Origin of the sequence: Bradyrhizobium prioriisuperbiae (genome assembly GCF_032397745.1) — a bacterium.
GTDB lineage: Bacteria > Pseudomonadota > Alphaproteobacteria > Rhizobiales > Xanthobacteraceae > Bradyrhizobium_A > Bradyrhizobium_A prioriisuperbiae.
Map to the genome: position 1 here is coordinate 8,771,597 of NZ_CP135921.1, position 54,949 is coordinate 8,826,545.

58 protein-coding genes and 1 riboswitch (1 of these 59 only partly in view) are annotated in these 54,949 nt (G+C 63.3%); of the genes, 16 read left to right on the plus strand and 42 right to left on the minus strand.

All coding sequences use genetic code 11. From position 1 onward, the window contains the following. Both RS897_RS40700 and RS897_RS40705 read right to left on the minus strand, forming a co-directional pair. On the minus strand, nucleotides 1-203 hold the 5' portion of the coding sequence (locus tag RS897_RS40700; RefSeq protein ID WP_315834291.1) for a YeeE/YedE family protein. The gene continues 859 nt to the left of window position 1, outside the view; the window shows 203 of its 1,062 coding nt (coding positions 1-203); the start codon lies at nucleotides 201-203; its stop codon lies beyond the left edge, outside the window. A 375-nt stretch (nucleotides 204-578) separates the two neighbouring features. Continuing rightward, entirely contained in the window at nucleotides 579-893 is a 315-nt protein-coding gene (locus RS897_RS40705; RefSeq protein ID WP_315834292.1) for a hypothetical protein, read from the minus strand. A gap of 539 nt (nucleotides 894-1,432) precedes the next feature. Here RS897_RS40705 and RS897_RS40710 point away from each other — a divergent pair. After that, nucleotides 1,433-3,238 (plus strand): carbamoyltransferase family protein, encoded by a 1,806-nt coding sequence (locus RS897_RS40710; RefSeq protein WP_315834293.1) that lies wholly within the window; start codon nucleotides 1,433-1,435, stop codon nucleotides 3,236-3,238. Between the two features lie 169 nt (nucleotides 3,239-3,407). Here the strand turns inward: RS897_RS40710 and RS897_RS40715 are convergent, their stop codons facing one another. From RS897_RS40715 to RS897_RS40740, 6 genes are read right to left on the minus strand one after another with little or no spacing between them, the layout of a single operon-like run. Then, nucleotides 3,408-4,187, minus strand: a complete 780-nt coding sequence (locus RS897_RS40715) for an enoyl-CoA hydratase-related protein (protein ID WP_315834294.1) — start codon at nucleotides 4,185-4,187, stop codon at nucleotides 3,408-3,410. A 27-nt stretch (nucleotides 4,188-4,214) separates the two neighbouring features. Then, nucleotides 4,215-5,360 carry an acyl-CoA dehydrogenase family protein gene (locus tag RS897_RS40720; RefSeq protein WP_315834295.1) on the minus strand — a complete coding sequence of 382 codons (1,146 nt, stop codon included), beginning with the start codon at nucleotides 5,358-5,360 and terminating at the stop codon, nucleotides 4,215-4,217. Between the two features lie 19 nt (nucleotides 5,361-5,379). Next, complete coding sequence (locus RS897_RS40725) at nucleotides 5,380-6,207, minus strand: SDR family NAD(P)-dependent oxidoreductase (RefSeq protein WP_315834296.1); 828 nt, start codon at nucleotides 6,205-6,207, stop codon at nucleotides 5,380-5,382. A gap of 13 nt (nucleotides 6,208-6,220) precedes the next feature. After that, nucleotides 6,221-6,628: a MaoC family dehydratase gene (locus RS897_RS40730; protein WP_315834297.1), complete on the minus strand. Its 408-nt coding sequence runs from the start codon at nucleotides 6,626-6,628 to the stop codon at nucleotides 6,221-6,223. After that, nucleotides 6,625-7,080, minus strand: a complete 456-nt coding sequence (locus RS897_RS40735; RefSeq protein ID WP_315834298.1) for a MaoC family dehydratase N-terminal domain-containing protein — start codon at nucleotides 7,078-7,080, stop codon at nucleotides 6,625-6,627. The genes RS897_RS40730 and RS897_RS40735 overlap by 4 nt, the downstream gene beginning before the upstream one ends. Before the next feature lie 10 nt (nucleotides 7,081-7,090). Beyond that, the gene (locus RS897_RS40740) at nucleotides 7,091-8,275 is read right to left on the minus strand and encodes a lipid-transfer protein (protein WP_315834299.1); all 1,185 of its coding nucleotides are present in this window, start codon (nucleotides 8,273-8,275) and stop codon (nucleotides 7,091-7,093) included. Between the two features lie 97 nt (nucleotides 8,276-8,372). On the opposite strand from RS897_RS40740, the gene RS897_RS40745 reads away from it, so the two are divergent. From RS897_RS40745 to RS897_RS40755, 3 genes are all read left to right on the plus strand, one after another. Continuing rightward, complete coding sequence (locus tag RS897_RS40745) at nucleotides 8,373-9,062, plus strand: TetR/AcrR family transcriptional regulator (protein WP_315834300.1); 690 nt, start codon at nucleotides 8,373-8,375, stop codon at nucleotides 9,060-9,062. Nucleotides 9,063-9,112: 50 nt separating this feature from the next. After that, on the plus strand, nucleotides 9,113-10,669 hold the full coding sequence (locus tag RS897_RS40750) for a long-chain-fatty-acid--CoA ligase (RefSeq protein WP_315834301.1): 1,557 nt from the start codon (nucleotides 9,113-9,115) through the stop codon (nucleotides 10,667-10,669). A 228-nt stretch (nucleotides 10,670-10,897) separates the two neighbouring features. After that, nucleotides 10,898-11,881: an ABC transporter substrate-binding protein gene (locus RS897_RS40755; RefSeq protein ID WP_315834302.1), complete on the plus strand. Its 984-nt coding sequence runs from the start codon at nucleotides 10,898-10,900 to the stop codon at nucleotides 11,879-11,881. A gap of 63 nt (nucleotides 11,882-11,944) precedes the next feature. Here RS897_RS40755 and RS897_RS40760 read toward each other — a convergent pair whose 3' ends face one another. The 12 genes from RS897_RS40760 to RS897_RS40815 form a co-directional block, all read right to left on the minus strand. Next, on the minus strand, nucleotides 11,945-12,496 hold the full coding sequence (locus tag RS897_RS40760) for a carboxymuconolactone decarboxylase family protein (protein WP_315834303.1): 552 nt from the start codon (nucleotides 12,494-12,496) through the stop codon (nucleotides 11,945-11,947). A 155-nt stretch (nucleotides 12,497-12,651) separates the two neighbouring features. Then, nucleotides 12,652-13,497: a CmcJ/NvfI family oxidoreductase gene (locus RS897_RS40765; RefSeq protein WP_315834304.1), complete on the minus strand. Its 846-nt coding sequence runs from the start codon at nucleotides 13,495-13,497 to the stop codon at nucleotides 12,652-12,654. A 213-nt stretch (nucleotides 13,498-13,710) separates the two neighbouring features. Further along, complete coding sequence (gene soxA / locus RS897_RS40770) at nucleotides 13,711-14,457, minus strand: sulfur oxidation c-type cytochrome SoxA (RefSeq protein ID WP_315838911.1); 747 nt, start codon at nucleotides 14,455-14,457, stop codon at nucleotides 13,711-13,713. Nucleotides 14,458-14,495: 38 nt separating this feature from the next. Further along, complete coding sequence (gene soxZ, locus RS897_RS40775) at nucleotides 14,496-14,813, minus strand: thiosulfate oxidation carrier complex protein SoxZ (protein ID WP_315834305.1); 318 nt, start codon at nucleotides 14,811-14,813, stop codon at nucleotides 14,496-14,498. After that, entirely contained in the window at nucleotides 14,813-15,304 is a 492-nt protein-coding gene (locus RS897_RS40780; protein ID WP_315834306.1) for a SoxY-related AACIE arm protein, read from the minus strand. The genes soxZ and RS897_RS40780 overlap by 1 nt, the downstream gene beginning before the upstream one ends. Before the next feature lie 15 nt (nucleotides 15,305-15,319). Continuing rightward, the gene (gene soxX, locus RS897_RS40785) at nucleotides 15,320-15,727 is read right to left on the minus strand and encodes a sulfur oxidation c-type cytochrome SoxX (protein ID WP_315834307.1); all 408 of its coding nucleotides are present in this window, start codon (nucleotides 15,725-15,727) and stop codon (nucleotides 15,320-15,322) included. Nucleotides 15,728-15,752: 25 nt separating this feature from the next. Then, on the minus strand, nucleotides 15,753-17,024 hold the full coding sequence (locus RS897_RS40790; RefSeq protein ID WP_315834308.1) for an FCSD flavin-binding domain-containing protein: 1,272 nt from the start codon (nucleotides 17,022-17,024) through the stop codon (nucleotides 15,753-15,755). A 9-nt stretch (nucleotides 17,025-17,033) separates the two neighbouring features. Then, nucleotides 17,034-17,321 carry a c-type cytochrome gene (locus RS897_RS40795; protein WP_315834309.1) on the minus strand — a complete coding sequence of 96 codons (288 nt, stop codon included), beginning with the start codon at nucleotides 17,319-17,321 and terminating at the stop codon, nucleotides 17,034-17,036. 67 nt (nucleotides 17,322-17,388) lie between these two features. Further along, nucleotides 17,389-19,581, minus strand: coding sequence for a xanthine dehydrogenase family protein molybdopterin-binding subunit (locus RS897_RS40800; protein WP_315834310.1), 2,193 nt, complete (start codon nucleotides 19,579-19,581; stop codon nucleotides 17,389-17,391). A 10-nt stretch (nucleotides 19,582-19,591) separates the two neighbouring features. Beyond that, nucleotides 19,592-20,041: a (2Fe-2S)-binding protein gene (locus RS897_RS40805; RefSeq protein ID WP_315834311.1), complete on the minus strand. Its 450-nt coding sequence runs from the start codon at nucleotides 20,039-20,041 to the stop codon at nucleotides 19,592-19,594. Between the two features lie 213 nt (nucleotides 20,042-20,254). Next, the gene (locus tag RS897_RS40810; RefSeq protein WP_315834312.1) at nucleotides 20,255-21,196 is read right to left on the minus strand and encodes a Bug family tripartite tricarboxylate transporter substrate binding protein; all 942 of its coding nucleotides are present in this window, start codon (nucleotides 21,194-21,196) and stop codon (nucleotides 20,255-20,257) included. 86 nt (nucleotides 21,197-21,282) lie between these two features. Next, a complete protein-coding gene (locus tag RS897_RS40815) occupies nucleotides 21,283-22,935 on the minus strand; it encodes an FAD-dependent oxidoreductase (protein ID WP_315834313.1) in 1,653 nt (550 codons plus the stop codon). 109 nt (nucleotides 22,936-23,044) lie between these two features. On the opposite strand from RS897_RS40815, the gene RS897_RS40820 reads away from it, so the two are divergent. Both RS897_RS40820 and RS897_RS40825 read left to right on the plus strand, forming a co-directional pair. After that, complete coding sequence (locus tag RS897_RS40820) at nucleotides 23,045-23,959, plus strand: LysR family transcriptional regulator (RefSeq protein WP_315834314.1); 915 nt, start codon at nucleotides 23,045-23,047, stop codon at nucleotides 23,957-23,959. A gap of 179 nt (nucleotides 23,960-24,138) precedes the next feature. After that, nucleotides 24,139-25,665: an amidohydrolase family protein gene (locus tag RS897_RS40825; RefSeq protein ID WP_315834315.1), complete on the plus strand. Its 1,527-nt coding sequence runs from the start codon at nucleotides 24,139-24,141 to the stop codon at nucleotides 25,663-25,665. A gap of 89 nt (nucleotides 25,666-25,754) precedes the next feature. Here the strand turns inward: RS897_RS40825 and RS897_RS40830 are convergent, their stop codons facing one another. From RS897_RS40830 to RS897_RS40855, 6 genes are all read right to left on the minus strand, one after another. Continuing rightward, the gene (locus RS897_RS40830) at nucleotides 25,755-26,495 is read right to left on the minus strand and encodes a sterol desaturase family protein (RefSeq protein WP_315834316.1); all 741 of its coding nucleotides are present in this window, start codon (nucleotides 26,493-26,495) and stop codon (nucleotides 25,755-25,757) included. 154 nt (nucleotides 26,496-26,649) lie between these two features. Then, nucleotides 26,650-27,444, minus strand: a complete 795-nt coding sequence (locus tag RS897_RS40835) for a helix-turn-helix transcriptional regulator (protein ID WP_315834317.1) — start codon at nucleotides 27,442-27,444, stop codon at nucleotides 26,650-26,652. A gap of 48 nt (nucleotides 27,445-27,492) precedes the next feature. Further along, nucleotides 27,493-27,825 (minus strand): non-heme iron oxygenase ferredoxin subunit, encoded by a 333-nt coding sequence (locus RS897_RS40840; protein WP_315834318.1) that lies wholly within the window; start codon nucleotides 27,823-27,825, stop codon nucleotides 27,493-27,495. Nucleotides 27,826-27,835: 10 nt separating this feature from the next. Then, nucleotides 27,836-28,366, minus strand: a complete 531-nt coding sequence (locus tag RS897_RS40845; RefSeq protein WP_315834319.1) for an aromatic-ring-hydroxylating dioxygenase subunit beta — start codon at nucleotides 28,364-28,366, stop codon at nucleotides 27,836-27,838. Beyond that, nucleotides 28,359-29,708 (minus strand): aromatic ring-hydroxylating oxygenase subunit alpha, encoded by a 1,350-nt coding sequence (locus RS897_RS40850; RefSeq protein WP_315834320.1) that lies wholly within the window; start codon nucleotides 29,706-29,708, stop codon nucleotides 28,359-28,361. The genes RS897_RS40845 and RS897_RS40850 overlap by 8 nt, the downstream gene beginning before the upstream one ends. Before the next feature lie 41 nt (nucleotides 29,709-29,749). After that, nucleotides 29,750-30,724, minus strand: a complete 975-nt coding sequence (locus RS897_RS40855) for a Bug family tripartite tricarboxylate transporter substrate binding protein (protein ID WP_315834321.1) — start codon at nucleotides 30,722-30,724, stop codon at nucleotides 29,750-29,752. Nucleotides 30,725-30,909: 185 nt separating this feature from the next. Here RS897_RS40855 and RS897_RS40860 point away from each other — a divergent pair, with 185 nt between their 5' ends. The 3 genes from RS897_RS40860 to RS897_RS40870 all read left to right on the plus strand — a co-directional run bounded on the left by RS897_RS40860 (nucleotide 30,910) and on the right by RS897_RS40870 (nucleotide 33,927). Further along, a complete protein-coding gene (locus RS897_RS40860) occupies nucleotides 30,910-31,467 on the plus strand; it encodes a MarR family winged helix-turn-helix transcriptional regulator (RefSeq protein ID WP_315834322.1) in 558 nt (185 codons plus the stop codon). 149 nt (nucleotides 31,468-31,616) lie between these two features. Next, entirely contained in the window at nucleotides 31,617-32,849 is a 1,233-nt protein-coding gene (locus tag RS897_RS40865) for a YbfB/YjiJ family MFS transporter (protein ID WP_315834323.1), read from the plus strand. Nucleotides 32,850-32,853: 4 nt separating this feature from the next. Beyond that, nucleotides 32,854-33,927, plus strand: a complete 1,074-nt coding sequence (locus tag RS897_RS40870; RefSeq protein WP_315834324.1) for an NAD(P)H-dependent flavin oxidoreductase — start codon at nucleotides 32,854-32,856, stop codon at nucleotides 33,925-33,927. 15 nt (nucleotides 33,928-33,942) lie between these two features. On the opposite strand, the gene RS897_RS40875 is transcribed toward RS897_RS40870, so the two are convergent. The 12 genes from RS897_RS40875 to RS897_RS40930 all read right to left on the minus strand — a co-directional run bounded on the left by RS897_RS40875 (nucleotide 33,943) and on the right by RS897_RS40930 (nucleotide 45,163). Beyond that, nucleotides 33,943-34,929: a M1 aminopeptidase family protein gene (locus tag RS897_RS40875; protein ID WP_315834325.1), complete on the minus strand. Its 987-nt coding sequence runs from the start codon at nucleotides 34,927-34,929 to the stop codon at nucleotides 33,943-33,945. Next, entirely contained in the window at nucleotides 34,926-35,708 is a 783-nt protein-coding gene (locus tag RS897_RS40880; RefSeq protein WP_315834326.1) for a creatininase family protein, read from the minus strand. The genes RS897_RS40875 and RS897_RS40880 overlap by 4 nt, the downstream gene beginning before the upstream one ends. Before the next feature lie 42 nt (nucleotides 35,709-35,750). Further along, complete coding sequence (locus tag RS897_RS40885) at nucleotides 35,751-36,536, minus strand: DNA-binding domain-containing protein (protein WP_315834327.1); 786 nt, start codon at nucleotides 36,534-36,536, stop codon at nucleotides 35,751-35,753. Further along, the gene (gene bufB / locus RS897_RS40890; RefSeq protein ID WP_315838912.1) at nucleotides 36,533-37,432 is read right to left on the minus strand and encodes an MNIO family bufferin maturase; all 900 of its coding nucleotides are present in this window, start codon (nucleotides 37,430-37,432) and stop codon (nucleotides 36,533-36,535) included. The genes RS897_RS40885 and bufB overlap by 4 nt, the downstream gene beginning before the upstream one ends. Before the next feature lie 154 nt (nucleotides 37,433-37,586). Further along, a complete protein-coding gene (bufA2, locus tag RS897_RS40895; RefSeq protein WP_315834328.1) occupies nucleotides 37,587-37,844 on the minus strand; it encodes a BufA2 family periplasmic bufferin-type metallophore in 258 nt (85 codons plus the stop codon). Nucleotides 37,845-37,977: 133 nt separating this feature from the next. Further along, nucleotides 37,978-38,238, minus strand: coding sequence for a BufA2 family periplasmic bufferin-type metallophore (gene bufA2 / locus RS897_RS40900; RefSeq protein ID WP_315834329.1), 261 nt, complete (start codon nucleotides 38,236-38,238; stop codon nucleotides 37,978-37,980). Between the two features lie 532 nt (nucleotides 38,239-38,770). Beyond that, the gene (locus RS897_RS40905; RefSeq protein ID WP_315834330.1) at nucleotides 38,771-40,564 is read right to left on the minus strand and encodes a thioredoxin domain-containing protein; all 1,794 of its coding nucleotides are present in this window, start codon (nucleotides 40,562-40,564) and stop codon (nucleotides 38,771-38,773) included. A gap of 145 nt (nucleotides 40,565-40,709) precedes the next feature. Then, the gene (locus tag RS897_RS40910; RefSeq protein ID WP_315834331.1) at nucleotides 40,710-41,174 is read right to left on the minus strand and encodes a DoxX family protein; all 465 of its coding nucleotides are present in this window, start codon (nucleotides 41,172-41,174) and stop codon (nucleotides 40,710-40,712) included. A 122-nt stretch (nucleotides 41,175-41,296) separates the two neighbouring features. Continuing rightward, nucleotides 41,297-42,031, minus strand: coding sequence for a cytochrome c biogenesis CcdA family protein (locus RS897_RS40915; RefSeq protein ID WP_315834332.1), 735 nt, complete (start codon nucleotides 42,029-42,031; stop codon nucleotides 41,297-41,299). A gap of 233 nt (nucleotides 42,032-42,264) precedes the next feature. Beyond that, nucleotides 42,265-43,605, minus strand: coding sequence for an NAD(P)H-dependent oxidoreductase (locus RS897_RS40920; protein ID WP_315834333.1), 1,341 nt, complete (start codon nucleotides 43,603-43,605; stop codon nucleotides 42,265-42,267). A 27-nt stretch (nucleotides 43,606-43,632) separates the two neighbouring features. Further along, a complete protein-coding gene (locus tag RS897_RS40925; RefSeq protein ID WP_315834334.1) occupies nucleotides 43,633-44,433 on the minus strand; it encodes a phytanoyl-CoA dioxygenase family protein in 801 nt (266 codons plus the stop codon). A 61-nt stretch (nucleotides 44,434-44,494) separates the two neighbouring features. Continuing rightward, a complete protein-coding gene (locus RS897_RS40930) occupies nucleotides 44,495-45,163 on the minus strand; it encodes a GntR family transcriptional regulator (RefSeq protein WP_315834335.1) in 669 nt (222 codons plus the stop codon). Nucleotides 45,164-45,383: 220 nt separating this feature from the next. Between RS897_RS40930 and RS897_RS40935 the strand changes: the two genes are divergently transcribed. The 5 genes from RS897_RS40935 to RS897_RS40955 all read left to right on the plus strand — a co-directional run bounded on the left by RS897_RS40935 (nucleotide 45,384) and on the right by RS897_RS40955 (nucleotide 50,740). After that, complete coding sequence (locus RS897_RS40935; RefSeq protein WP_315834336.1) at nucleotides 45,384-45,641, plus strand: hypothetical protein; 258 nt, start codon at nucleotides 45,384-45,386, stop codon at nucleotides 45,639-45,641. A 57-nt stretch (nucleotides 45,642-45,698) separates the two neighbouring features. After that, a complete protein-coding gene (locus RS897_RS40940; protein ID WP_315834337.1) occupies nucleotides 45,699-45,881 on the plus strand; it encodes a CbtB domain-containing protein in 183 nt (60 codons plus the stop codon). 9 nt (nucleotides 45,882-45,890) lie between these two features. After that, on the plus strand, nucleotides 45,891-46,634 hold the full coding sequence (locus RS897_RS40945) for a CbtA family protein (RefSeq protein ID WP_315834338.1): 744 nt from the start codon (nucleotides 45,891-45,893) through the stop codon (nucleotides 46,632-46,634). A gap of 61 nt (nucleotides 46,635-46,695) precedes the next feature. Beyond that, nucleotides 46,696-46,901, plus strand: a riboswitch (cobalamin riboswitch). 106 nt (nucleotides 46,902-47,007) lie between these two features. Continuing rightward, on the plus strand, nucleotides 47,008-49,287 hold the full coding sequence (locus tag RS897_RS40950; RefSeq protein WP_315834339.1) for a TonB-dependent receptor: 2,280 nt from the start codon (nucleotides 47,008-47,010) through the stop codon (nucleotides 49,285-49,287). 4 nt (nucleotides 49,288-49,291) lie between these two features. Then, complete coding sequence (locus RS897_RS40955; protein WP_315834340.1) at nucleotides 49,292-50,740, plus strand: PepSY domain-containing protein; 1,449 nt, start codon at nucleotides 49,292-49,294, stop codon at nucleotides 50,738-50,740. 100 nt (nucleotides 50,741-50,840) lie between these two features. On the opposite strand, the gene RS897_RS40960 is transcribed toward RS897_RS40955, so the two are convergent. The 4 genes from RS897_RS40960 to RS897_RS40975 form a co-directional block, all read right to left on the minus strand. Further along, nucleotides 50,841-51,029 carry a hypothetical protein gene (locus RS897_RS40960; RefSeq protein ID WP_315834341.1) on the minus strand — a complete coding sequence of 63 codons (189 nt, stop codon included), beginning with the start codon at nucleotides 51,027-51,029 and terminating at the stop codon, nucleotides 50,841-50,843. Then, the gene (locus RS897_RS40965) at nucleotides 51,026-51,250 is read right to left on the minus strand and encodes a hypothetical protein (RefSeq protein ID WP_315834342.1); all 225 of its coding nucleotides are present in this window, start codon (nucleotides 51,248-51,250) and stop codon (nucleotides 51,026-51,028) included. The genes RS897_RS40960 and RS897_RS40965 overlap by 4 nt, the downstream gene beginning before the upstream one ends. Before the next feature lie 54 nt (nucleotides 51,251-51,304). Further along, nucleotides 51,305-52,672: an MFS transporter gene (locus tag RS897_RS40970; protein ID WP_315834343.1), complete on the minus strand. Its 1,368-nt coding sequence runs from the start codon at nucleotides 52,670-52,672 to the stop codon at nucleotides 51,305-51,307. A 105-nt stretch (nucleotides 52,673-52,777) separates the two neighbouring features. Further along, the gene (locus tag RS897_RS40975; protein WP_315834344.1) at nucleotides 52,778-53,374 is read right to left on the minus strand and encodes a nuclear transport factor 2 family protein; all 597 of its coding nucleotides are present in this window, start codon (nucleotides 53,372-53,374) and stop codon (nucleotides 52,778-52,780) included. A 164-nt stretch (nucleotides 53,375-53,538) separates the two neighbouring features. Between RS897_RS40975 and RS897_RS40980 the strand changes: the two genes are divergently transcribed. Next, complete coding sequence (locus RS897_RS40980) at nucleotides 53,539-54,306, plus strand: IclR family transcriptional regulator (RefSeq protein ID WP_315834345.1); 768 nt, start codon at nucleotides 53,539-53,541, stop codon at nucleotides 54,304-54,306. 94 nt (nucleotides 54,307-54,400) lie between these two features. Further along, a complete protein-coding gene (locus RS897_RS40985; protein ID WP_315834346.1) occupies nucleotides 54,401-54,913 on the plus strand; it encodes a MarR family winged helix-turn-helix transcriptional regulator in 513 nt (170 codons plus the stop codon). The last annotated feature ends 36 nt before the right edge of the window (nucleotides 54,914-54,949 follow it).

Consider the following 54,949-nt stretch of genomic DNA (forward strand, 5'->3'; position numbering starts at 1 on the left):
ACGAGGCCGGTAGCGGCGAAAAGCTGGGTCGATAGAACGGCGAGCGCGATCGCCAGCGCAAAACCGCGGATCCGGCGGCCGTCATTGTTCTGCAGCCAATCCCGCACACTGCTGTTGAGGCAGAAGCCGCTCACCAGCCCAACCGCGCCAAACGCGAGGCCGATCAGCAGGCCGAGAGAGATGACGATGCTCGATGGGTCCACGCGTTCGCCCGCCAATTTTTGTTAAGCCATTGCAATGACTTATAAATATGCGGAGGTGTGAGAGCGGTCCATCGGCGGCGGGAAATAAGATTGATATCATCCCGATGCAGACAAATTCAGTAAATTTATTCTCCAGAATGGCAATTCAGGGGAACATTAATCTTCATTCGACGAAAATCATCAGTGTCGCGAGATAGCCATTTCACCGCGACCGGACGGAACATCCACGCAACGGTGCCCGCCGCGACAGGCGTGCCGGCAAATCGCGCCAGCAAACACACAGCGCAAAACGGAACGAGGTGCGACGGCGAACCGGCGCACCTCGCGACGTTGTGTATTCTCGTTCAGCTCAGGCGCGGTGATGCGCCGGCCAAATCAATACGGACAGACCAGCCGGCCCCAGCGGTTGTAGAAGCAGCCTGGGGTGACGATGCCGAAGCCAGGGCCCCAACCGCGACCACGGCCCCAGCCGCGACCGCCGCCACGACCCCAACCGCCGCCACGTCCGCCGCCACGGAAGCCACCACCACGTCCACCGCCACCGCGACCACCACGCGCTTGCGCCGATGTGGTTCCGGCCGCGGTGAGGATCGTCGAGGCGCCGACAATGCTGACGCAATAAATGCCAACCAGCGCCACTGCAGCAATGCAGCGTGCGAGGAAAGGCTTTTGGGTGTTTGAAGTTGCCATTTTCAGGATCTCCCGGTCATTTCAAATCGCCTGTTCGGATGCGCTGGTCGTTGTGTTTGCATAGGAACGGACGAACTCGGTCTTGGTTTCATGCGCGCGAGAAAAAATCAAAGCATTAATATAGCTTAGCACGAGTCCATAAAACGTGAGGATAGGGTCGGCACCGCAACCGGTCAAGTTGTCGATGGTTACGGTTGCAGCCCTTCTCCAGACGCTCTATCGGCGAATCCTGTGCGCGATGCACAATTGCCTTGGGTGTTGGTCGCGGGAGTTGCTGCAATGGTTCAAAAGGTTTTTTCCGGATGGCAGCATGATCGCTATTCTGAACGGTGCCTCGAACATGAACGCAATATGAATGAAGATGAATGAATGTGCTGCATTGCACCGAGGGGAATCGAAAGCATTCGGCAGGACAAGCAACGATACAGCAGGACACCATCCGATCGGTTGAACCGATCATTTCGCAGGAACGTCATACCCTATTCCCACGCCCTTCCTCGCAAGCAACAATCACAAACCCCCTTCCAGAAAATGGCCCGATGCCCAAACAACATACGTATGTCCTTGGCCTGAACACCTACGATCACGACGTCAGCGCCTGCCTGCTGCGCGACGGCGCCATCGCTTTCGCGATCTCCAAGGAACGCATCACCCGCGAGAAGCACGCCAGCGGCTTCTACCAGGAGGTGATCGACTACTGCCTGAAGGCGGAGGGCATCGGCTTCGACGACATCGATCTGATCGTGCGCAATTGCTACATCCTGCCGGTCGCCGAGATGGAAGAGCGGCTGGTGTATCAGGACATGCCGTCGTTCCTGCCCGAGCATGAGCGCGACGGCGCGCCGAAACATCCGCTGTACCTGTCGCGCTCCGACAAGGTGGTGCAGATCTCGCATCATCTGGCGCACGCCTACAGCGCCTTCGCCGTTTCGCCCTTCGAGGACGGCGTGGTGATGGTGGTCGACGGCGTCGGCAGCTATCAGTCCGACGTGCTCGAGCCCTATCCGGCCTCCGACACCGCAACGCCGCTGGCGCGCGAATCGGAGAGTTACTACACCTTCAACGGCACCAAGCTCGACTGCCTGAAGAAGGTCTGGATGGAGCCCGACCGCGGCTTCCTCAGCGATGAGTTCTACAACATGCCGGGACTGGGCGCGCTCTACAGCCGCGCCTCGACCTACGTGTTCGGCGATTGGAACAAGTGTGGCGAGCTGATGGGGCTCGCGCCCTATGGCCGCCGCGACCAGGTCAAGTCGCTGATGCAGATCGACGGCGAAACCTTGAAAATCCCGAACTGGTCGACCGATCTCAACCGGCCCTTTGTCATGGACAGCGACCAGAAATGGGAGAGCAACCCGGCGATGCGGCACTGGGAAGACCTCGCCTGGCGGGTGCAGGACGATACCGAAAACGTGCTGCTGGCGCGGGCGCGGTGGCTGCGTGAAAAAACCGGGGCGAAGAATCTGGTGATCGCCGGCGGCGTGGCGCTGAACTGCGTCGCCAATGGCCGGGTGGCGCGTGAATCAGGCTTCGAGAATATCTGGATCCAGCCCGCGGCCGGCGACGACGGAATCGCGATCGGCTGCGCCTATTACGGCCATCTCGTCGTGCAACAGCAGCGCCGCAACTTCGTGATGGAGCATTCCTACGTCGGCCGTCCCTACACCGATCAGGAGGTGGAAGACACCACCAAGAAGTGGATCATCGGCATCCAGACCACGGCGACCCGCAGCGCCAACGTCGCGGCCGAAACTGCGAAGCTTCTGGCCGACCAGAAGGTGATCGGCTGGTTCCAGGATCGCTCCGAATTCGGCCCGCGCGCACTGGGCAATCGCAGCATCATCGCCGACGTGCGCAGGCCCGAGATGAAGGATATCCTCAACAAGCGGGTCAAACACCGCCAGGCGTTCAGGCCGTTTGCACCGATCGTGCTGTACGAACGCGCCAAGGAGGTGTTCGAGGGCGAGGAGGATTCGCCCTTCATGCTGATCGCCAAACGCGTGCGCCCGGAGTGGCAGAGCCGGATTCCGGCGATCGTCCATGTCGACGGCACCGCGCGGGTGCAGACCGTGCGCGAGGCCACCAACCCGACGCTGTATCGGCTGCTGAAGGAATTCGAGGCGCTGACCGGCGTGCCGGTGCTGCTCAACACCTCATTCAACGTCAAGGGCGAGCCGATCATCGAAACGCCGCGCGACGCGATGGCCTGCTTCCTGCAGACCGGCATCGATCACCTGGTCATGCACGATACGATCGTGTCGAAGAACAAGCTGCACCCGATCGTGGCGCCGCTGGTGAAGACGTATATGGATGTAGCGACGATCGTGCTGTCGAACGTGAAGTGATCATGGGCGGGAGCTCCCCACACAACTTGCGTCATCACCGGGCTTGACCCGGTGATCCAGCTTTCTTCAGCCCGCAGCATGGCATAAGCGCTTAAGCTGGATGCGCGGGTCAAGCCCGCGCATGACGCAGCAAGGAGGATGCGCCCTCCATCTAACGACGTCGTGCGCCCTATCTACCTTGAAATTTCGCCGGGCGTTTTTCCACAAACGCCGCCGCACCTTCGCGCAAATCTTCGGTGACAAACGCACGGGTCTGGGCGGTCGCCTCGTTGTCCAGCGCCGAGCCCAGCGACGAACCCCAGGCGAACTCGATCTGGCTCTTGATCAAATCGAGGCTGATGGGCGGGCCGTCGGCGAGTTTTTGCGCGATGGCCAGCGCTTCGTCGAGCAGAGCCGCATCGTCGACGGTCTTCCAGATCAGGCCCCACGTCTCCGCCATCTCCGCGGTCAGCGGCTCACCGAGCAGCGCCAGCGCGCGGGCCCGCGCGATGCCGATGGAGCGCTGCAGGAACAACGAGGTGCCGGCATCGAGCGCGGCGCCGAGCCGAACGAAGCTGAGCACGAATTTGGCCGAACGCGCCGCAATCACGATATCGCCGGCCAGCGCGATGCCGACGCCGGCGCCCGCCGCCGGGCCGTTCACCGCGACCACGATCGGGACCGACGATCCCCGCAGCTTCTCGATCAACGGGCTGACCCCGTTGCGCAGCAGCGTCCCCACCTCCGCACCGGACTCGAAGGTGCTGCCGCCGATCAGTTGCGCACCGGAGCAGAAGCCCTTGCCTGCACCGGTGAGAACGATGGCACGGACGGTGGAATCCGCCAGCGCGGCATCGAGCGCAGCGCTGAGGTCCCTCAGCACCGTGCCGCCGAGCGCGTTGTACTGCTCAGGATTGTTGAGGGTGAGGATCACGATCGATCCGCGCCGCTCGGAAAGGGCCATCGGCATCTCGGAAACTCCTATTGCTGCGACTGACTACAGCGACCGTGCGATCAGCATTTTCATGATCTCGTTGGTACCGCCATAGATCTTCTGGATCCGGGCGTCGACGAACATCCGTCCGATCGGATATTCCTGCATGTAGCCGTAACCACCATGCAGTTGCAGGCAGTCGTCGACGGTCTCGACCTGCTTCTGGGTGGTCCACCATTTCGCCATCGAGGCCGTCACCGCGTCGAGATCGCCGGCAATCAGCCGCTCGATGCAGAAGTCGACAAACACCCGCGCGATCATCGCCTCGGTCTTGCGTTCCGCAAGTATGAAGGCCGTGTTCTGGAATTCGAGGATCGGCTTGCCAAACGCCTGACGCTCCCGGGTGTAGTCGACGGTCAGCTTCACCGCGCGCTCCATCGCCGCGACCGCGCCGATGGCGATGATCAGCCGCTCCTGCGGCAGCTGCTGCATCAGCTGGACGAAGCCCTGGCCTTCTTCCGCGCCGAGCAGGTTCTCCGGCGGCGCCACCGCGTCCTCGAAAAACAGCTCAGAGGTATCGGCCGCCGCAAGCCCGATCTTGTCGAGGTTGCGGCCGCGACGGAAGCCGTCATTCTCCTTGGTCTCCAGCACGATCAGCGACAGCCCCTTGGCGCCGGGGCCGCCGGTGCGCGCCACCACGATGATCAGGTCCGCGGTCTGGCCATTGGTGATGAAGGTCTTCTGGCCGTTGATGACATAGGTGTTGCCCTGCTTGCGCGCAGTGGTGCGCACGCCCTGCAGGTCGGAGCCGGTGCCCGGCTCGGTCATGGCGATGGCGCCGATCAGGTCACCGCGCGCCATGCCCGGCAGCCAGCGCAACTTCTGCTCCTCGGAGCCGTAGTTCAGAATGTAGTGCGCAACGATGCCGCTACTGACGGTGACACCGTTGTTGAGCTCGGGGACGACGCTTTCGAGATCCTCGAACACCGCGGCATCGGTGGCGAAGCTCGCACCGAGGCCGCCATACGCTTCCGGCACGCTCGGCAGCAGCGCGCCCATCTCGCCCAGCGCCCGCCAGGCGGAGCGATCGACCACCTTCTGCTTGCGCCATTGTTCGGCGTGAGGCGCCAGATCCCTGGCGAGGAATTTGCGGAACTGGTCGCGAAAGGCGTCCAGTTCTTCGGTCATCCAGGAGGAGCGGTACTGCATGAAACCCTCGCTTCAGATATCAGATAATCAGCCCGCCGCCGCAGACGACGACCTGACCACTGATGTAGTTCGATTCAGGGCTGCAGAACAGGTACACTGCATCCGCGGCCTCCTCCGGGGTGCCGCCGCGTCCGAGCGGGATCATCCGGGCCATGGCGTCGAGCATCTGCGGCTGCACGCCGACCTTGATGTCGCGGCCGGCGACGTCGATGGTTTTCTGCTGGGTTTCGATCGGCTGGGTCAGGCGGGTGTTGATCAGGCCGAAGGCGACGCAATTGACGTTGACCTTGTAGCGCCCCCACTCCTTGCACAGCGTGCGGGTCAGGCCGACCAGCGACGCCTTGGCCGAGGAATAACTGGCTTGCCCGGCGTTGCCATAGAGCCCGGCGATCGAGGAGATGTTGACCACCTTGCGGAACACCTCCTGACCGGCTTCGGCTTCCTTCTTGGCGAAGATCCGGATCGGCTCGGCGGCGGCGCGCAGAATGCGGAACGGCGCCACCAGATGCACGTCGAGCATGGCCTGGAACTGCTCGTCGGTCATTTTCTGGATGGTGGCGTCCCAAGTGTAGCCGGCATTGTTGACGACAATGTCGAGACCGCCGAATTTTTCCACAGCAGCACCGACAAACCGATCGGCGAAGCCGGATTCCGATACGCTGCCATTAACGGCGACCGCGTCGCCGCCCATCGCCTTGATCTCCGCGGCGACGGCATCGCCCGGCTCGGCGTCGAGATCGTTGATCACGACCCTGGCGCCTTCGCTCGCAAGCTTCAGCGCAATGGCACGGCCGATACCGCGGCCCGATCCGGAAACCAGCGCGACTTTTCCCTTGAGTTTGGTCATAAGGTATCCTCGTTCAGAGCACGATGATGGCTTCGCCGGCGAGCTTGATCTCGCCCTTTTCGTCCTTGGTCGTCAACGCGAGGCGCGCGCATCGTTCGCCCTTGTTCTCGAGCAACTCGGCAACATGGCCCTCGCAGGTCAATTGCGCACCGAGCTGGGTGATCGCGGCAAAGCGGGTGGAGAATGCGCGGATGCGGGATGGGGCAATGGCGTCGGTCAGCGCCTGACCGAGATACCCCATCACCAGCATGCCGTGCGTGAACACGTCCGGAAAGCCCGCCGCCTTGGCGAAATCGATATCGACATGGATCGGGTTGTGATCGCCGGACGCGCCGCAGTACAGCGCCAGCGTGTGCCGGGTGATCGGCGGAAATGTCTTGTGAACGATGCGGTCACCGACCGCCGGATTGTTGCCGCTCATGCCGCCACCTCATTTCGCACCGCGATGGTGCGCGCGGTATCGGCGACATGGGCGCCGTGCTGGTTGCTGACCGCGGTCTGCACCACGATCAATGTCATCGCGCCGCCTTTCTTGTCGGTGACGCTGACCACACGCGAGCGGAATGTCAGGGTATCGCCGACCACGATCGGCGCGTGATAGATAAAACTTTGCTCGCCGTGCAGCACCCGCGCCAGATCGATGTCCAGCATCTTGAGGAACTCGAACGGCTTGTCGTTGTCCATCATCTCGAGACAGAACAGATAGGTCGGCGGCACTGGAATGGCGGCGAAGCCTTCCGCCCGCGCCGCCCCCTCCTCGCGATAGACCGGGCTTGTCTCGCCCAGGGTGTTGAAGAAATAACGCAGGCGTCCCGGCTCGACGCGCGCAGTGACCGGTGTGAAGGTTCGCCCGACGGCGGATTGATCGACCATCGTTAACCCCTCAGGCGCGTTCGTACAAAGTGACGACGCAGGCGCCACCGAGACCGAGATTGTGCTGCAGCGCCAGCTTGGCACCCTCGACCTGGGTTGCCGCCGCGCTGCCGCGCAGTTGCCGCGTCAGCTCGTAACACTGCGCGAGCCCGGTGGCGCCGAGCGGATGGCCCTTCGACAGCAGACCGCCGGACGGGTTGGTGACGATCCGGCCGCCATAAGTGTTGTCGCCATCGTCAATGAATTTTGCCGCGCCGCCCTCGGGACACAGCCCCAGCGCCTCGTAGGTGATCAGCTCGTTGTGAGCAAAGCAGTCGTGCAGTTCGACCACGTCGAGATCCTCGGGGCCAACGCCGGCCGCCTCATAGACCTTGTTCGCGGCGGCGCGGCTCATGTCGAAGCCGACCACCTGCATCATATCGCCGGCGCCGAAGGTCGAGGGCGTATCGGTGGTCATGGCCTGGGCCGCGATCCGTACATCCTTGCGCAGGCCGTGCTTGCTGGCGAATTTCTCCGATACCAATAACGCGGCCGCGCCGCCGCAGGTTGGCGGACAGGCCATCAGCCGCGTCATGACGCCGGGCCAGATCACCTGGTCGTTCATCACATCGTCGGCGGTGACTTCCTTGCGGAACAGCGCCAACGGATTGTTCATGGCATGGCGGCTGGCCTTGGCGCGCACTTTCGCGAACGAGGTCAGCGGCGTGCCGTATTTGGTCATGTGGCTGAGGCCGGCGCCGCCGAAATAACGCAGCGCCAGCGGGATCCCGGCGGCATCGACCAGCTTGTCGGCTGCGGCATCGAAGTCGTCGAAAGCACTGGGACGGTCGGTGAATACCGCGCCGAGCGCACCGGGCTTCATCTGCTCGAAGCCGAGCGCCAGCACGCAATCCACGGCGCCGGACTGGATCGCCTGTCGCGCCATGAACAGCGCGGTCGAGCCGGTGGAGCAGTTGTTGTTGACGTTGACGATCGGGATGCCGCTCATCCCCACTTGATAAAGCGCACGCTGGCCGCAGGTGGAGTCGCCATAGACGTAGCCGACATAGGCCTGCTCGACCGCGCTGTAATCGAGACCGGCATCGGCGAGCGCCAGCTTCGCGGCCTCGGCGCCCATCACATGATACGGCGCGCTCTGCCCCGGCTTGGCGAACGGGATCATCCCGACGCCTGCGACATACACCTGAGACGACATCCGAGATCCTCCCATAAATTACCCATTGGACTTTTTCTTACCCTTGGGTAATATACGTGCCGATCCAGCGAGTCAATCCGACCCAGGCGAATTTGATATGGACACCCGCGCCCCTGCCGATCCCTCCCCCTGGCTGCCGTTCGAGAGCCGCCGCCGCGCCCGCGACGAAAAGCGCGAAGCGGTGCTGCGCACCGCGGTGCAGGTGTTTCTCGAACAGGGCTATCATCGCGCCACCCTCAACGACGTCGCCGAGCGGCTGAACATCACCAAGCCGGCGCTCTACAATTATTTCGGCGGCAAGGACGAAATCCTGTTCGAATGCTGGGCGGTGGGACAGGAGCGCGTCGATGAATGCATCGCGTCGATCAATGCCGGCGGCGGCAGCGGGCTCGACAAGCTGCGCAAACTGGTGCGGGGCTACGGGGAAATGATGGCGACCGATTTCGGCGCCAGCCTGGTGCGGTTCGACGTTCGCGATCTGACTGAGAAGAACAGCAAGACCGTCCGCGCCGCCAAAAAAGGCATCGACCGCACCTTCCGCAACTACATCGCCGAGGGCATCGCCGACGGTTCGATCAAGCCGTGCGACACCAAGCTGACGGCTTTTGCCATCGCCGGGTCCTTGAACTGGATCGGGCACTGGTATCGCCACGATGGCGCGCTGTCGCCGCAGGCCATCGCCGACGACTTCGCTATCCGGCTGACCGAAGGGTTGGCTTTGAAAACATCCAAAACAAAGACGCTGAGATCGAAATCATCCAAGTCAAACATCAAGTCAAAAAAATAAAGAAGGCGCAAAGCCCCCGCCATAAGCAAACAATCGGGAGGAACAACAGGATGAATGTCACCCACGGCTTGCGACGTGCCTTGCAGATCAACGCCCACGACCTCGCCACGGTATGTGGCGGCCGACGGCGCACCTGGCGCGAGATCGGCGAGCGCGTGCCGCGCCTCGCCGCCGGGCTGCGCTCGCTCGGTGCCACGGAGGGCGAGCGGGTCGCCATCCTGTCACTGAACTCGGACCGCTATCTCGAGCTTTATCTGGCGACCGCCTGGGCCGGCACGGTGATCGTGCCGCTCAACATCCGCTGGAGCCCGCTGGAGAACGAAGACGCGCTACGCGATTGCCGCGCGCGCATTCTCGTGGTCGACAAGGCATTTGCCGCAACGGGCGCCACACTGGCGAAAGCCATTCCCGACCTCAGACTGGTGTATGCCGACGACGGCGAGGCCCCAGCCGGGATGGAGAGTTATGAGACGCTGGTGACGCGCAACGAACCGATTGAAGATGCGATGCGCGTCGGCTCCGACCTCGCCGGCATCTTCTATACCGGCGGCACCACCGGGCGCTCCAAAGGCGTCATGCTCAGTCATGGCAACCTGATGGCCGATGCGCTGAACGCGCTGGGCGAAGGCCTGTTCCCGGGTTCCTCGATCTACCTGCATGCCGCGCCGATGTTCCACCTCGCCAACGGCGCCGCGATGTACTCGCTGATGCTGAGCGGCGGCTCCAATGTGATCATCCAGAGCTTCACCCCCGAGGGGGTGATGGCGGCGGTGCAGGCCGAGCGGGTCAATGTGGTGCTGCTGGTGCCCACCATGATCCAGATGCTGGTGGATCATCCAGCGCTGGCCTCCTATGACATGACCTCGCTGAAAGATATTACTTACGGCGCCTCGCCGATCAGCGAAGCCGTGCTGGATCGCGCTTCGGCCGCATTGCCGCAGACGCGCTTCACCCAGGCCTACGGCATGACCGAGCTGTCGCCGATCGCGACACTGTTGCACTGGACCGATCACATCGGCGATGGCCGCGCCAAGGGCCGTCATCGCGGCGCCGGGCGCGCCACGCTGGGGTGCGAGGTGCGCATTGTCGACCCCGACGATAAACCCGTCGCCAACGGCGAGGTCGGTGAGATCGTCGTGCGCGGCGACAATGTGATGATGGGCTACTGGGAGCGGCCGGAAGAAACCGCCCGCGCCGTGGTCGACGGCTGGATGCACACCGGCGACGGCGGCCGGATGGACGACGACGGCTTCATCTATGTGGTCGACCGGGTCAAGGACATGATCATTTCCGGCGGCGAGAATGTCTATTCCATCGAGGTGGAGAATGCGCTGGCACAGCACCCGGCGGTGGCGCAGTGCGCGGTGATCGGCATTCCCAATACCCAATGGGGCGAGCAGGTGCACGCGGTTGTGGTGACCAAGCCCGGTGTGCAAGTGACCGCCGAAGAGCTGATCGCGTTCAGCAAGACCCTCATTGCCGGCTACAAGTGCCCGCGCAGCGCCGACATCAGCGACAAGCCGCTACCCCTGTCCGGCGCCGGCAAGATCCTCAAGCGCGAACTGCGGGCGCCGTTCTGGGAGAACCAGCAGCGCAGCGTGAGCTGAAACGCAAGGCCGAACCTCGCAGCGACCGGACACCTTTGCTCCCGCCGCGGGGAGCGCGCGTCCGCGAGAACGCAATCAGGACCCGACACCGCGTGCGTCACCAACGCCCCCGGTGGCGCCTTGCGATGCATCCGGCTGCCGTTCATTTGGTCATCAGCCCTATTGAACCATAATCAAATCTATTTAACATAAATAAAAATACACCCCGTCGGCGAAGCGAGGACGATGATGTCTATGCGACGTGCGATCTCGGTTGCAGCGGCGCTGGTGCTCGCCGCAACCGGGACGATGGCCGCCTGCGCAGAGCAAGCAAAGCCGGACCATGTGAAGGTCGGCGTGTTTCCGGTCGCAGCCGCGCTGCCGTATTTCGTGGCGCTGAAACGCGGCTATTTCACCGAAGCCGGCATCGATGCCGAAACCGTCGCGCTCGGCTCGCCCGTGCTGATCGTGCAGGCGATGGTTGCGGGCGCGATCGACGCGACCTCCAATCTCGTGACCATCGAGGGAGCCAATATCAACGTCCGCCGTCCGGGAACGCTGAAATATATCTTCCTGATCGGGCAGAATGCCGACCACATCTTCGAGCAGTTCGTCGCGCGCGCCGACAGCAAGATCCACAGTCTCGCGGATCTCAAGGGAGCCAATCTCTTCACCTCGCCGGGGCCGGCGAATGTGAACCTCTCCAAGGCCATCCTGGCCAAGGCCGGGTTAAAAGAGGGCTTGGACTACCGCATGTCGGAGCTGCCGATGAATCTTCAGCTCGGTGCGCTGAAGGCCGGCAACTTCGACGGTGGCTATACGCTGGAGCCGGTCGCCAGCATGATGACCAAAAGCGGTGTGGTGCGCCGGATCGAAGCCGGGGTGATCTCGACCTATCTGATCGGCGACAAGACCGCCGATGCCTATGCCGCCGGCGCAGCGCTATCGGACGCCTTCATCGCGCAAAGGCCGGATGTCGCGGCTCGCTTCGCCCGGGCGATGTTCAAGGGCATGACCGACGTCGCCCGCGATCCATCCGTGCGGGATTATCTGGTGACGGACATGACCGTGGCTCCCGAGGTGGTCGCCGACGTGCCGATGCCCTATTTCATCGGGACCCGTGATCTCGATAGCAAGCAGATCGCTGATTTTCAGAAATTCATCGATTTCGGCGTCGACATCAAGGTCGTGGCGGGCCCGATCAACGTCAAGACGATGATCGCGCCGTTCTGACAACGGGGCGACGGCGCACGGCCTGATCGCTCAGCATCCACTGCGTGCGACAACCGGATGCTCTCACTCCGCGGCGTCGCGGGCCGGCACGCCCTGCTCGATGTCGAACTGCAGGATATCGTTGAAGCGGTTGAAGGCACCGCATAGCGCGATGCGCCAGGTCAGCTCAACAATCTGCGGCTCGCTGAAATGCAATCTGAGCCGCTCGAAGATCTCGTCCCGGGTTCGATTCCAGTTGTTGGTGACGGCGATCGCGTACTCCACCACCAGCTTGTCGAGGTCGTCGAGCTCGGGATGATCCTTGTAATCAAGCAGCCGTTCCGCGCCCTCTTCCGAGACGCCCTGGATGGCGAGCTTCGGCGCGTGATGCGAGACGCAGTAGGTGCATTTGTTCAACAGCGACACCGTGACCAGCGCCAGTTCGAGGTGGCGCCTGGACAGCACCGCCTCGTCGGCGAGATCGACCAGGAGCGACCAGACATGCCTGAAGATCGGCGGCCGCTGGGCCATGACACCGGCCTGGTTTTCGAACGACCCATAGGTGGTCATCTTGTCCCAGAGCGGACGCAGTTCGGCTGGCAAGTCGTTTTTGGTCTTGATCGATATACGCGACATTCTCTCGGCTCTCTCTTGATCCTGGATTGCTGCGGAGAGTGTCAGGTCGAGCGTACGGGATCAAGCCATGGCCCGGATCGGCGCGAAGCGCGATATCCGGGGAGTTGCCCTCCCCGCATATCGCTTGCGCTCATGCGGGCTACGGATGCGTTGTTTTACGCCTTGTGAAACACCAGCGTGCGCAGCTCGATGCTTTCGCGCGGCGGGACGTTGGCCGGCGTGGTCGGGTCGATGAACGCGGTGTGCGGCCCGAAGCGGGTGCGACCGTCGGTGGCCGAATCGTAGCACTTCAGCAGCAGAGCTTCATCGACACGCATCTCCGGCACATAGAACCAGCGGTGCTCGGGATTGTATTTGACCGAATAGGTTTCACCGCTGCGGTTGGGATAGATCAGGTCGGAGGCGACGAGATCACCGGGCGCCACCGTGGTGCCGTCGCACATCGCCAGCGGCGCGTCGCGCAACGGCCCGCGGATCGGCCGCCACAAATTGATCACCTGGACGCGGCCTTTCAGCAGTTCCTCGGCATCGTCGGGCACGTGCTCGAAGACGCGGTTGCGGCCGGACACGGCGGTCTGGTCGACATGCACCCGAGTGGCGGGCTGGCGCGGCCCGGCGCCGCGCAGGTCGGTGGCTCCCTCGACGCGCTTGCGCACGGTGTGATCGAAGATGACGACGCGATCGGCGCCCAGGGTCTTCTTCAGGAAGGCCTCGATCTCAAGGTAATACACACGCCTGATCTCGTCCTCGTCACCAAAATCCTTCACGGCGGTTTGCTGCTGAACCAGCGCAAAGCCCTGGCGGTCGAGCGAAACCGTGTCGGCGATGGCGCGCACGTCGAAGATCGGCAGGGTATGCGGCTCCGGGAGCGCGGTGGATTTCGGCTTGCCCGGCGGCGGATCGAAGGCATAGGTGCGCGGCTTGCCCGGCGTCGGCGCCAGATAATTCAGTTCCGCGGTGACGAACGGCAGGGATTTGATTGTTGTTTCTTGCAGTCCCATGGTGGTTCCCGATCTGCTTCATGTTGGGCGGATATGTCGCCAAATCTAAATCATGGTGACGCCGCCAAGACCGGCAAGGTGCTGGCAAATAAAAGCAAGGACATCGCAACAAGGTGCCCAATCGGGGAACGATTTGCCGTCTGAAGGCGGCGATGGAGAATGGTCCACGGCCTTGTTCCGGTACCCGGCCCAGGGTGTATGTGCCTCCCGAGCTCACGGCCGCACGGCTGGTGTCTCCATCGGCATGCCGCGGGCGCGCGACATCAAATAGAGCTCAAGCTCCACGAGTTCGGGGGCGCCGTAGTCATAGGCCTGGGCGCGCACGCCGGTGATGCAGCTGCGCAGCCGGCGCTGCAGCGACCCCAGCGACTGCCACTCCAGGCGGTACAGCGGATAACCGGTCGGATGCGCCTGGGTGATGGCGGAGCCGGCAAGATGCTTGTCCCAATTATCGTCATGGCAATTGGTACAGGCGAGATTGAGCTGGCCCTGGCGGCGCATGAACCGTTCGCGGCCGGCAGCGATGAATGGCACCAGACGCGGATCGCTGCCGCCGTCGATCGCAATGCCGCGTGACTGCGTCCCGATCAGTGCGGTCAGCGCCAGCAGTTCGCGGCTTTCAGAGGCGAACGGCGTCGCCTGCTGATGCCGGGTGCGGCAGAGATTGACGCGCTCCGCGAGATCGACCGGGCGCGCGAGCACAGGATCGAACGCGGGATAGCGCGCCGCGACACCGCGCATGCTGGCCTTGGCGTCGCCATGGCAGTCCGCGCATGCGCGCCCGGCATCGCCCGCTTTGGCCGTCCACAGCGCCTCGCCATCCAGCACCCACAGCATTCCGGGATTAGCGGTGTCGTCATTCTGGATTGCCTGGGTGGCCGGCGACATGAAGCTGAAGCCGGAGCGGCGCTCGGCCGGTGAAATCTCGGCGGTAAAACCATGCGTGGCTGCGAGCAGCATGACGCCCAGCATCACGGCCGCGATCGCGCCAACGGCCTTCATTCGACGGCGATGGTCGCGGATGCGGTTTCCAGAAAACCCTTGTCGCCGACCCATTGGAATTCGAAGGTGCCGCTGTCGGTGGCGGTGGTGAAGAACGAGATGAAGGGATTGGCGGAGATGGCGGGGAAGAAGTCAGCGCGAAACACCTCGACGCCGTTATAGCGGCAGACGAAGTTGGTGATGATATCGCGCGGGACGGCCTCGCCGCTCGGGGTGTGGCGAAAGCCGGTCTCCATGATGTGCGACATCAGAGCCTTGATCTCGACGACATCGCCGCGTTGCGCCTTGGCGGGAACATTGATCAGCGCCGGCATCAGCTGGCCTCCTCGACGCACGCTGCCAGTGTCACCACCACGTCGGCGGTGGTCGACCAGAACGAGCCGTCGGACAGCTTCGCGATCGCGGTGATCCGCTGGGTGTCGGCGAGCCGGATCCGGGTGGAGACCTGGGCACGGCCGGCACGAACACCGAGATAGAAATTGCCGACATTGGGCTGCGGGTTCTTCTCGTTGAAGACATGAATGCTGACGACATGGTCATCCGCGGTCATCGGGCTCGCCACCGACACCGTCAGCGGCACGGTGTTGCCATTCTCGACCAGCGGCGGCACGTCCAGCTTCACTTTGCCCGGCCGCACGGTGGCAGTCCCGACCACGTCGCGGATCGCAGCGTTCTGCATCTGCGGCGTCGCCACTGCCGGTCGCAGGCTGACCATGGCGCCCGCGCCGAGCACGGCGCCGCCCGAGAGAGCCAGGAATCGCCGGCGTGTCGCGGATGTCGTTGAAGGTGTCGTCGGATCCGTCATCGGCGTATCGAACTCCTATTCGCGCAGTGTCGCAAGATAGGCCACCACATCCTCAATCTGCTGTGCCGACAGAATCGGCTTGTCTGTCCAGGCGGTGCCGACGCGCGCCAATCCGTCCAGGCGGTAATAGGATGGCATGATCGTCGCGGGATTGAGGTGGGAGGCATCCACCAGCCGCAACCGTAGCTGCCCCTTCGACCAGCGGCTGCCGGTTCCCGCGAGATCCGGCGCAAGATCGCCCTGGAACGCCTTGTCCGCAAATGGCCCGGGGTGGCAGAGCACACACGTGTTCAGGCGATTGGCAACAATACTCCGGCCCTGTGCAGGATCACCGGGCTGGCCTGTGAACGACGTCGGGATCGCATCATCAACCACGAGATAACTTAGCAAGTCGGCCGCATGCGCGCCGCCGGACAGCAGCATCGCTATTAGAGCCATGTGGCACGGTCTAACCAAAAACTTCCGCCGTGATGGTGTCGAACCAGGATTGGGCATAGACCGCCTCGCGGGCGCGGAATTCGCGCGGCGCATCCACCGGGCTGGTGCCGCCGGCGCCCTCGACATCGGCAAGCAGGCCATTCTTCGGCTGATAGACGCCGGCGACCGAGAAGCCATAGTCCGGCGCGGCGAGGCTGTAGCAGGTGTTGATCAGTTTCGGTGCCGCCGGCGCGCCGCCCGCAAGCAGCGTCGCGACCGCGGCCGCGCAGGCCTTGGCCTGGGCATTGGCCGAGAAGGCGGATTTCGGCATGCCGCCGGCGATGCAGGCGTCGCCGATCACATGGACGTTCGGAGCCGTCTTGGATTCGAAGGTCACCGGATCTATGGCACACCAGCCGCTTGCGTCCGCCGCACCCGCAAGCGCGGCGATGCGGCCGGCTTTCTGCGGCGGAATCACGTTGGCCACCTGTGCCGTGTGTTTGCCGAATTCGGTGACGAAGGTTTTGGTCGAAGGGTCGACCGACGTCACCTTGCCGCCTTGCGACAGCGACACCCATTCGATCATGCCAGGATACAGTTCAGTCCAGGCGTTCTGAAACAGCCGCTGCTTGGAAAAAGCGTCCTTGGCATCCAGCACGATCAGCTTGGAGCGCGGCTTCTTGGCTTTCAGATAATACGCAATCAGGCAGGCCCGCTCATAGGGCCCGGGCGGACAGCGATAGGGATTGGCGGGCACCGACATCACCACCAGGCCGCCGTCGTCCATGGCTTCGAGCTGCCGGCGCAGCAACAGCGTCTGCTCGCCGGCCTTCCAGGCGTGCGGCATCACCTCCACCGCGGCTTCGTCATAGCCCGGCAACGCATCGAAGCGCAGGTCGATGCCCGGCGACAGCACCAGCCGGTCGTAGCGCAGCGAAGATCCATCGGCCAGCGTGACCGTTCGCCCCTGCACATCGACGCCGGTCGCCGCCTGCGCCGCAACTGTGATGCCGGCGGCAGCGATCTTGTCGTAGCCAAACCGCTGGGCTTCGATGGCGCGGAAACCACCAATGACGTCGTTGCTGAAGGGGCAGGCCGTGAAGGTCTTGTTCGGCTCGAGCAGCGTCACCTGCAGTTTCGGGGCGAGCCATTTGAGCGCCCGTGCACAGCTTGCCCCACCGAAGCCGCCGCCGATCACAACCACGTTGGCGCTGGCCTGCGCGAATGACGGCCGCGCCAGTGCCAGCGAGGCGGCAGCCCCGCCCACAAACGCACGCCGGGTGGTGCGATATCTCCTGCTCATCGCCGCCCCCTATTTCTGCCCAGCGAGCCACGCCGCGATCGGGCGCAGCTCGTCGTCGGAATAGCCCTTGGCGATCCGCCCCATCACGGTGGCGGGCCGCGAGCCGTCGCGGAACGCCGCGATCAAAGTGAGGATCTCGCCGGCATCGCGGCCGGTGATCCGCGGCACCGCGGCTGCCGACGCGCCATGGCAGCCCGAGCACGACGCCGCGCCCGTCGGTGGCAGCGACGCGGCGCAGGCCGGCGCAGCCGATGCGCCGACTGCCGCGATCAGAAGCACCATCGACAAAAATTTCATGCAGAACGTCCGATCCGATGCGGCAGCCATGATGGCTGCCGCATGTCAGTCACGTCGCCCCATCCCATTACGCGAACAGGATGTCATGGTTCTTCAACGGCACCGAGCGGATGCGTTTGCCGGTGGCGGCGAAGAATGCGTTGAGCACCGCAGGCGCCGCAACGCAGATGGTCGGCTCACCGACGCCGCCCCAGAAGCCGCCGCTCGGCATCAAGATCGCCTCCACCTTCGGCATCTCGGCGATCCGCATCGAGTTGTAGGTGTCGAAGTTCTCCTGCTCGACACGGCCGTCCTTGATGGTGATCTCGCCGTAGAGCAGCGCCGAAAGACCGTAGACGAAAGAGCCCGCGACCTGGCGTTCGATCTGCGCCGGGTTCACGGCGTAACCGGGATCGGTGGCCGCGACGATGCGGTGCACCTTGATCTTGTTGCCGTCAGTCACAGAGATTTCAGTGGCGGCGGCAACGTAACTACCGAAGCCCATATGCTGGCAGAGACCGCGGAACACGCCCTGCGGCGGCGGAGTATCCCAGCCGATCTTTTCCGCAACCGCGTTGAGCACGGCGAGGTGCTTGGGATGATTGGCCATCAGCTTGCGCCGGAACGCGAGCGGATCCTGTCCGGCCGATTTGGCGAGCTCATCCATGAAGCATTCGAGGTAAATGGCGTTGTGATTGACATTGACGCCACGCCAGAAGCCCGGCGGCACATGCGGATTGCGCATGGAGTGATCGATCAGGAGATTCGGCACGCTGTAGCCGAACGCCGCTTCGCCGGTCGGATTGAGGCCCTGGAACGTGACCGTATCCTTGCCGTTCTGCAGGTTGTTGGGAAACACACTGGCGATGATCGACTGACCGGAGATGCGCATATGCAGGCCGGTCAGGTTGTTGTCGGCATCGAACGCGCCGGTGAGCTTGCACTGGGTGATTGGGTGGTACTTGCCGTGCAGCATGTCTTCTTCGCGCGACCACAACAGCTTGACCGGCGTGCCCGGCATCTGCTTGGCGATCGCCACCGCCTGGCGGACATAGTCGGTCATGCCGCGCCGGCCGAAGCCACCGCCGAGCATCACCTTGTGCACCTCGCACTTCTCCGCCGGCAGGCCGGAGGCTTCCGTGGTCGCAGCGAAGGCCGCTTCGCCGTTCTGGGTGCCGGTCCAGACCTCGCACTTGTCAGGCGTGTAGAGCACCGTGGCGTTGAGCGGCTCCATCGCCGCATGGTTCTGGTAGGGATAGGAATACACCGCCTCGACCTTGCGGGCAGCACCCGCGATCGCGGCCTTGACGTCGCCGTTCTGATTGCCCACGAACGCCGGCTGCGCCGGGTCGAGGCCTTCCTCCAGCCATTTGGCGATCGAGGCGCTGGTCACCCTGGCGTTGTCGCCCTCGTCCCAGACGATCGGCAGGGCATCGAGCGCGGTCTTGGCGTGCCACCAGGTGTCGGCCACCACCGCCACCGCGGTGTCGCCAACCCGGACGACTTTCTTGATGCCCTTCATGCCGGCAATCTTGGCCTCGTCGTAGCTCTTCAGCTTGCCGCCGAACACCGGGCAATCCTTGATCGCAGCATTGAGCAAACCCGGCAGCTTGATATCGGCGCCATAGATCATCTTGCCGGTGGTCTTGTCCTCGGTGTCGAGCCGCTTCAGCGGCTTGCCGGCAATGGTCCAGTCCTTGGGATCCTTGAGCTTGACGTCGGCCGGCGGCGTCAGCTTGGCAGCGGCTTCCGCCACCTTGCCGTAGGTGGTGGTCCGATTCGACGGCGTGTGAGTGATGATGCTGTTGGCCGCGGTGCATTCGGTAACAGGGACTTTCCAGCTCTCGGCGGCGGCCTGGATCAGCATCATGCGTGCGGCGGCGCCGCCCTTGCGCACATAATCCTGCGAGGTGCGGATGCCGCGGCTGCCGCCGGTGGAGAAATCGCCCCACACCCGCTTGCGTGCCACGCTCTCGCCGGGGGTGGGATATTCGGTGGTGACTTTCGACCAGTCGCACTGCAACTCCTCGGCGACAAGCTGCGCCAGCCCGGTGAGGGTGCCCTGCCCCATCTCGGAGCGGGCGACGCGGATCACGACCGTATCGTCGGGCCGGATCACGACCCAGGCGTTGACCTCGGGCGAACCGTCCGCGGCGCGAACCACGGTCGGACCACCGAAGGGAATGTCGAGCCCAAGGGCGAGACCGCCACCGGCGACGGTGGCGCCGACCACGAAAGCCCGGCGGCTGAGCGAACGAGTTGCTGTCATCATCTTGTTCATGACGGCCCCCTTACGCGTTCGCCGCGGCGTGGATCGCTTCGCGCACCTGCGCGAAGGTGCCGCACCGGCAGATGTTGGTAATGGCCTCGTCGATGTCCTTGTCGGTGGGCTTCGGCTTCTCCTTCAGGAGCGCCGCCACCGCCATGATCATGCCGCTCTGGCAATAGCCGCATTGTGGAACATCGTTGGCCACCCAGGCCTGCTGCACCTTGTGCAGGGGACCGCCCGCGGCCAGCCCCTCAATGGTGATGATCTGTTTGCCGACCACGTCAGACACCTGCATGCTGCAGGATCGGGTGGCTTCGCCGTCGATATGGACGGTGCAGGCGCCGCATTGTGCAATGCCGCAGCCGTATTTGGTCCCGGTCAGGCCGACCAGCTCCCGGATGGCCCAGAGCAGCGGCATATCCGGCTCTGCGTCGATATCGTAGGTTTTCCCGTTGATCGTGAGGACTGGCATCGTTTCTTCCTCTTGCCCGGCGACATGTTCGCCCCTGGAAGTCCGATGGTGACCCGGGATCTGGAATTGTTCAAATCAAGATTTCTCGTGCGCCTCTGCCCCGTCTCGTCAGGCGACGATTGGTACCTTTGGTTCAAACTGAGCGGCGCAGGCGCGCCCACGTCCATAAATAAAGTAATGCAATCAAAAGCACCGGCTGACGACGGGATGATGTCATTCCGCCTTGATGCCGGCCTCGGCGATGACCTTGCCCCACTTGGCCGTCTCGGAGCGGATGAAGTCGGCAAACCCCTGGGGTGACGAGGGCGACGGCTCCGCGCCGAGCAACTGGATCTTCTCGATCACACCGGGATCCTTCAGCGCCTTGACGAAAGCGGCATTGAGCCGGGTGATGATCTCGGGCGCTGTGCCCGCGCGCGCAACCACCCCGAACCATCCGACCGCGGCGAAATCCTTCAGGCCGAGTTCGGCCAGTGAGGCCGTAGCGGGCAAGAAGCTGACGCGCTTGGCCGCCGACACACCGAGCGCCTTGAGCCTGCCTTCGCGGATCAGTTGCAGCGATGACGGGAAATCCAGCACTGCGAGCGGAATGTGCCCCGCAAGCACATCGACGGCGGTGGGCGCAGAGCCGCGATAGGGCACGAGCTTGACCCTGGCCTGCGCCTTCTGGGCGAACAGCGCAGCGGTGAGATGCATCGCGGTGCCGTTGCCGCCATGGCCGATCGACAATTCGTCGGGTTTGGATTTCGCAAACGCGATAATCCCGTCCACCGAGGACACCGGCGCTCGTTCCGACGCCACCAGCACGAACGGGATTTCGGCCAGCAGCGTGATCGGCGCCAGGTCCTTGAGCGGATCGAACGGCATCGCATTGTTCAGATGCGGGTTGACCGTGAGCACGCCGGCCGCGGCGACGCCGAGAGTGTAACCATCGGCCGGCGCCTGCACCACCGCCCCGATGCCGATATTGCCGCCAGCCCCAGATCGGTTTTCGATCACGATGGGCTGCTGCAACTCCGCCGACAAAATCGGCTGCAGCGCCCGGATCACCACGTCGGCACTGCCGCCCGGCGGAAAGGTGACGATCAGCTTGATCGGCTGATCGGGATAGGCCATCGCCGGCCGTGGCCCCATCGCCAGGACCAGCAACAGCAACGATAGCCATATCTCAGAGCGACATGCCGTGCGTCCGCGGAATCCGCGCATCTCGTTATCCTCCCCAAAACGGCCGGTTGTCCGGCTCATGCAGCGCGTAAGGCGCCTCGTATTCGGTCGATCAGTGCATCGGCATCCGCCGGGGCAGTGTTACCGCGCCAGGCGATATGCTGATCGGGCCGCGCCAGGATCAACACCTCGCCGCAGACACCTGCCTCGGCGGCGTCGATATCCAGCAGCGTCATCGGCAGATTGCGCTTCGCAGCCGCGCCGAGCAACGGCGTCGCATCGACAGCCGGATCGCGCCGGATCAGCGTGTACAGCGGCCCGAACGCGTCATAGAGCGAGCGGCGGTCCCGCAGCCACAGATGCGGGACCCGCGCGCCCGGAACGGTCGACGGCTCGAAACCTCCCATGGTGTAGGGCGGCGGTGTCTCGCCGTCATAGGCGATCAGCGGCGAGCGATCATAATAGTAGCCGAAATTCAGGCCGGCGCAGCAATATTGCTGGACGTTCAGATCGTAAGCCGCCTGGCCCAACGCCGCACGGGCGGCATCCGCCGCGGGGCCATCGGCCTCGATATCCCCGGGCACATCGCGACGCTGGCTCATGATCGCCAGCGCATGGTTCATCGCGAAATGCGACACCTGTTCGGTGATGGGCTGGCGTTCCGCCTCGTAGGCATCAAGGATACCGGCTGCGGCCCAGCCGTTGAGATGCGCTGCCAAGAGCCAGCTGAGATTGGCGGCATCCGCGATGCCGGCATTCATGCCGTAGCCCGCATACGGAATCCATAAGTGTGCGGCATCGCCGCAGATGAAGGCGCGGCGGTCACGAAAGCGGTCCGCGACCAGACGACGGCCAACCCAGTCTTCCTTGCTGATCACGCGGTACGGGAAATTCTCGTCAACTCCAAGGATGTTGCGGATCGCCCAGTCGCGATCGACGGAGTCGAATTCCAGTTCGTCGGGCTTGAGATGGTTGTGCACCAGCCATTTGTCGTGGCCATCGATCGCAACCGTGGTGCCGCAGCGGCGCGGATTGAGCGACAGCACCATCCAGGCCGGCGTATGCGCCGCCATCAGATGCTTGAGCTGCGGCGCTTCGATGAAAGTCGACTGCACCCGTTGCACCACCGGCGTGCCGGTCAGGCTGGCGCCGATCAGCCGGCGCACCATGGACTTTCCGCCATCACACCCGATCACATAGGATGCCGAGATATGAAAGGAACTATGGGCGTCAAGCTCGCGCGCCGTCGCCACCACCTCATCGTCCGTCTGCGTGAAATCCTCGATCTGTGTGCGTGACAGGACGCGGATTCGCGGATGCGACGCCGCATTGCGAAACAGGATCGGTTCGAGATAGATCTGGTTGATGCGGTGCGGCGGCTCCGGCGTCGGCCACCAGGTGTCCGGCCCGCCGGTGGCGACATAACGTAACGCGCGGCTGGGAATCGGGATGCGTGACAATTCGCGGCCGGTCGCCGTGGTCCGGTACGAGCAGTCGTTGGGAAAGTCGGCTGGCAGGCCCGCATTTCTGATCTCGCCGACCATGCCGAGCCGCCGGAACACTTCCATTGAGCGCGCCGACACATGATTGCATTTCACGCTCGGCGGCTCGCCAGGCCTGCGGACTTCGGCGACCACCACGTCGATGCCGCGCGAGGCGAGATCCATCGCCGCCGTGAGGCCGACCGGCCCCGCGCCCACCACCAGCACCGTTGTCTCGATCTCCAGCATCGTTGTCCCTCGGCGCGCCCAGCGCGATTCACGCCACCGGTTTGATTCTAGGCTTTGGGAGGTTCATAAATGTAGGTGGAAAATTTTGATTAATTCATGAGAGATTCATATGAATGCATCGCTGCGGCACCTGCAGGCTTTCATCCTGGTCTACCGACTCCGCAGCCTGACGCGGGCCGCGCAGGAGATGAGGGTGACGCAATCGGCGGTCAGCATCCTGATCCGCCAGATGGAAGAGATGTTCGGTCTGCGCCTGTTCGACCGCACCACCCGCGTGCTCAACCCAACTCCCGCCGCAGTCGCGGCCTTTCCGCTGGCGGAACGGATCGTCGGCGATGCATCGGGCCTTGCACAGCAGATGCGAGACCTGGCCGAGGCGAAAAGCGGACGCGTGGTGTTCGCGGTATCGGCAGGGGCTGCGTCCGCCCTGCTGCCCGACATCATCGGGGCCTTTCGCGAAAGACATCCCGCGATCGAGATCGTGATGTACGACGTTGCGGCCGATCAGCTGACGACGAGCGTTGCCGCGGCCGACGTCGAGTTCGGCATCGGCAGCGTCGAGGAAGGCGGCCCCGATCTCACTGTTGAGCCGCTGATGCGCGGCCGTCTCAGCGCCATCGGGCGCAAGGACGGCAGCTTCGAAAACCGGCGGCAGATCAGCTGGGACCGGCTGGCCGGCATGACCATCATCGCCATGCGGCGCGATACGCGGATCCGCGCGCAGATCGACCATGCGCTGACTCGGCAGCACAAGCGGCTGTCCCCGACCTATGAAGTCTCGCTGATCAACACCGCGCTCGCCATGAGCGCACACGGCATCGGCATCTCCATCCTGCCCGCACACATGCTGCCACCGTTGCAGTTCCCCTCGCTGGTGGCGGTTCCGCTGGTCGAGCCGACGATCGATCGACCGCTGTCGCTGATCCGGCGCTCGGGGCGAAGCCTGTCGCCCGCTGCCGAAAACTTCATCAAAACGGCTCGGCAGCAGATCCGATTGCGCGGCGCACACAAGTCATCGTCCTGACATCCCGGTTCATGCACGGGAACTTGATGGGAAGGTCCCGTGCCTGGTGATCAGCTGATCACATTTGATGGAACGGCGCTGCACACCCGCCGGACCCGGCTGACGAGTCCGCCTGAGCTGGTCTAGTCTCTGCCTGCCGACCCGACATCAAGTTCGGGCGCATTCAGGGAGACAAAGCCGTGAGCAGCAACCTGACAGAAGAAGAACTGGCCGCACTGATGCCGTCCGAATTCTGCGAATACCGGACGCCGATTCCGACCCAGATCGTATCCAGCGATGAATTCTATCCCGATCCCCAGAACGAACGGCAGCGCGAGGTCGAGAACCGGATGCTGGCGATGGCCGACGAGCTCGGCGGCAAACAAGGCCTCGACCGACGCCGCTTCTTCCAGAGCGCGGCCGGCATGGCCGCTGCCTATCTTGCCATGAACGAAGTCTACGGCCCGCTGTTCGACGTCAGCCGGGCTGAGGCCGCGACGCCGGCGATGGCCCAGGAGCGCGCCGACGCGCTCAAGGACCAGTTCATCATGGACATGCACACCCATTTCCTGCGCGACGACACCCGCATCATGAATTTCGTCGCGATGCGCAACGCGGTCGGCAAGGCCGGCTGGAACAAGCAGCTCGCGGATCGCGAGCAGACCATCGAGGACCTGAAGTTCAACAACTACAAGAAGGAGATGTTTCTCGACAGCGACACCAAGATCGCGCTGATCTCCTCCGCTCCCTCCGACATCGAGCAGGACTGGTTCCTGACCAACGAGCAGATCGCCGCCGCCCGCAAGTCGATCAATGACGAAGCGGGATCGCGCCGGGTGTTTGCGCATGCGATCTTCACACCGGGCCAGCCAGGCTGGCTCGACAAGCTGGACGCGGCGCTGGCGCTGAACCCGGAATCCTGCAAGGGCTACACCATCGGCGACAACACCCACAAGGAGATCAGCCGCTATCCCTGGCGGCTGGACGACGAGAAGGTGACCTACAAAGGCTATGAGAAGATGGTCGCCGCCGGCATCAAGAACGTCTGCGTGCACAAGGGCCTGTTCCCGCCGGGAGTCGAGAAGCAGTATCCGAACCTGCGCGGCTTCGCCGACGTCGCCGATGTCGGACAAGCGGCGAAGGACTGGCCGCAGCTCAACTTCGTCATCTACCACTCGGCCTACCGCCATGTCGGCGGCGATCCGAAGCAGGCGCTGGCGGAATTCGAGCGCACCGGGCGGATCTCCTGGACCAGCGACCTCGCGGATATCCCGGCGCAATACGGCGTCAACAACGTCTATGGCGACGTCGGGCAATTGTTCGCGACGACGCTCGTGGCCGAGCCCAATGTCTGCGCCGCACTGATGGGAACCCTGATCAAGGGCCTCGGCGTCGATCACGTCTGCTGGGGCACCGACGCACTGTGGACCGGCGGACCGCAGTGGCAGATCGAGGGCCTGCGCCGGCTGGAAATCCCCGAGGCGATGCAGAAGAAACACGGCTACGCGCCGCTCGGCGCCGCCGACGGGCCGGTGAAGACCGCAATCTTCAGCGGCAACAACGCACGGCTCTACAACATCAACCCCAAGAAGGCGATGCTGGATATCAAGGGCGACCGCTTTGCCGCCATGAAAGCCGACTACGAGAAGAACGGCGTGGAGCCATCCAACACGCGTTACGGTTACGTGGTGCCCAACGGGCCCGTCGATCACACCGTGTTCGCGTAGGCGATCCCGTCTAGGTTACATCAGATGCCCCGGCCACGCGGCCGGGGCATCACGATAGCCATACAGAACGTGCTTCCATGCTTCTTTGACTATGACCGGCGATCATACACGTCCTGAAATAGCAGCATGCGCGCCAGATGGCGCTCATTGTTGCGCGGGAAGCCGCATTGCGGCGCAAATTGATCGGCTTCACGATAGGTGCCGAACAGCCGATCCCAGATCGGCAGGTCACCATAATTCCCAGCATGGATGCCCAGCTCATGGTGCAGCGAGTGCATCTCCGGAGTCTGGATGACATATTTCAGCCAGCGCGGAGACTTGAAATTGGAGTGATAGAAGAACTCGCCGACCGCGGCGAACATGTTGAACCACATCGAGCCCTCGATCGAGCAGCCCAGCAGCGGAAAGAGGATGACGGCCGCAAGCGCGCCGTCGGCCAGGATCTCGATTGGGTGCTTATAGAATGATGTGATGGTCCCGATCCGGGCCGGAGAATGGTGAACCTGATGAAACAGCACCCACCATCCATTCATGTGACGGATCCGGTGCCACCAATAGCAAAAGAACGTGCCGATAAACCAACTGGCAAATCCCTCGAGCACCGGCGACTGCAACGCCCTCAGATCGAACAGCGACGCATTTCCGAACAGGTGGATCCAGAGTCTGCAAGTGGCCAGGGTGATGCCGACCTGAAACAGCGCAATCAGCAGCGCACGGCCGTACCATCCCGGCGCATTGGGCAATTCCCGGCCTGGCGCAAGCCGCTCCAGGGTCATGAAAGCAATGGCTGCCAATACGATCAGCAGCGATGTGAGGATGAGGGATGTCATGGCGGATCACCTCGTGTGAGGATCCGGAACCAGCACCGGCGCCGGATCGCTGAGTGCCGTCATCACAACAGCACCCGAGCTTCCGCCGGTCGATGACACGTACGTGCTAGAGGAGAATCCCGAATCGGGATGGGCCTTTCGGCAAGACCTTGACCTATTTCAGAGCCGCGATCAGCTGACTGCGCTTGCTGATGCCCAACCGATCGTAGATGCCACGAAAATGATTTCCCACGGTATGTTCGGAGATCCCAAGACGTGACGCGATGGTCTTGTCAGGTAGTCCGATCAGCGCCAAATCGACCAGCTGCCTCTGGCGATCGGTCAGCCTCGCAAGGTCGATCGGAGACTTCGCGACCTGTTCGGTCGCAAGAAACAACGCGTGAAGCACCGGAGCGATCAGATTGAGCGAAGCCCGCGTGTTGACAGGATCATCCGCTGTAACGCCGGAGAAGCTGATATAGGTGCCGGTATTGGCGAAGGGATCAATGACACCATGGGCAGCGATGACGCCAAGCGAGAAGTGCCTGATTTCCTCGAGTTCGCGATCGGTGGCGAAGGCCGGCGGGTGTTCGGGATCCAGGATGAAGGCCGCGCGATTTTGCACCCACCACGCGAAGCAGCCTCGCAACGTCAGGTCGAACGCATCTTCGAGGCTTGCAACGAAGTCAGGCTGATGGCCTGACGTCAGCAGGTTGCGCATGCGGATGCGGCCGCCAGACAGGCGGCCATAGCCCCCGAGGAAGCGCTGAAAAGGAAAAAAGCGGCGCAGCGGCCCTTCGACCCAACTCAGAATGTCAGCCTCAGTCATCGATCCCGAAGGAACTGCGTTCAGCGCCTCAATCCAGGCCTTCAGATTCCGATCCGACCGGTCTGCCAAGACTCTCTCCGCTTCGTCCGATCTCAAAACAGACGCTGCGTTCATCCTAGAGCAAGTCCAGGGATCCCGCATCAGCGAAGAGTCCGATCACCCCGACAGGAAGACCTGTGGAGATACGCCCTACTCCGGCAGCAACACCTCAATATGGTCCCCCACCACGCGGGTTCGGAACGTTTCCAGATCGGTTTCCGCAGGGCTCGACAGCACCTCTCCTGTCTTGATGTCGAAGCGCGCGCCGTGGAGCGGACATTCGATTTCACAGCCCTCCAGAAATCCGTCCGTCAGCAGCGCCTGCTCATGGGTGCAGATGTTCGATGTCGCATAATAGGTGCCGTCCACCAGGTAGACGGCAATCTCGTGCTGCCGCAGCGAACAGCCCACCGGCTCGCCGGCTTTGACGTCGGAGACCGCAACCGCGATCTCCCATTTCCCGGCCCCATCGCTATCGGACATTGTCACTCTCCTAAATGCTGTAGAAATCGACAACCGTCGGAATGCAGTCGTTCATGATGATAATCTTCTTGCGGGCGATGCGGTAGCGGCCATCCGACAGGATAAGTCGATGCCGGTAGGTTCCGAAGTGCAGATGCTGCCTGCGCGTACGCGGATCGAACACATGCGTCGTCCAGCACGATCTGGCATCGATGTTTCGATCGTCGATGTCGGTGAGAACGACATTCGAGATCATGTGCAGCGTCCGTGGCAACGGCAGCGCCGTGATCGACTTGCGCGACTGGATGCGGCCGATCCGCTCCTGCAATTGGGCTCGCGACGTGTGATAAATGTAAGACACCTGCGTGTCCGGATCGGTCACCAGCTCATACTCGTCGAGCCAGGACGGCACCCAGTATTCCGCATCGGCTTCATAGAGCTCGGCCCATGCGCCCCATTCCTTGTCGTCGAGATGCTGGGCTTCGTCGAACAGCAGTTTCTCGGCCTCCGCGTGATTGTGCCCGGTCTCAAACCGGCGGCCATCCGCCTTTTGGTCAGGCATCGGCCGCCTCCCCTGTCGCATGCTGCAGCAGCCGCCGCCATTCGCGGTAACCGGAATGGAAATTGGTTTCGCCGCCGAAGCCGGGCTTGCCGAAGGCGTAATCGACCGGGGAGATGCCGAGTTCGCTGACATGATCGCCGGGCAGGCCAATGCCGGGATCGAGACCGCGCAAATGCCCGAGCGTGTCGCCGGCCTGAGCCGCATAGCCGGTCTGGCAGAATTCGTACATCACGTTGTCGTCGGAGGTGGCGAGCCCGCTCGGATTGAAGAAGTCCTCATAGGCGCGGATGCGAAAGCGGCGCGCAGCCGGACTCTCGCCCACCGGCGCCAGGCAATGCGACGTCATCTCGGTCTTGTCCGCCGACAGCGGCCGCCAGGTGCGCAGTTGCGCCGAACTGATATCGATGATCTGCAGATTGGGGAAAATGGTCAGGTTGCGCTGGCGCAGCATCCATTTCAGCCTGGTGTCGCCGACCCGTGCCTTCACCTCGGCGAGGCCGTCAGGATCGGAGGCCAGCGCCCGCCCGTAACGCATCTGCCGCTTGATCGACCAGTTGACGGCGTGGCCGTTGCTGAAATTGAAGCTTCCCTGCCCCTCGACCTCGTCCGCACGCTCCGACGTGAACCCGGTGGCATCGCCGGATTTGGTCCGCTGCGCCAGGATGTCGACGTAGGAACTGTGCGTGGAATTGAAATGGTAATAGTCGAGCCCGTTCTCGAACTGCAGTTTCCAGTTGGCATCGAAAGTGTAAGTGATGTCGCCGGGAACGAATTCGAGCTGCCCCACCGGGCTCTGGTCGGCCACGAGGTCGATGAAGGCGCGGGCGTCGCCGAGGTAATCGGACAGCGACGGCACGTCGGCCGACAGGCTCGCGAAGATGAGACCACGGTAGCTCTCGAGCCGGGCGACCGGGAAGAGATTACGATCCGCGTTGTCGAAATCAGCCGGATACTGCCCGTCATCCTTGTCGGTGACCGAAATGTTGCGGCCGGCGCTGTCGTAGGCCCAGCCATGATAGCGGCAGACATGAAACTTCTGCCGCCCCCGCTTGAACGGACAGACCATCGTGGCGCGATGCCGGCAGGTGTTGAGGAAACAGCCGATGTTTCCCTCGCCGTCACGCATCAGCAGCACCGGCTGCCGGCCGATGAATGTGGTGATGTAGTCATGCGGCCGGGGAATCTGCGTTTCGAGGCCGACAAACGACCATGTCGCCTCGAAGATGTGCTTCATCTCCAGATCGAAGATGTCCGGATCCGTGAAGGCGCTTCTGGAAACATGGAAGGCCTTGTCGGACGGACGGTCGTCGATCAGACCATCCAGAGGCGTGTGCACGTTCATCTGACGCTCCTCACAGGGTGCTCGCAAATCCAGTCACCACATCAGTTCAGGTGGATGTTGGCGGCGGAGGCGATGGTCTTCCATTTGCCGATCTCGCCGGCCACGAATTGATCGAACGCCTGCGGCGTGGAGCCGACCGGCTGCATGCCGAACGTTTCCGCCTTGGCCGCGAACGCCGGCGACTTGACGAAGGCGATGAGATCATCCGACAGCGCCTTGACCAGCGGATCGGGCGTCCTGGCCGCGACCACCAGCCCGAACATCGAATTCGCTTCGTAACCGGGATAGGTCTCGGCGATGCAGGCGTATTGCGGCGCGTTGGGAATGCGGGTGGCGTTGGTGACGCCGAGCACCTTGATGGTCTTTTCCCGCACATGCTGTTGCACCGAGTGCCAGACGTCGAACATCAGCGGCACGCGGTTGGCCAAAACATCGGTGAGCGCATTGGCGCTGCCGTTATACGGCACGTGCAGCATCTTGATGTCGGCCGTCTTCTGCAGCAGTTCCGCGGCCATGTGGGTTGCGGTGGCCGGCCCCGGCGTCGCGTAGGCCAGCGGCTCCTTTTGCGCGCGCGCAACCTTGACCAGGCCGGGAATGTCGTCGGCCGGGAATGACGGATTGGCCACCACCACCATGTGCGCTTCGGCCAATTGAGTAAGCCCGCGCAGGTCGCGCTGGGTGTCGAACGGCATCTGGTCGCGCACCGCCGGGTTGATGACATAGGCGGTGATGACCATGCCGATGGTGTGGCCATCAGGCACCGACTTCGCCACCGCATCGGTGCCGAGCAGCGTGCCCGCGCCGGGCCTGTTCTCGACGATGACCGGCATCGACCATTTCGCCGCCATCGCCTCGCCGATGATGCGAGCAATGACGTCGGTCGGCCCACCGGCCGTGAACGGCACGATGAGGCGGACATTGTGCGAGGGAAACTTGTCCTGCGCCGAGGCCTGGGCGCCATAGCCCATCACGGCAAACGCAGACGTTGCGGCGAGAAACCGCCGGCGGTCGATCATGGTGTCCTCCCTTTGGATCTTGTCGGGCTTCTTGCGAGCCTTGCGAGACTGATGCGCGGTCCCCTTGCCGGCGACCTCATGAAGGACACTATAGTTGTTTTTACACCTATTGCAACGGGAGGCGCATGGGCGCTGCCGGGCCGATCCGTGCTTAATGACGGAGAAGATTCGCCAGAGGTATCGGAATGGAGAAAACCAGGAAGGCGACGTCGGGGACCGGCAGCACGCCGGTGCCGCAAGCCATCGACTTCGAGCGCTACGTGCCGACCGTGGTGTCACGGTTGTCGATGAAGCTGCGCGCCTCGGCCAAGGATTATTTCCAGGACAGCTACGGCATCACCCTGCTCGACTGGCGCATCATGTCCTTCATCGCGGCGGAAGGCCCTTCCAGCGCCTACGACATCTGGACGCTGGGTACGCTCGACAAGGCCGCGGTCAGCCGGGCGCTGCGCATCCTCGCCGAGCGCGGCCTGATCGCCATTCGCAACGACAGGAAAAGCGCCCGCCGGCGCTCCACGGTGGCGCTGACAAAGGCCGGCCGCCAGCTGCACGATCGCTCCTTCGACGAAATCGTGCTGCGGCACCAGCGCCTGGTCGGTGGGCTGACCCGCGAGCAGATCGACGCCTTCATCTGGACCGCGCAGCATCTGGAAGGCCGCATCGCGTTGATGGCGAAGGACACCGAGCCGCCGCTGTCGACGTTCAAACCGACCAAGGCTGCGTTTTCCGACGAGGTCAAATAGCTGCGATCCGGGCGTAACGAACGGCCACAATCCATTGCAACCCAGCCATCTGGGAAAGTGATACGGGGCATCCCGAATATCGATTTGATCGCGCGAAAGCTTCGGGCTACCCCAAAGGGGCAGTTTTGCAACGCGGAGCAGACGAGAACGTGACCACGCCCGATCAATCCCAACGCGCGATGCGGCCCGTGACGATCGCCATCGCAGGCGCCGTGTCGCTCGCGACCATCATGGGTATCGGCCGGTTTGCGTTCACGCCGGTGCTGCCGATGATGCTGGCGGACGGCGTCATCGACCTCAAGCAGGGCAGTTGGCTTGCGACCATCAACCTGATCGGCTATCTGCTCGGTGCGCTCGGCTGCATCGTGTTGCCGTCGTTTCTTGCGAGCCGGAAGCGGCTGCGCATCTCCAGTGCCGGGATCATCCGTTGCGGCCTGTCGGTGACAGCGCTGCTGACGCTGGCGATGGCCTTCCCGCTCCCCATGCTTTGGCCGGCCTTGCGATTTCTGGCCGGCGTCGCCACTGCGATCACCCTGATCTACACCGCCGGCTGGTGCCTGGCCCGGCTGGCACGTGCGGGGCAGCCCGCGCTGGGAGGCATCATCTTCACCGGGCCTGGCGTCGGCATCGTGCTCTCGGGCATCGTCGCCAGCGCGGCGACATCCCTCAAGCTCTCCTCGTTCGGCGCGTGGCTGGTGTTCGGCGGCCTCGCCGCTGTCATGACCGCGCTGACCTGGCGCATCTTCCAGGACGACGGCGGCGCGCCGGTGCCGGCCGCGGCAGCACCGGTGGCACGCGGCGGCTGGAACGCCGAGCAATGGATCTTTGCGCTGGCCTATGGGCTCGCCGGCTTCGGCTACATCATCACGGCGACATTCATGCCGGTGATCGCCCGCGAAGCGCTGGGCGCATCGCCCTGGATCGACCTGTTCTGGCCGATCTTCGGCCTCGCCATCATCTGCGGCGCGCTGCTGGCAAGCCGGATCCCGCACCATATCGACCTGCGTTACCTCCTGATCGGCAGCTACATCGTGCAGGCTATGGGTGTGCTGATGTCGCTGCTGTGGCCGACGGTTGCCGGCTTCGTGCTCAGCAGCATCCTGGTCGGCCTGCCGTTCACCGGCATCACCCACTTCACCATGCAGGAAGCACGTCGCCTCAGTCCCCACGGGGCGACAAGCTTCATGGCGCTGCTGACCGCTGCTTATGGCATCGGACAAATCGCGGGACCGCCGCTGGTCGGCGTTCTGCTTAATCACACGCCAACCCATGCCGCCGGTTTCACGCTGGCGCTGCAAACCGCTGTCGTGAGCCTGGTCGTGGGCTCGCTGCTCTACGCGTTCAAGATTCGCAGTTACCCCCTCGCTCAAACCGGAGGATAATCACATGTGGCCGGACCGCCGATTACAGGACCTGCTGGGCATCGAATTGCCGATCCTGCTCGCGCCAATGGCAGGCGTGGTGTACGCCGATCTCGCGGTGGTGGTGGCGGAAGCCGGCGGTCTCGGAGCCTTGCCGTGCGCCATGTTCAGCCTGGAGCAGGCGCGCGCCGAGTTCTGCGCGATCCGCAAACGGACATCAAAGCCGATCAATCTCAACTTCTTCTGCCACCAGCCGCCGCAGATCGACCAGGCCCGCGAAGCCAGATGGCGCGAACGCCTGAAAACTTACTATGACGAACTCGGCATCGCGCCGGACACGCCGATCCCGACCTCCAACCGCACGCCGTTCGACGCCGCGTTCTGCGAACTGGTGGAACAAATCAAGCCGGAAGTTGTCAGCTTTCATTTCGGACTGCCGGAGCCTGAGCTGGTCAAGCGCGTCAAGCAGGCCGGCTGCAAACTGATCTCGTCCGCGAGCACTGTGGACGAAGCGATCTGGCTGGAAGCTCACGGCTGCGACGCGGTGATCGCGCAGGGATCCGAGGCCGGCGGCCACCGCGCCATGTTCCTGACTGACGATGTCGCCACCCAGATCGGAACCATGGCGTTGCTGCCGCAGGTGGTCGATGCGGTGAAGGTGCCCGTCATCGCCGCCGGCGCGATCACCGACGCGCGCGGCATCGTGGCTGCGTTTGCGCTGGGCGCCTCAGCAGTGCAGATCGGCACCGCCTACATGTTCTGTCCGGAAGCAAAGATCGCGGCTCCGCACCGGCAGGTGCTGAGGGACGCAAGAAACCATCCGACCGCGATCACCAATCTGTTCACCGGACGTCCCGCACGCAGCTTCGTCAACCGCGTGATGCGCGAAGTCGGTCCACTGTCCGATCTTGCCCCGCAATTTCCGCTTGCCGGCGGCGCGCTGATGCCGCTGCGGGCGAAGTCCGAGCCGCAGGGCTCCGGAGATTTCATGTCGCTGTGGTCGGGACAAGCCGCAGCGCTGGCCCGCGAGATGCCGGCGGGTGAGTTGACGACGACGCTGATTGCCGAGGCAAAGGCGCTGACGAAGCGTCTGGCATGAAAGCGCGCGGCACTTTCAACGCGGCATCCGCGTAATCGCGGCGCGCACCGCCGCCAGCGGCGCGCTGTCGTCGAAGTCGACCTCGCCATCACGCACGCGCACGCCGAGATCGCGCCAGAGTCCCTCGAGGTCGGGCGCCACCGGCTTGCCGCCCATCTCGTCGTGAAGCCTGCTCAACACATCCAGGCCGACCGCCTTGTCGGCGGTCGCAAGAATGCGCTGGAGCGGCCAATCGACTTCGTGGCTGCCGCCGGCAGCAAGGACGCCGCGCATGGCGTCCTGCAAACCCAGCCTGTTGTCGGTTCGTTTGCGAATTTCGATGTCGGCCAGCAGACAGAACATCGCGCCGCCCCAGTATTTGCGGCCCCAGGTCCCGGTATTGTCCAACCCCTGATCGCCGGCCCGTGGCAAGCCCTTCGGCATGTCGCGCACCATCGCCCCCCAAATCTCCTTGGCGGTAAGGTCACCGGACTGAACCCGCGCCACCGGCTCGATATAAACCGCAAGCCCTTCGGACAGCCAGGTATTGCGCTCGTCCACATCGGGCAGGGCCGTGTGCACCATCTCGTGCACCAGCACCCAATCGCGCCTGAGGGCCTCTTCGGTCGCGTCACGCCCGAACGGAATGCGGATGGCGGCACCGCGGTAGCCCCACGTCGTCCCGCCCATCACGCCGCGGCCGTCCACGGGCACCAGCAAAAGCCTGAGCGATCGGACCGGAAAGCGGCCGTAATAGGTCGACGCGGCTTGTGCCGACGTCCGCACCCAGCCGAGAATGGTCTCCTTCGGCAGAGCGAGAGCACCGGGCGCGAAAGCCACGTGGATCACACCGTTCGGAACCACAATGTCGGTCTTGTCCAGGCGATCGAAAGCGTCATACGGCATCCTGTCGCCGCGCATGAACTCGGATTGCGCCGCGACGTGTGAGGTCACCACCGCTCCGGTCAGGGCGGCAATGACCCCGACCACCACGAACCAGCGCGCGATCTTCAGGACCATCATTGGACCACGCGTCCGGCAGTGAAGGGCAGAACCTGCTGTTCGATTGCAGCCGCGATGAAAATGGCGGCCGCCTCGGCGAGGTCGTCGAGCATAGCCGCCAGCAGCATGTTCCCCTTGGCCGCCGTTGCCAGTGTCGGATCACCGAAGCTGCCGGAGCGGCTGTAATTGTCGGACGCGGGGTCCGACGGCGTCAGCGCACCAGTCGAGGCACGCGACGACCAGGGACTTGCCTCGGCGCGCGGCATGTCGACGACATCGGGCGCAAGCGCGAGCATGATCGATGTCTCCAGTTCGTCGGCATGGCTGCCATATGGCTGTTCGGCAAGCGCCTGCGCCTGGTGCCGATAGCGCGGCCCGTCGTGGATCCTGAGATGCAGCACCGCGCCGCGATCGAAACCCGACAACGCCCGCGCGATCGGCGCAATGGTGCTGATGCCGGTGTCGACCACCAGGAGCTTGCGGCAGCCGAAGCCGAGAATGCCGCCGGCGATCTCCCGGATCACGGCCTCGAACGTCGTTTCGGTCAAACTGCTGCTGCCGGCATAGGCGGCGAAAGCGGGATAAGCGCCGTAACTCACGGTCGGCCAGATGATCGCGCCAAACCGATCGGCCAGCCGATCAGAGAGCCATTCGGCCTGAATCTGATCGGTGTTCATCGGCAAATGGAATCCATGTTCCTTGGCGCCGGCGCCGACCGGCAAGATCGCCGCCGCACCACTGTCGATGCGCTGGGCGACCTGATCCCAGATCATGCGTGCAATGGCGTTGACCGTGCTCACATCGAGTTCTCACCGCGGCGGGCATTCAGGACGATACGACGATCACGCAGGCTGCGGCGGCGGTGTCAGAAGCTCCGAGGCGACCCACCCCTGCAGGTAGCCGGCGCCACGCGCCGCGGCCCCGTCGGGGTCGTCATAGGTCGCGAGCATCGAACACAGCACGCCGAAGGGAAGACCGCCGCTGGCTTCATCCCACATCATCGCTTCCTCGGCGGACAGTTCGCGAAACATTGGCGTAACGCCCTGGCGCCAGACCAGGATGCGCCCCGGCGCGTCAAGGCTAACTGCATCCGGTGGGGTCTCGTCGTTCTTCAGGGCGAGCCAGACCGCGGCAACGTTGGTCGCGACATCGAGCCGGCAGGACGACGGATGCGGGTGAAACGTCAGGTCGTTCCAGGCTTCAGGCGCAATGCCGGCGAGATCGGCAAAAACCAGCACAGGCGCATCTTTGGCGTCGAAGGCATCGTTCAGAGCCTTCTCCAGATCAGCGAGTTCCGCAAGGATCGGGTATTTGCTATAGGGCTCGCTCGCTTTCAAGAATTCCGGAAGCCCCTGAGAAAACCAGCGCAAGTTCGGGCGCTGCGAGGGCTTCGCCGCCACATAGGCCCTGCCCATTTCGTCGAACATCTCGTCGCCGAGATAGTCGTAAAGCAGCTTGTGGTCGTTGCGCATGGCCTCGACCAGCCGCGAGGCGTAAGCATGCCTGTAGACGCCGAACAGGACGTCGCGTTTCTCCTTGTCGCTGTCGAGGATTTCGGCAAGGATGGAGTCGTCGTCGGTCAGGATGCCGCGTTGAAAATCGCTTTGCAGCCGCGCGAAATCGCTCATCCAGCGGGCCTCAAGTCGACGCCCGGCAGAAGCGTTTCCGCCATCTCGCGGGAGCGGCCGACCTCGGCCACCAGTTCATCGAGCGGCGGAATATTGTCGTCGCGTTCGATCATGGTCGAGACCCTGCCGAAGCGCCGGACCGCCGCGGCATACAGCTCCCAGACTTCATCGCACACCGGATGATCGTGGGTGTCGATGATGTGAGTGCCCATATGGCTGTGCCCGGCCATGTGAAACTGAACCACGCGATCCGCCGGGATGCCCTCAAGGAAGGCATGGGGATCGTAACCGTGATTGAAGGCGCTGACATAGACGTTGTTGACGTCGAACAGCAACCAGCAGCCGGACCGGCGGGACAGTTCGCTGAGGAACTCCCATTCCGTCATCTCGGAATTGTTGAACTGCACATAGGTGGAGACATTTTCCAGCACGATGGCGCGGCCGAGAAAATCCTGCACCAGCTGAACACGGCTGACGACATGGTCGAGGGCTTCGTTGGTGTAGGGTATCGGCAGCAGGTCGTGCAAGTTCTTGCCATGCACGCCGGTCCAGCACAGATGATCGGACACCCATTTCGGCTCGACATGCGCGGCGAGATCGCGCAGCCCCTGCAGATATTCGAAATTGGGCGGAGCGGTCGACGCGATCGACAGCGACACGCCGTGCATCACCACAGGATAGCGCTCCCGGATCTTGTCCAGAACGCGCAACGGCTGCCCGCCAGGCAGCATGTAATTTTCGCTGATGACCTCGAACCAGTCGATCGGCGGATGTCCGCTCAGGATCTCGTCATAGTGCTGGGCCCGCAACCCCAGGCCGAATCCAAGGAACGGAGGTTTGTCGGATACCCGCGGACCACCCGGCGGCCGCGACGCCGGATCGGCGCTCTTGTCCATCGGTGGCATCTTGCTGGAGATGTTCATGCAGCATCCGATCGCGGATCAATCCAGAGGCACGCCGTCGTTGTCCGGAGCGCCATCCTATCAGAGAAACCGGAGGCCGGACACCGTCGGCCCAGCCCCCGCTTCGCTTCTCAAACCAAGCCGGCGATTAGGACTTTTCGAACTTGCCCTTGGCAGCCGAGCACTTCGCCTTGGTCATTTCCGCAAAGCCCTGGCCCTTGCAGGCATTCTGCCCCTTGCAGGCGTGATTGCCGCCCTTGCAGGCGCTCTGGCCCTTGCAGGCGTTGGCGCCGACGCAATGGCCGGTGTCGGCGGCGTAGGCGACGGTGGTGATGCTGGCGCCAGCCAGGAACAGCGTTGCGGCGGCAGCCGCGAGGGTCGCTCCGGATTTCGAACTCAACTTCATCGCAGGTCTCCCGTACATGTTGATGACGATGTGGTACCGGTGTGATGGACGGGTCGTCCGAGCCACATCACTCGAACGATCCCCTCTTTGAGGGCGGGACGCAGCTTGCCGGGTCCCGCACCGTCGTCTCACATCAGGACGCGACGAACTTGCCGCCGGCCTTGGCGCAGCCCTTCTCCGACATCATCGAGAAGCCCTGGCCCTTGCAGCCATTCTGCCCCTTGCATGAATTGGTCAGGCTCTTGCAGGCGCTCTGGCCCTTGCAGGCGTTGGCGGCGATACACTTGCCGTTCGCGGCATAAGCGGTGGTGGGCGTGGCAACGGTGGCGCCGGCGAGGAAAAGAGTGGCGGCGGCAACTGCGAGAGTGGCACCTGATTTGGAATCCATTTTCATAACGATCTCCTCAAACTCGGTTGATGTTAAAAAGCGGTTCCATGAATCGTGATTTGGGTGATCACGGCCCCGCACAGCGAACGTTTTCGGATGCCGTCCAACCGCGAATGCCTGGCGCGGATCGCCTGGCGATCAGCGTGGCTCTCGTTCAGAGATCATCCACATCAAGCTACGGAGCTCGTTTCATTTGGTTACAGGGATTCGAAAGAAAATTTTATTTTGCTGCGCTGCGGCGTAAGGCATGTGCTGCGGATCGGTAAAATTGTGCATGAAATGACGCCGTGATAACGAGGGAGACAGCCCCACTCTCTCCGCGTCATGCCCGACCTTGGGCTGTCTTGGGCCGGGCATCCACATCTTTCTTGTTACGATGCCGTCCAAGACGTAACAGCGACTCGACGAAGCCGAGTCGCTGGGAACAATCCCGGCCATGACGCCGTCGGTAGGAGACGTCTCGACATCATATCAGGATACGAGGGCTTGACCTCAGCGGCCTGGGCTGCCCCAAGTCGCCGGTATCCAGCTTGAGCGCTTAATTCGCCGCCGCGCGCTGCGGCCTCAGCTTCGCCATCTGTTTCACCGTGGCCTGCAACTCTTCCGCATTGAAGGAAGGATATGAGCAGATGCGGTTGCTGCAGGCGAAGGCCGCGGGCTCGCCAAGATCGGGATATTCGACATCGGGATTGGGCAACTTGCCTTCGCGCAGATCCAGCCACTCCAGGCGCTTGTAGCGCGCCGGATAGGCGCGCGCCGTTGCATGCAGCTTCTGCGCGCGCGGATCATCCTTCGCTCCGACGATGGTCATGTGGGTCGGCTCCACCGCCAATTCCTCATCCGCCAGCAGCACGCCCGGGAAGGGTCGTGGCATATCGATGATGGCGGCCGTGAGATAACGCATGGCGTGCTCGGCATTGTGCTTGTAGACATCCTTGGCGAAATAACGATCGAGCAGGTTCATGAAACGGGCAACCTGGATCTGGTCGTCGATCAGTTTTGCCGGCTTAGCGAAGACGCCGATTTTCGCTTCGCTGGTTTTCGAGGTCAGAAAGCCACCCGTGGCGTCCTTGAAGGTGGCATCGATCATGTCGCCGGCCTGGCCGGCACGCATCAGCCAGTCGCGGTTGCCGGTCGCGGCATAGAGATCAAGAAACGCCTGCCCCATGGCAAGGGTATCGCCAAGAAACGGCCCGCCGCGATCCTTGTCACCGTGATTGAAGCCGCCGTCGGGCCGCGCGCGACTGTCGATTGCCCACTTCGCGGCGCGCTCCGCCGTCGCGAGCACCTTTGGGTCGTTCGTGACATTGAAATAAGCGGCAAGACCGCTGATCGCCCAACCGTTCTCACGGGCATAGAGATTCTTGTCGAGGCGCGGCAATCCGAGCTTGCGACGCGCGGCATCACCGAGCGCGTAATAGGCGTGACCATCCATGTCGTGGTTGAGATCGGCATCCTGGCTGACATAGAACGCGCCGTCCGGGCTGATCAGAAAGGCCGCAAGATAGCGTTCGACGTCACGCGCTGCCGCGAGATATTTCGGGTCCTTCCACAGCGCATAAGCCTGGCTGTACTGGCGCAGATATTGCGCCTGGAACGACATGATCTTTTCGAAATGCGGCTTGGTCCAACTACCGCCTTCGGAATACTGGAATACGCCGCCCCAGACCGGATCGATCAGCTTGAGTGCCGCGTCGAGGGTTTGCCGCGCGCGCTTGACTGCCGTTGCATCGCCGGCCTCCGCGCGAGCGACGGCATAATCCATGCTGTCGGCATCGATATACTTCTGGGTGTCGCCCCAACCGCCAAGGGTCTCCTCATACGACCCGTCAAAGGACTTCGTCAGCTCCGCGCGCTGCTCCTTGCTGAGGAGGTGCGCTGCCGATGGCTTGATCTCGAAGGCTTCGCCGACCGACGGACCGGGCGACGGATCATCGATAATCGCCTTGAGCAGGGCCTGCATCCGCTCCGGCTCGATATAGCCGCGGATCTTGGCGATTTCGGTGCCGTCGGAATTGAACACGATGGTCGCCGGCCAGCCCCAGTCGCCATAACGGCTGGACAGGTCCGGATTGGCATCCTGATCAACCCGCACCGCAATGTATTTCGCGGCCAGCAGGTCGATCACAGCGGGATCGGAATAGGTCGTCTTTTCCATCACGTGGCACCAGTGGCACCACACCGCTTCGAGATCGAGGATCACGAAGCGTTTCTCGGCCTGCGCGCGCGCAAACAGATCCTCGTGCCAGCCATTCCATGTGACGGGCTCGGCAGCCCCCGCAGGAGACACGGCAAACGCGACGGCGACCGTCAGTGCGTGGAGCAGTTTCATCGTGCCTCCCAAACTCCAGCGATCAGCGCCGCCGGTCTCCGAGAGCTACGCAGCGCCACGGGCGGCGGCTCAGCCTTTTGGCGGTCTCACGCAATCGTGAGCGAATGCGCAGGGCTTGCGACGAGAACCACCATCGCCCAATACGTTACCTCGACGCCTCGCTTCGCCCCGCCGCGCGCAGCAGCAGGTGATCCAGCGAAATCTTGCCGGGCCCGACGGCGGCCAGCCAGAGGAACGCAGCCATGTAGGTAACTTCCTCGAAGCCGAGCAGCGTCTCCAGCGATTCGACATCGCCCCATTTGGCCGATTTGATCGCGACCACCATCACCGCCGCGAGCATGATGGCGGGGATGCGGGTGAACAGGCCGAGGATCAGCATGAGACCTCCAAAACACTCCACACCCGAAACAAACGGGGTCAGGATGCTGGGAAAGGGAATGCCCCAGTCGGTGAAATTCTGGATCATGGCGGGCAGATTGTTGAGCTTGCTCCAGCCGGTCAGCATGAACACATAGCCGACCACGAGACGCATGATCAGCGGTCCGATCTCGGCGAAGATCATCCCGACACGCGCGGGCAGGACGATGAGAAAGTCGACAATGGCTTTCATAGTACCCCCTTTGATGCCGCCGGCACGGCTCGCGTCGACGCCTGGTTCGATCGACGGCGGGCCGCTGTTGAACGCGGATGACAGTGACGTTTCGTCCCAAATCGACTTTTTGTTACGCGGCCTCACCCGATATTCGCCAGTGCGGGAAACGTCTCAATCAGCCAGATGCTGATGGTCGACATTGTTCCCGTGAGAAATCCTATTCCCGTCAGCACCATAAGCACGCCCATGGCCCGCTCGACGCTGGCCAGATGACGCTTCAGCCGGGCCAGCATTGCGGAGAACCGCTCGATCATGAATGCCGCGAGAAGGAAGGGAATACCAAGGCCCGCGGAATAGATCGCGAGCAATCCGGCCCCCTTTGTCACGGTGGCCTCGGCGGCAGCCACCGACAGGATCGCGGCCAGGATCGGCCCGATGCATGGCGTCCAGCCGAACGCAAAGGCGAGACCCATGACATAGGCGCCCCACAACCCAACCGGCTTGGCCATCGTGGCACGGCCTTCGCGCATCAAAAGGCCGATCCGCGTCAGTCCAAGAAAGTGCAGGCCCATGATGATGATCACCACGCCGGCCACGATCGACAACTGCGCCGACCAGGCGCGAACCAGGCCGCCAATAAGACTGGCGCTGGCGCCCAGCGCCACGAACACCGTGGAAAAGCCGAGCACGAACATCAACGCCGACATCATCACCGCGCGCTTCGATGCCACGGTCTGGCCGCCCTCGGCGACATGTTCGATGGTGGCGCCGGTCAGATAGATCAGATACGGCGGCACCAGCGGGAGAACGCAGGGTGACAGGAAACTGACGACCCCGGCGATCAGCGCGGCTGCAATGGAGACATCGTGCGTCATCGGACCACCGGATCGCCGTGCCGGCCGCCATCACTGCCGCCGGTCCTGATGATACGGTGGAGACCGGCTCGGGGTTTCAATTGATGATCCGGAGTGAGGTGTTGCTCCGCATCATCCGCGGACTTGACCTCAGCAAGGAAGATGGATTGCCGGATCAAGTCCGGCAATGACGCAGTGGGGATGATAGGCCTTGCCGCAACGCTAGGCCCTGTCCGTATATCTGCAGGTCCCGCTTACACCTTGAGCGGCGCTGCGACCGCCGACAAGGCACCGCCGAAGCGGGCTTCCATGGCACGGCGGGTGACGATGGTGTCATTGCCAGCATCGACCTCGACATCGCTCCAGCGCACCGCGGCGCCGTGAGCGACATCTTTCGTCAGCCGCACCTTGTGGGCGAGCCCGATCGGCAGCGCACCGGCCTTCAGGCTGTCAGCGGCCGGCATCAGCTTGCCCCAGACGGTGTAACCGCCCTCGCCGTCCAGCATCTCGCCGGCGCGCAGCGCACGCTTGGCGATGGCTGCGACATCGCCGCGAAAATCCTGCGGCTGCCCGGTCGGCTCACCACGCAGCGCCGCCGAGAGCACGGAGATGTTCAGCTCCAGCCCGATCAGGTGATACGGCTTGTACATCGCCGCATAACGGCCGCTGCTGTCGGTCTTCAGACCATATTGGCGGAAACAGTCAGCGGCATAGTCGTTCGGCGCTTCCAGCACCACATAGACGCCCCAGCGCAGGTCGCGAAACACCGGGCGGCCATCACGCTCCAGCGAAGAGATCACCTCGACCACGCCGGATTTTTCCAGCACGCCGCCCTGGTGGCGCGGACGCATCACATGCGGCAGGTCGTCGACGCCGCAAGGCGGAAACAGCAGCCCGCTTGCGGGCACGTCAAGACCGGTCGCGTTGGCAATCGCCGCCATCTCGATGGCCGACTTGGTGCCGTCGAGAAAGGAATTGAACATCTGCGGGTTCATGCCGGCGGATTGTGCCTCACCCGCGGTCAGGCCGTAGTGTTTCCAGACCTCGGCGGGCGTGACGTTGTGATAGATCGGCAGGTACTTGGTGCCTTTGCCGGCGGCGACGACGCGGAAGCCGGTGGCGCGCGCCCAGTCCACCATTTCGGCGGTCAGCGCCGGCTGGTCGCCATAGGCCAGCGAATAGACCACGCCGGCACGGCGCGCTTCGTCGGCGAGCAACGGGCCAGCGAGGACGTCGGCCTCGACATTGACCATGACGATATGCTTGCCGGCGGCGATCGCCGCACGGGCGTGGCGGATGCCAACCGCGGGATTGCCGGTGGCTTCCACCACCACTTCTACGGCGTCGCTTTTGATCGCGGCTGCGCCATCGTCGGTAAAGGTGGTCGCCGAGATGCGCGCGGCATCCCAGCCGACAGTGCGGCAGGCCTCGCGCGCGCGCTCCGGATCGAGATCGACGATCACGGATACCTCGAGCCCCGGCGTGTGCGGCACTTGCGAGAGGAACATGGAGCCGAATTTGCCGGCTCCGATCAGCGCCACGCGAACGGGCTTGCCCGCCGCATGGCGCTTGCTCAACAGTTGATGCAGATTCATGTTGTGCGTCGTTTCTCTGTGCGACGCTTATTCTGCGGCCTGGCGGGGACTGCGCGCAAGCCGCAACAATGCATCGTCGTCCACCGGCCTGATCGGCGCGAAATCCTGGTGCGCGATGAACTCCGGCCGCGTCGGCGTGCGGATGTGGTTCGACACCGCATTCAGCGTCAGATAGACGATCTTGCGCGGATAAGGCGTGATGTTGCCGGCCGAGCCGTGCACCAGATTGCCGTGGAACATCAGCACGCCGCCCGGCTTGCCGGTCGGCGCCACGATACCGCCTTCCTTGACCAGCCGCGTCACCGTCTCATCGTCAAGCGTCCACAACGGATACGACGTGGTCGCGATATCGTGCGAGGCTTTCAAGTCGCCCGCGGTCTGGCTGCACGGCACCAGCAGCAGTGGGCCGTTGATCGGCATCACTTCGTCCAGGAACACCGAGATGTTCATCGCCCGCGGCTCCGGCATGCCATCATCGCGTTTCCAGGTGCCGTAGTCCTGGTGCCACTGCCAGACCTCACCAGTAAAGGCGGATTTGGCGTTGATCTTGTACTGATGCATATAGAGTTGTTCGCCGAAAATCTGCTCCACCGGTCCGATCAGCCGGGGATGCGCACCGAGCAACCGGAAGGCTTCGTTATAGGTATGCGCGGCAAACGCCGTGCGCGGCGCGCCGGTTTTCTCGCGCCAGACTTCCGGGCGATGCTGGTCATAGATCGCAAGCGCCTCGCGGCGAAGCAGATCGACTTCCTCAGGGTTGAAGAGCTCGGGCAGGAACAGCCAGCCTTCGGTGTGGAACGTCTCGATCTGCTGCTGGGTCAGTTTCATGGGGGCGTCCTCCTGATGTTCTTGGTCGATTTTATTTGGCAGTCTTGTCGTGCAGAAGCGGTCACGTCCGGATCGGGGTCAGGCGTTGTTCGGTGGCACGTCCGGCGGTGAGGGCATGGCCTCTCGCGGCGCTCTCGGCGGCGTCCGCATCGCCGGCAAAGATCCGCGCGGCAATGGTCTCGTGCTCGTGCCAGGCGCTGGCACGATAATCGAGTTCGGCCAGCACGGTGGCCATCGAGCGGCGCATGTGCGGCCATTGCGGCGACACCGTTTCCTCAATCGCCGGGTTGCCGGACAGCCGATAGATGGCGCGATGGAAATCGACATCCCGCGTGATCAGCGTCGACAGCGACGTGGATGCGTCGATCTCGCGCCCGGCTTTCAACGCCCGATCGAGTTCGGTGCAATCGGCGTCGTCCGCCTTCACGCGCTCGGCCGCCAACCGCGCGGCAAGGCCATCGATGGCGCCGCGCACTTCATAAAGCTGGCGGATGCGGACGGGATCGAGTCGGGTGACTTCAAAGCCCTTGCGGCCGCTTTCAGCCACCAGCCCCTGGCGATGCAGCAGATGCAGCGCGTGGCTGACCGGCTGACGCGACACCCCGAGTTGCTCGGCGAGTTCGCTCTGCCGGATGCGCCGGCCCGGCGGCAGGGTGTGGTCGGAAATCCCTTCGAGAATCCGGGCGTAGACCTGTTCGATCAGGTTCGGGGCTTGATCCAGCGGAAACATGGGCCACCATTTTTGAATTCGGAATTCCGAACTCAGAATTCGAATGATATGCCTCACTTTATATATATGTCAAGATCGCGGCTTGTCCCGCCGGCAACCTGGATCACCCCCTTGCCGGGTCTGGTTCCGATGTCCCGGCGCGATGTCGGTGACTTGATCTGGCGACCGCCCTGTCGCAGAGGTCGATGACGATCTCCGGCGATTTCACTCTGGCGTGCGAATGGCGACCTGGCGCGACGATATCGATGCCCTGATGTTTGAGACCGACGGCCAGCATGGCTTCTGCATGGTGCATCGGCATGCCTTCCGCACCCTGCTGCGGTCGCTCCCCGCACCGAACGACTGCCTGGCTTATTTCAGGACTCATGAGCCCGCGTTTCAGGCCGCGGCCTCCGCCAAGATCAGCCGCAAGAACCTGGCCGAAGGCGTCAACTTCCATCTCACCAGCCGCGATGTGGCACGTGCCCTGAAAAAATAATCGTCGCGAGCACGCCCGGCATCGATTAGAACGGTGCCGTGAATTGAGGAGCCCGACATGCAGCAATCCCAGACCGCTCACCTGCCCGTTGCCACCAAGGACGCCAGCGTGGTGCTGCAGGCCGTGATGGCGATGGCGCTCGGCCTGTTCGTGATCGGCATGGTGGGCTTTTCCCACATCGACGTGGTGCACAACGCGGCCCATGACGTCCGGCATTCCAACGCCTTCCCCTGCCACTAAGTCAGTCACGTGATTTTTCGTTCAATCGTCTTTTCGGCCATGGTCGCCGGGTTCATTGTCGGCGCGCTGATCACGGTGGTGCAGCAGTTCGGCACCGTGCCGCTGATCCTGAGGGGCGAAACCTACGAGAAGACCGCGGAAAAGCCGGCGGCCTCCGCCAACAAACCAGCCGTCACTGTCGGACATGCCGACCACGACCATGCCGGCCACGACCATACTGAGGCGTGGGAGCCGCGCAACGGCTGGGAGCGCAACTCCTATACCGCCGCGGCCAACATCCTGACCGCGATCGGTTTCGCGCTGCTTTTGGCGGGAGTTTTCGCACTGCGCGGCCTTGTCGTGACATGGCATGAAGGTTTGCTGTGGGGGCTCAGCGGCTTTGCCGTGTTCACGATCGCGCCCGGTCTTGGCCTGCCGCCCGAACTTCCGGGCATGCCGGTGGCTCCGCTGTTGGCGCGCCAGATCTGGTGGGTCGGGACGGCGGCGGCAACGGCCGGCGGACTGGGCCTGCTGTTTCTCCGGCGCGCGCCGTGGGCCGCAGTGCTCGGCATCGCGCTCCTGATCCTACCGCATGCGATCGGCGCGCCACAGGTTGAGAATGCCCACAGCATCGTGCCGGAAACCCTGTCGCATCGCTTCGTCGTTGCCGCCACGGTCACCAGCCTGCTGTTCTGGAGCCTGCTCGGCAGCGTAACCAGCGTGGCCTATCGATACTTTTCAGCACCGGCGTCTGTCACAATTCCCGCGGCATAACGAACCCGCACGACCGAACCGTGTATGACACTTTCAGCGTGTTGACGCTCGGGTAGTGACCACCTATCGTCATTTTGACGGTTCCCTTCGGGGATCAAATGGGAATGCGGTGCGGGCCTGACCTGATATCGGGCCTCATGCCGCAGCTGTCCCCGCAACTGTAAACGGCGAGCCATCGTCACATGCCACTGGGCCGCAAAAGCTCGGGAAGGCGACGAAAGCGAATGACCCGTGAGCCAGGAGACCTGCCGTCAGTCGTGGTCACACGCGAGCACATCGGGCGGGGGCGTCCTGGTGGGAGCCGAACCGTTGCCGGAAAGGTGACGGGGAGACTGCGTTCGCGGTGACGTGCCACGTAACCGCGAGTTGCCTGATGATCCCGCGTTCCTATGCCGCGCTGAGACGAAGCGCCGGCCTGCTGTGCTCCCTCACCTTATCTTCCATGCTGATGCCATCAGACGGCCGGAGTCAGACCGCCACGCGGCCCGGCTCGCTCGACCCGATCGAGATCTCTCCGGCACCCGCCGCCCGCAACAAGCCGGCGCGGGCCAGCAACACACGCGGGCGTGCCGCTGCCGTCGCTTCGCGGCAGGCGGCCCGTTCAGCCGGCGGCACCTCTCCCCCCACGACGTCACTACAAGCAGCCGCGGCCAAGCCGGCGCTCGACCTGACGCAACGCACCGCGACTGGCAGCCGGCTCAACCTGACGCCACTGCAAACGCCGGCCAGCGTCGAGAGTATCAGCGCGCAGACCATCAGCGAGCGAGGCCAGCACAACGTACTCGACGCGGTGACCCAGAACGCCACCGGCATTACTGCGACTCCGCAGCCGGGTAACGGCGGTATCTCCTTCACTTCTCGCGGCTTCTCGGGCGCCAACTCGGTGATGACGCTTTATGACGGCACCCGTTTCTATCCGGGGGCCGGCACCATCACCTTCCCATACGACACCTGGTCGGCAGAACGCATCGACGTGCTGCGCGGCCCGGCGTCGGTGCTGTATGGCCAGGGCGCGATCGGCGGCGTCATCAACGTGGTCCCGAAGAAGCCGCTCGATGTCCAGCGCAACGAAGCCGAGCTGTCGCTGGACACCAATCTGACGCGGCGACTGTCGGTGGACAGCGGCGGCCCGATCAGCCCCAACGTCAGCTATCGCCTGGCCGCCACCGGCAATATGTCCGACGGCTGGGTCGACCGCGACAAGACCTCGAACCTCGCGATCTCCGCCGCGGTGCGGCTGCAGGCGGCGGACAACCTCGCCTTCACCTTCTCCAACGACTACGCCGACCGCAGGCCGTCGCGCTATTTCGGTGCGCCGCTGATCAACGGCACGTTGGACGACTCACTACGGTTCAAGAACTACAATGCACTCGACAGCCGCATCCGCTATCAGGACAACTGGACCCAGTTCAAGACCGAGTGGGATGTCAACGACAGCGTCACGGTGCGCAACACGATGTACACCCTGACCACCCGCCGGCACTGGCGCGATATCGAATCTTATTCATTCAATCCAGCCACCGGGAAGATCGATCGCAGTGACTATATCGAGATCCTGCACGATCAGACCCAGGTCGGCAACCGAATGGATGCCACCATCCGCGGCCACCTGTTCGGCTTCAAGAACGAAACCGTGGTCGGCTTCGACGTCAACCGGATTGCCTTCACTCACACCAACAACTCGCCCTATGCCGGTGCGTCGTCGGTCGATCTCTATAGTTTCAATCCAGGATCATTCTTCGACACCACCAGCCCAACCGCTCTCGGCTTCCGTTCCGTCACTAACCAGTATTCGGTGTTCGCAGAGGACCGGCTGACGCTGTCCGATCAGCTCACGGTGATCAGCGGGGTGAACTTCGATCAGCCAACCATCAACCGCACCGACTACCGCAATCCGGCAAACAGCTTCGAGACCGCGCTGTCGGGCACGAGCTGGCGGACCGGCGTGGTCTACACCCCGATCAAGGATCTCGCGTTCTACGGCCAATACACCGTCGGCACCGATCCGGTCGGCACCCTGATCACGACGAGCGCTGCGCAGAAGAACTTCACTCTGACCACCGGCAAACAGATCGAGGTCGGCGTCAAACAGTCGTTCTGGAACGGGCGTGGCGAGTGGACGCTGGCCGGCTATGAGATCGTCAAGAACAACCTGCTCGCTGCCGATCCGATCAGTCCGAACAAAGTTCAGCAGATTGGACAGCAATCGTCGCGCGGCATCGAGGCCTCGCTCGGCCTGGTGCTGGACTACGGCTGGCGGCTCGACGCCAACCTGGCGCTGTTGCGCGCGAAGTATGACGACAATCCCCAGTCGGTCGGCGGCGTGCTGGTCAATTATGCCGGCAACGTTCCGACCAACGTTCCGCAGCAGTTGTCGAATATCTGGGCGACATGGGACTTCGCACCGAACTGGTCGGTCAACGGCGGCGTGCAGATTGTCGGCAAGACCTATGCAGACAGCGCCAACACGCTCGCCATCCCCAGCTACGCCGTTGTCAATGCGGGCCTGCGCTGGAAGCCCGATGCCAACACCACGGTGGCGCTGCGTCTCTACAATCTATTCGACAAGGTCTATGTGACGTCGGGCAATACCGATCAGTGGATGCTCGGCATGCCGCGCACGGCGGAGCTCTCCGTCAATGTGAAGTTCTGAGACGATGCGGCGCAGGCTGATCCGACAGGCCCGGCGGTGGCTGTACATCACCCACCGCTGGATCGGCATCGGCACCTGCCTGTTGTTCGCGATGTGGTTCGTCTCCGGCGTCGTGATGATGTACGTGGCGTTCCCCGGCCTCACCGACAGCGAGCGCTGGGCGGCGTTGCCGCCGATCGCCTGGGACAAGGTGCAGGTGACGCCGGATCGGGCGATGGCGGTCGCGGGGCTCAAGACCTACCCCCGCGATCTTCGCCTCGCCATGCTCAATGACACGCCGGTCTATCGGTTGCTGGGCTGGGACGGCGTGCGCAAGACCGTGTCGGCGGTCGATGGCCAGGTGATCGACAGCATCGCGCCGGAACGCGCCCTTGCCGTAGCGCGATTTCATCCCGGCGCGATAGCTCCACAAATGGTGGAGACGGTCGAGCGCGACCAGTGGTCCGTGACCGCACGTTATGACCCGCTGCGGCCGCTCTATCTGATCGCGCTCGGCAACCGTGAGGGAACACAACTCTATGTCTCGTCGCGCACCGGCGAGATCGCGCTCGACACCACGCGGACCGAGCGGGTGTGGAACTGGCTGGGATCGATCCCGCACTGGATCTATCCCACCGTGCTGCGCAAGGACGGCGCCGCCTGGCGGCAGGTGGTGCTCTGGGTCTCCGGGACCTGCATGGTGGCGGCGGTGACCGGCTTCTGGATCGGCATCCTGCGAATGCGGCTGCGCCGCCGCTATGCCGGCGGCGCGGTGACGCCCTATCGCGGCTGGATGGCCTGGCATCACATCGCCGGGCTGATCGGCGGCATCTTCCTGCTGACCTGGATGTTCAGCGGCTGGCTGTCGGTCAATCCCGGCGAGTCCTTTTCCGGACGCGCCACGCCGCGCGACGCTTTGGTGCGCTATGCCGGCAACGAGACGCCGCACATTGTTGCGAACTTTCAATCCAGACCACGACCCGGTGCAGTGGAAGCACGATTTGTCTGGCTCGGTGGCCGACCGTTGATGGTGCTGACCGATGGCGACAGCCGCCGGACCGTCGCCGATCCGGTCACGGGCGCCGCGATATCGCTCTCCGACGATGAGATCGTCGACACGGCGAAACGGTTGCTTCCAGAGGCCGTGATCAACCTGCGCCAGCGACTCACGCAACCCGACGCCTACTGGTATTCGCATCATCAGGCTCGTCTCTTCCCGGCGTTACGAGTTGGCTTCGACGATGACGCTCACACCTGGTTCCACATCGATCCACGGACCGGAGACATCCTCGGCCGCACCGATGACAGCCGCCGGACCTATCGCTGGCTGTTCAACGCGCTGCACAGCCTCGATTTTGCTTTGCTGCTGCAATATCGCCCAGCTTGGGATGCGGTGGTGTGGCTGCTGTCGCTGATCGGGCTGATCACGTCGGTCAGCGGTATCGTGATCGGCTGGCGGCATCTGGTGCGTTAGCGACCACGACACGGCCGTCGTAGCCCGCATGAGCGAAAGCGAAATGCGGGACGGTCCTCGCGGTGATCCCGGGTCTCGCTACGCTCACCCGGGCTACGCGTCAAAAGAATTTTCCGAGGAACGTCGCCGCATCATCCGAGATACCGACGATCTTGTTGGTCGCCTGGCGATAGAATTTGAAATTGAGTTCGGTGCCGGGCCGGCCATCGCCCCAGTCGGTGAGAGGCTTGAGGTCGGCGCGTCCCAGTGGCCGTTTTGCAAGCGCGGTGCGTTTGATGGAGACGCTCACGCGCGGCGTCTGCCTGATAACGCCGCGTTTCTTCGTGACCGCTTCCACTGATGTGACAAGCCGCGCGCGATGAGGCCCTGCCCACCCTCATTCTCGCTGGCGAACACAAAAATCGTGTCGCCTTCCGAGATATCCTTGCCCCCATACATGGTCTTTTGCGCGATGAATACAAACGCCTTCGCCCGTGGATCGTCAATCTCGGCCTTGATTGCGAACGCCATGCGCCGTCACTCCCACCGCAACGGGAACCACTCTCATCTCGCCCGCTGAAACCGTCAATCGGCAGCTCGCAGCACCGGCTCCGCAGATATCGAGGCATGATAATGACGCATCTTCAGCAGCACCGCGAGCGCTGCGATCGTCGCCGGCACCGCCAGGACGCCGATGATGAGCTGGAAACCCCAGCCCAAGCTGAGCAGGATGCCGCCCATGAACGCACCGAGGATGGCGCCGAAGCGGCCGATGCCAAGCATCCAGCTCACGCCGGTGGCGCGACCGACGGTCGGATAGAAACCCGCCGCCAGCGGTGACATCGAGGTCTGCGATCCGCTCATAAAGAAGCCCGCCATGAACACCGCGGCGCTGAGGACCACGAGATTGGCCGAGACCTGCGCGATCACGACCAGCATCACGGCCCCGAGCAGATAGGACACCGCGATCGACACATGCGCGTTGGTGCGATCCATGCACCAGCTGACGACCAGCGCGCCGATGGTGCCGCCGAGCTGAAACATGGCGCCGATCACCACCGCCTGCTCGATGGGAAGGCCAGCCGATGTGATCAGGGTCGGCAGCCAGCTGGTCAGGAGATAAATGACAATCAGGCCCATGAAGAAGGTGACCCAGACTGCGATAGTGCCGAAACCGAGGCCGTTGTCGAACAACACACCAAGCGACGGACGCTCGCTGGTCCGGGCTCCACCGTTGACGAAGCGGGTATTGTCGCCGATCCGCAGGGACGGATCGATGCGCCGCACGATCGTCGCGATCGCGTCACGCCGGCCGGTGCCGCGGGCAACCAGATACTGGATCGATTCCGGCAGCGCGACGGCGAGCACCAGTGCCAGCAGCAGCGGTGCGACGCCGCCGGTGACGAACACGCTCGGCCAGCCGAAATGCGGGATCATTGCCGCGGCGACAAAGCCGCCGCCCGCCGAACCCAGGGTGAATCCGGAGAACATCAGCGTGATCAGCAGTGAGCGCCGGCGAGCCGGGCAATATTCGGCGGTGAGCGTGGTCGCGTTCGGCATGGCCGCGCCGAGGCCGATGCCGGTGAGGAAACGAAGCACGGTGAGTTCGGTGAGGCCGGTGGCCACCGCCGAAACCAGGCTGAACACGCCGAAGAAGGCCAGCGCAGCGATCAGCACCCATTTGCGGCCGACACGATCGGCCAGGGGGCCAGCCACCAGCGCGCCGACCGCGAGCCCGAAGAAGCCGACGGTGAGCAGCTGCTTGAGATCCGGCGGCGGTAATTGCCACGCCTTGCTCAGCGCCGGTGCCACAAAGCCGACGGCCGCGGTGTCGAAGCCGTCGAGGAACGCCACCAGGAAGCAGAGCGCGAGCGTCAGCCATTGGAACGGCGAGACCGGACGCTCATCGATGAAGTGCTGGACATCGAGCGTGGCGGATTGAACGGCAGGCATGGCGTATCCTCGGTTGGCCGCGGACAGCGGCGATCGATCGCCCGGGGTTGAGGCCCCGGGTCGGATCATGAATTAGCGGATGAATGAGATCGGCGACGGCGTCCGTCAGGCCGGCGCGAGCCACGCCCGTCCTTCTGCGTACAGCGTCTCGACTTCGGCGTTCCTGAGCCCCGGCATGTCGCGCTTGACGCGATAACCGATCTCTTCCTGGATGTAAGCGAGATGCCGATAGCCGACCGGATATTGCGCGAGCTTGTCCTGGTCGAGTTTGAGCACAGCCGCGGGATCGACCGGATCGATGCGATCCTTTTCATAAATCGGCTGGCGGCGCACCAGCCCCCATTTGCCGCTGCGCTTCTCGAGGAAATCGTAGAACCGGCCGGTGCAGACCACATCGCATTCGATGCCATGGACCGGCCCACGCTGGGAGATGGTCATCTTGGTTTGCGCGATGGCCCTGGTGTCGGTGAGATCGATGCTGGTGCCACCAAGGAAATGCAGGATACTGACACCCTTGGCCCAGCCCTCCTGGGTAACGCGAATGAAGTCCGTTGCCGAGCCCTGAAACCAGGTGGCCGACATCCAGCCGTCCTCATGCCACACCGTGGCGAAGCGCTCCCAGTCACCAGCGTCGCGCCACACCGCCCAGTTCTCGACGAGGTCGCGGATCGCAAGCCGATCCAGCAGATGCGAGTCGTTCATATGTGTTTCCTCTCTTTGTCGCTGCCGGCAGTTCAAAGCTCGCGCTTCAACGCCGCATCGATGGAATACCTGCCCCGTTCAACCCGACCGCGCGGCCTCTGAAGAAACCTCTCGACAAGCACGCGTTGTTGGGATAGGTTTTAGTATGAAAACTGGTAGTTCTTATGAAACTTGACCCCACCTCATCTGTCAAGTCTGCGGACCGCGCGTTCGACATTCTCGAATACGTTGCGGACGCGGCCGAGCCGCCGTCGTTCTCACAAATGCTGGTGGATTTACGCATTCCGCGCAGCAGCCTGTTTCATTTGCTGAACAACCTGCTGGGGCGCGGCTACCTCGAACAAGATTCCGTGACCGACCGCTACCGGGTCGGCGATCACGTGCGCCAGCTGGCGAAGAAAATCTCGGGGCCACCGCTGGCGACGCTGGTCGCGCCGTTCCTCAAGCAGCTGACCAACGAATTGAACGAAACAGCCGGATTCTATGTCGGGGACGGCAACACGGTCGAAACCATCGCCTCCACCACCAGCAGCCAGGCGCTGGCCTACACCATGAAGGTTGGGGAGCGTGCGCCGCTCTATGCGGTTTCCAGCGGCAAGATCACGCTGTCACGCATGTCGCCCGGCGAGTTCGATGCCTATCTCAAGGACCTGAAGTTCGAAGCGGTTACGCCGCAGACCATCACATCCAAACGAGGGCTGCGCGAAGATCTCGCGATCGTCCGGCAAACCGGTTTCGCCCACTCGCGCGAGGAGTTCACGCCCGGCATCACCGGCATGGCCACCGCAGTCGAGCATAACGGCCGCTTTTTCGGTGCGCTGAACCTCGCCGTCCCCACGGTCCGGTTCAACGACGAGCGGGAAGCCGTCTTCCGCCGCCAGCTCGCCATCGTGGCCGCGGCGCTCGGCCAGATGCTCGCGTCACGGACGTGACGACCGACAGCCACCGCTCCGTCAGTCAAGGTAGATCCGCTTGCTAGCGTTGTGCTTTCCGAGCTACTGAAAACTACATCGCGCGATGGTTGCCATGACAGATATTTTTGATCTTGCGAACTTTCTCCCCTATCTGCTCAATCGCGCTGGCGTCAAAATCGGATTGTCCTTCGCACGTGACATCGAGCCGCTCGGCGTCACCCTTCCGATGTGGCGCGTCATGGTCGCCTTGTGGGAAAGTGGCGACCAGCGCCTGGGCGACCTTGCCGAGCGCACCAGCATCGATTTCTCCACCCTGTCACGCCTTCTCCTGAACCTGCAGCGGCGGCAGTTCGTGGCGCGGCGCCGATCCGGCGTGGATGGCCGCGCCTTGAGCGTAAGCCTGACCGAAAAAGGGCGCGCCATCACCGAACGGATCATTCCGATCGCCCGCCACTACGAAGACGTCGCAACACAAGGCCTCGGCGAGGCCGACCAGAAGCGCCTCCGGAAGATGCTGGTGCGGCTGTTCACCAACATCCAGACCTTCGACGCCGAATACACAGCCCGGCAACAGACTGAGGTGAAGAAAAAGCCCGCGCGTCGCAAAGCCAAAACCCGGGCCTGATGCGCCTTCAACCCAGCCCCTTCCCTAACTTCGCTG

What these genes read in the sequence shown, in the direction of transcription:
- RS897_RS40705 (WP_315834292.1), bottom strand. Translation starts at nt 893, where the DNA reads ATGGCAACTTCAAACACCCAAAAGCCTTTCCTCGCACGCTGCATTGCT.
- RS897_RS40710 (WP_315834293.1), top strand. Translation starts at nt 1,433, where the DNA reads ATGCCCAAACAACATACGTATGTCCTTGGCCTGAACACCTACGATCAC.
- RS897_RS40715 (WP_315834294.1), bottom strand. Translation starts at nt 4,187, where the DNA reads ATGCCGATGGCCCTTTCCGAGCGGCGCGGATCGATCGTGATCCTCACC.
- RS897_RS40720 (WP_315834295.1), bottom strand. Translation starts at nt 5,360, where the DNA reads ATGCAGTACCGCTCCTCCTGGATGACCGAAGAACTGGACGCCTTTCGC.
- RS897_RS40725 (WP_315834296.1), bottom strand. Translation starts at nt 6,207, where the DNA reads ATGACCAAACTCAAGGGAAAAGTCGCGCTGGTTTCCGGATCGGGCCGC.
- RS897_RS40730 (WP_315834297.1), bottom strand. Translation starts at nt 6,628, where the DNA reads ATGAGCGGCAACAATCCGGCGGTCGGTGACCGCATCGTTCACAAGACA.
- RS897_RS40735 (WP_315834298.1), bottom strand. Translation starts at nt 7,080, where the DNA reads ATGGTCGATCAATCCGCCGTCGGGCGAACCTTCACACCGGTCACTGCG.
- RS897_RS40740 (WP_315834299.1), bottom strand. Translation starts at nt 8,275, where the DNA reads ATGTCGTCTCAGGTGTATGTCGCAGGCGTCGGGATGATCCCGTTCGCC.
- RS897_RS40745 (WP_315834300.1), top strand. Translation starts at nt 8,373, where the DNA reads ATGGACACCCGCGCCCCTGCCGATCCCTCCCCCTGGCTGCCGTTCGAG.
- RS897_RS40750 (WP_315834301.1), top strand. Translation starts at nt 9,113, where the DNA reads ATGAATGTCACCCACGGCTTGCGACGTGCCTTGCAGATCAACGCCCAC.
- RS897_RS40755 (WP_315834302.1), top strand. Translation starts at nt 10,898, where the DNA reads ATGTCTATGCGACGTGCGATCTCGGTTGCAGCGGCGCTGGTGCTCGCC.
- RS897_RS40760 (WP_315834303.1), bottom strand. Translation starts at nt 12,496, where the DNA reads ATGTCGCGTATATCGATCAAGACCAAAAACGACTTGCCAGCCGAACTG.
- RS897_RS40765 (WP_315834304.1), bottom strand. Translation starts at nt 13,497, where the DNA reads ATGGGACTGCAAGAAACAACAATCAAATCCCTGCCGTTCGTCACCGCG.
- soxA (WP_315838911.1), bottom strand. Translation starts at nt 14,457, where the DNA reads ATGCTGCTCGCAGCCACGCATGGTTTTACCGCCGAGATTTCACCGGCC.
- soxZ (WP_315834305.1), bottom strand. Translation starts at nt 14,813, where the DNA reads ATGCCGGCGCTGATCAATGTTCCCGCCAAGGCGCAACGCGGCGATGTC.
- RS897_RS40780 (WP_315834306.1), bottom strand. Translation starts at nt 15,304, where the DNA reads ATGACGGATCCGACGACACCTTCAACGACATCCGCGACACGCCGGCGA.
- soxX (WP_315834307.1), bottom strand. Translation starts at nt 15,727, where the DNA reads ATGCTGCTGTCCGGCGGCGCGCATGCGGCCGACTTGCTAAGTTATCTC.
- RS897_RS40790 (WP_315834308.1), bottom strand. Translation starts at nt 17,024, where the DNA reads ATGAGCAGGAGATATCGCACCACCCGGCGTGCGTTTGTGGGCGGGGCT.
- RS897_RS40795 (WP_315834309.1), bottom strand. Translation starts at nt 17,321, where the DNA reads ATGAAATTTTTGTCGATGGTGCTTCTGATCGCGGCAGTCGGCGCATCG.
- RS897_RS40800 (WP_315834310.1), bottom strand. Translation starts at nt 19,581, where the DNA reads ATGAACAAGATGATGACAGCAACTCGTTCGCTCAGCCGCCGGGCTTTC.
- RS897_RS40805 (WP_315834311.1), bottom strand. Translation starts at nt 20,041, where the DNA reads ATGCCAGTCCTCACGATCAACGGGAAAACCTACGATATCGACGCAGAG.
- RS897_RS40815 (WP_315834313.1), bottom strand. Translation starts at nt 22,935, where the DNA reads ATGCTGGAGATCGAGACAACGGTGCTGGTGGTGGGCGCGGGGCCGGTC.
- RS897_RS40820 (WP_315834314.1), top strand. Translation starts at nt 23,045, where the DNA reads ATGAATGCATCGCTGCGGCACCTGCAGGCTTTCATCCTGGTCTACCGA.
- RS897_RS40830 (WP_315834316.1), bottom strand. Translation starts at nt 26,495, where the DNA reads ATGACATCCCTCATCCTCACATCGCTGCTGATCGTATTGGCAGCCATT.
- RS897_RS40835 (WP_315834317.1), bottom strand. Translation starts at nt 27,444, where the DNA reads ATGCGGGATCCCTGGACTTGCTCTAGGATGAACGCAGCGTCTGTTTTG.
- RS897_RS40840 (WP_315834318.1), bottom strand. Translation starts at nt 27,825, where the DNA reads ATGTCCGATAGCGATGGGGCCGGGAAATGGGAGATCGCGGTTGCGGTC.
- RS897_RS40845 (WP_315834319.1), bottom strand. Translation starts at nt 28,366, where the DNA reads ATGCCTGACCAAAAGGCGGATGGCCGCCGGTTTGAGACCGGGCACAAT.
- RS897_RS40850 (WP_315834320.1), bottom strand. Translation starts at nt 29,708, where the DNA reads ATGAACGTGCACACGCCTCTGGATGGTCTGATCGACGACCGTCCGTCC.
- RS897_RS40855 (WP_315834321.1), bottom strand. Translation starts at nt 30,724, where the DNA reads ATGATCGACCGCCGGCGGTTTCTCGCCGCAACGTCTGCGTTTGCCGTG.
- RS897_RS40860 (WP_315834322.1), top strand. Translation starts at nt 30,910, where the DNA reads ATGGAGAAAACCAGGAAGGCGACGTCGGGGACCGGCAGCACGCCGGTG.
- RS897_RS40870 (WP_315834324.1), top strand. Translation starts at nt 32,854, where the DNA reads ATGTGGCCGGACCGCCGATTACAGGACCTGCTGGGCATCGAATTGCCG.
- RS897_RS40875 (WP_315834325.1), bottom strand. Translation starts at nt 34,929, where the DNA reads ATGATGGTCCTGAAGATCGCGCGCTGGTTCGTGGTGGTCGGGGTCATT.
- RS897_RS40885 (WP_315834327.1), bottom strand. Translation starts at nt 36,536, where the DNA reads ATGAGCGATTTCGCGCGGCTGCAAAGCGATTTTCAACGCGGCATCCTG.
- bufB (WP_315838912.1), bottom strand. Translation starts at nt 37,432, where the DNA reads ATGGACAAGAGCGCCGATCCGGCGTCGCGGCCGCCGGGTGGTCCGCGG.
- bufA2 (WP_315834328.1), bottom strand. Translation starts at nt 37,844, where the DNA reads ATGAAGTTGAGTTCGAAATCCGGAGCGACCCTCGCGGCTGCCGCCGCA.
- bufA2 (WP_315834329.1), bottom strand. Translation starts at nt 38,238, where the DNA reads ATGAAAATGGATTCCAAATCAGGTGCCACTCTCGCAGTTGCCGCCGCC.
- RS897_RS40905 (WP_315834330.1), bottom strand. Translation starts at nt 40,564, where the DNA reads ATGAAACTGCTCCACGCACTGACGGTCGCCGTCGCGTTTGCCGTGTCT.
- RS897_RS40910 (WP_315834331.1), bottom strand. Translation starts at nt 41,174, where the DNA reads ATGAAAGCCATTGTCGACTTTCTCATCGTCCTGCCCGCGCGTGTCGGG.
- RS897_RS40915 (WP_315834332.1), bottom strand. Translation starts at nt 42,031, where the DNA reads ATGACGCACGATGTCTCCATTGCAGCCGCGCTGATCGCCGGGGTCGTC.
- RS897_RS40920 (WP_315834333.1), bottom strand. Translation starts at nt 43,605, where the DNA reads ATGAATCTGCATCAACTGTTGAGCAAGCGCCATGCGGCGGGCAAGCCC.
- RS897_RS40925 (WP_315834334.1), bottom strand. Translation starts at nt 44,433, where the DNA reads ATGAAACTGACCCAGCAGCAGATCGAGACGTTCCACACCGAAGGCTGG.
- RS897_RS40930 (WP_315834335.1), bottom strand. Translation starts at nt 45,163, where the DNA reads ATGTTTCCGCTGGATCAAGCCCCGAACCTGATCGAACAGGTCTACGCC.
- RS897_RS40935 (WP_315834336.1), top strand. Translation starts at nt 45,384, where the DNA reads ATGGCGACCTGGCGCGACGATATCGATGCCCTGATGTTTGAGACCGAC.
- RS897_RS40940 (WP_315834337.1), top strand. Translation starts at nt 45,699, where the DNA reads ATGCAGCAATCCCAGACCGCTCACCTGCCCGTTGCCACCAAGGACGCC.
- RS897_RS40950 (WP_315834339.1), top strand. Translation starts at nt 47,008, where the DNA reads ATGATCCCGCGTTCCTATGCCGCGCTGAGACGAAGCGCCGGCCTGCTG.
- RS897_RS40955 (WP_315834340.1), top strand. Translation starts at nt 49,292, where the DNA reads ATGCGGCGCAGGCTGATCCGACAGGCCCGGCGGTGGCTGTACATCACC.
- RS897_RS40965 (WP_315834342.1), bottom strand. Translation starts at nt 51,250, where the DNA reads ATGGCGTTCGCAATCAAGGCCGAGATTGACGATCCACGGGCGAAGGCG.
- RS897_RS40970 (WP_315834343.1), bottom strand. Translation starts at nt 52,672, where the DNA reads ATGCCTGCCGTTCAATCCGCCACGCTCGATGTCCAGCACTTCATCGAT.
- RS897_RS40975 (WP_315834344.1), bottom strand. Translation starts at nt 53,374, where the DNA reads ATGAACGACTCGCATCTGCTGGATCGGCTTGCGATCCGCGACCTCGTC.
- RS897_RS40980 (WP_315834345.1), top strand. Translation starts at nt 53,539, where the DNA reads ATGAAACTTGACCCCACCTCATCTGTCAAGTCTGCGGACCGCGCGTTC.
- RS897_RS40985 (WP_315834346.1), top strand. Translation starts at nt 54,401, where the DNA reads ATGACAGATATTTTTGATCTTGCGAACTTTCTCCCCTATCTGCTCAAT.